Annotated in this window: 42 protein-coding genes (1 of these 42 running past the window's edge); 25 read left to right on the top strand and 17 right to left on the bottom strand. The window is 45.4% G+C overall.

The features are described from left to right. From QZ938_RS17695 to QZ938_RS17650, 10 genes are all read right to left on the bottom strand, one after another. Positions 1-1,938: the 5' portion of an ABC transporter ATP-binding protein gene (locus QZ938_RS17695; protein WP_293349987.1), read on the bottom strand. 6 nt of this gene lie to the left of the window's left edge; only the first 1,938 of its 1,944 coding nucleotides appear in the window; it begins with the start codon at positions 1,936-1,938; its stop codon lies off the left edge, out of view. A 103-nt stretch (positions 1,939-2,041) separates the two neighbouring features. Then, positions 2,042-2,653, bottom strand: coding sequence for a hypothetical protein (locus tag QZ938_RS17690; protein WP_293349985.1), 612 nt, complete (start codon positions 2,651-2,653; stop codon positions 2,042-2,044). Continuing rightward, positions 2,650-3,798: an AAA family ATPase gene (locus QZ938_RS17685; RefSeq protein WP_293349983.1), complete on the bottom strand. Its 1,149-nt coding sequence runs from the start codon at positions 3,796-3,798 to the stop codon at positions 2,650-2,652. The genes QZ938_RS17690 and QZ938_RS17685 overlap by 4 nt, the downstream gene beginning before the upstream one ends. 54 nt (positions 3,799-3,852) lie before the next feature. Further along, on the bottom strand, positions 3,853-5,025 hold the full coding sequence (locus QZ938_RS17680; protein ID WP_293349981.1) for a Fic family protein: 1,173 nt from the start codon (positions 5,023-5,025) through the stop codon (positions 3,853-3,855). 234 nt (positions 5,026-5,259) lie between these two features. Next, complete coding sequence (locus QZ938_RS17675; protein WP_293349979.1) at positions 5,260-7,614, bottom strand: glycoside hydrolase family 31 protein; 2,355 nt, start codon at positions 7,612-7,614, stop codon at positions 5,260-5,262. 429 nt (positions 7,615-8,043) lie between these two features. Next, on the bottom strand, positions 8,044-8,613 hold the full coding sequence (locus tag QZ938_RS17670) for a hypothetical protein (RefSeq protein ID WP_293349978.1): 570 nt from the start codon (positions 8,611-8,613) through the stop codon (positions 8,044-8,046). A gap of 319 nt (positions 8,614-8,932) precedes the next feature. After that, positions 8,933-9,292, bottom strand: a complete 360-nt coding sequence (locus QZ938_RS17665; protein WP_293349976.1) for a DUF952 domain-containing protein — start codon at positions 9,290-9,292, stop codon at positions 8,933-8,935. Positions 9,293-9,305: 13 nt separating this feature from the next. Continuing rightward, complete coding sequence (locus tag QZ938_RS17660; RefSeq protein WP_366863706.1) at positions 9,306-9,446, bottom strand: hypothetical protein; 141 nt, start codon at positions 9,444-9,446, stop codon at positions 9,306-9,308. A 166-nt stretch (positions 9,447-9,612) separates the two neighbouring features. Then, positions 9,613-10,065, bottom strand: coding sequence for a cupin domain-containing protein (locus tag QZ938_RS17655; protein WP_293146325.1), 453 nt, complete (start codon positions 10,063-10,065; stop codon positions 9,613-9,615). A gap of 523 nt (positions 10,066-10,588) precedes the next feature. Next, entirely contained in the window at positions 10,589-11,359 is a 771-nt protein-coding gene (locus QZ938_RS17650) for a cysteine hydrolase family protein (protein WP_293349975.1), read from the bottom strand. 564 nt (positions 11,360-11,923) lie between these two features. On the opposite strand from QZ938_RS17650, the gene QZ938_RS17645 reads away from it, so the two are divergent. The 7 genes from QZ938_RS17645 (at position 11,924) to QZ938_RS17615 (ending at position 22,592) form a co-directional block, all read left to right on the top strand. Next, positions 11,924-13,354, top strand: coding sequence for an amidohydrolase (locus QZ938_RS17645; protein ID WP_293349974.1), 1,431 nt, complete (start codon positions 11,924-11,926; stop codon positions 13,352-13,354). Positions 13,355-13,545: 191 nt separating this feature from the next. Beyond that, positions 13,546-14,736, top strand: coding sequence for a transposase (locus QZ938_RS17640; RefSeq protein ID WP_293349973.1), 1,191 nt, complete (start codon positions 13,546-13,548; stop codon positions 14,734-14,736). Positions 14,737-14,814: 78 nt separating this feature from the next. Beyond that, a complete protein-coding gene (locus QZ938_RS17635) occupies positions 14,815-16,005 on the top strand; it encodes a glycoside hydrolase family 10 protein (protein ID WP_293350154.1) in 1,191 nt (396 codons plus the stop codon). 380 nt (positions 16,006-16,385) lie between these two features. Continuing rightward, on the top strand, positions 16,386-17,069 hold the full coding sequence (locus QZ938_RS17630) for a TIGR02117 family protein (protein WP_293349971.1): 684 nt from the start codon (positions 16,386-16,388) through the stop codon (positions 17,067-17,069). A gap of 207 nt (positions 17,070-17,276) precedes the next feature. Beyond that, the gene (gene hisA / locus QZ938_RS17625) at positions 17,277-18,050 is read left to right on the top strand and encodes a 1-(5-phosphoribosyl)-5-[(5-phosphoribosylamino)methylideneamino]imidazole-4-carboxamide isomerase (RefSeq protein ID WP_293350149.1); all 774 of its coding nucleotides are present in this window, start codon (positions 17,277-17,279) and stop codon (positions 18,048-18,050) included. 102 nt (positions 18,051-18,152) lie between these two features. Then, positions 18,153-19,562, top strand: coding sequence for a cation:proton antiporter (locus QZ938_RS17620; protein WP_293349969.1), 1,410 nt, complete (start codon positions 18,153-18,155; stop codon positions 19,560-19,562). A gap of 138 nt (positions 19,563-19,700) precedes the next feature. Next, positions 19,701-22,592: an S-layer family protein gene (locus QZ938_RS17615; RefSeq protein WP_293146343.1), complete on the top strand. Its 2,892-nt coding sequence runs from the start codon at positions 19,701-19,703 to the stop codon at positions 22,590-22,592. Positions 22,593-22,926: 334 nt separating this feature from the next. Here QZ938_RS17615 and QZ938_RS17610 read toward each other — a convergent pair whose 3' ends face one another. Beyond that, positions 22,927-25,101 (bottom strand): glutamine synthetase III, encoded by a 2,175-nt coding sequence (locus QZ938_RS17610; protein WP_293146345.1) that lies wholly within the window; start codon positions 25,099-25,101, stop codon positions 22,927-22,929. 984 nt (positions 25,102-26,085) lie between these two features. Between QZ938_RS17610 and QZ938_RS17605 the strand changes: the two genes are divergently transcribed. Continuing rightward, entirely contained in the window at positions 26,086-27,699 is a 1,614-nt protein-coding gene (locus QZ938_RS17605; protein WP_293349967.1) for a transposase, read from the top strand. 150 nt (positions 27,700-27,849) lie between these two features. Here QZ938_RS17605 and QZ938_RS17600 read toward each other — a convergent pair whose 3' ends face one another. Further along, positions 27,850-28,461 carry a 2OG-Fe(II) oxygenase gene (locus QZ938_RS17600; protein ID WP_293146347.1) on the bottom strand — a complete coding sequence of 204 codons (612 nt, stop codon included), beginning with the start codon at positions 28,459-28,461 and terminating at the stop codon, positions 27,850-27,852. Positions 28,462-29,018: 557 nt separating this feature from the next. Between QZ938_RS17600 and QZ938_RS17595 the strand changes: the two genes are divergently transcribed. Further along, entirely contained in the window at positions 29,019-30,143 is a 1,125-nt protein-coding gene (locus QZ938_RS17595) for an ankyrin repeat domain-containing protein (RefSeq protein ID WP_293349965.1), read from the top strand. 267 nt (positions 30,144-30,410) lie between these two features. Here QZ938_RS17595 and QZ938_RS17590 read toward each other — a convergent pair whose 3' ends face one another. Next, the gene (locus tag QZ938_RS17590; protein WP_293349963.1) at positions 30,411-31,676 is read right to left on the bottom strand and encodes a CCA tRNA nucleotidyltransferase; all 1,266 of its coding nucleotides are present in this window, start codon (positions 31,674-31,676) and stop codon (positions 30,411-30,413) included. A gap of 108 nt (positions 31,677-31,784) precedes the next feature. Between QZ938_RS17590 and QZ938_RS17585 the strand changes: the two genes are divergently transcribed. From QZ938_RS17585 to tsaB, 3 genes are all read left to right on the top strand, one after another. After that, positions 31,785-32,033: a Ycf34 family protein gene (locus QZ938_RS17585; RefSeq protein WP_293146353.1), complete on the top strand. Its 249-nt coding sequence runs from the start codon at positions 31,785-31,787 to the stop codon at positions 32,031-32,033. A 262-nt stretch (positions 32,034-32,295) separates the two neighbouring features. After that, positions 32,296-34,005 carry a serine/threonine-protein kinase gene (locus QZ938_RS17580; protein ID WP_293349961.1) on the top strand — a complete coding sequence of 570 codons (1,710 nt, stop codon included), beginning with the start codon at positions 32,296-32,298 and terminating at the stop codon, positions 34,003-34,005. Between the two features lie 2 nt (positions 34,006-34,007). Next, complete coding sequence (gene tsaB / locus QZ938_RS17575) at positions 34,008-34,799, top strand: tRNA (adenosine(37)-N6)-threonylcarbamoyltransferase complex dimerization subunit type 1 TsaB (RefSeq protein WP_293349959.1); 792 nt, start codon at positions 34,008-34,010, stop codon at positions 34,797-34,799. A 159-nt stretch (positions 34,800-34,958) separates the two neighbouring features. Here tsaB and QZ938_RS17570 read toward each other — a convergent pair whose 3' ends face one another. Next, positions 34,959-35,222, bottom strand: a complete 264-nt coding sequence (locus QZ938_RS17570; protein ID WP_293146359.1) for a hypothetical protein — start codon at positions 35,220-35,222, stop codon at positions 34,959-34,961. Positions 35,223-35,473: 251 nt separating this feature from the next. On the opposite strand from QZ938_RS17570, the gene QZ938_RS17565 reads away from it, so the two are divergent. The 7 genes from QZ938_RS17565 (at position 35,474) to QZ938_RS17535 (ending at position 44,537) form a co-directional block, all read left to right on the top strand. Next, positions 35,474-35,755 carry a type II toxin-antitoxin system ParD family antitoxin gene (locus tag QZ938_RS17565; protein ID WP_293349956.1) on the top strand — a complete coding sequence of 94 codons (282 nt, stop codon included), beginning with the start codon at positions 35,474-35,476 and terminating at the stop codon, positions 35,753-35,755. Continuing rightward, positions 35,752-36,054: a type II toxin-antitoxin system RelE/ParE family toxin gene (locus QZ938_RS17560; RefSeq protein WP_293349953.1), complete on the top strand. Its 303-nt coding sequence runs from the start codon at positions 35,752-35,754 to the stop codon at positions 36,052-36,054. Before QZ938_RS17565 ends, QZ938_RS17560 begins: the two co-directional genes overlap by 4 nt. 130 nt (positions 36,055-36,184) lie before the next feature. Continuing rightward, positions 36,185-39,121 (top strand): tetratricopeptide repeat protein, encoded by a 2,937-nt coding sequence (locus tag QZ938_RS17555; protein WP_293349950.1) that lies wholly within the window; start codon positions 36,185-36,187, stop codon positions 39,119-39,121. Positions 39,122-39,326: 205 nt separating this feature from the next. After that, positions 39,327-39,950: a DUF3859 domain-containing protein gene (locus QZ938_RS17550; RefSeq protein WP_293349947.1), complete on the top strand. Its 624-nt coding sequence runs from the start codon at positions 39,327-39,329 to the stop codon at positions 39,948-39,950. 95 nt (positions 39,951-40,045) lie between these two features. Then, positions 40,046-41,878, top strand: coding sequence for an asparagine synthetase B (locus tag QZ938_RS17545; RefSeq protein ID WP_293349944.1), 1,833 nt, complete (start codon positions 40,046-40,048; stop codon positions 41,876-41,878). A 104-nt stretch (positions 41,879-41,982) separates the two neighbouring features. Further along, positions 41,983-43,212: a decarboxylase gene (locus tag QZ938_RS17540; RefSeq protein WP_293349941.1), complete on the top strand. Its 1,230-nt coding sequence runs from the start codon at positions 41,983-41,985 to the stop codon at positions 43,210-43,212. Positions 43,213-43,232: 20 nt separating this feature from the next. Beyond that, positions 43,233-44,537 (top strand): hypothetical protein, encoded by a 1,305-nt coding sequence (locus QZ938_RS17535; protein WP_293349938.1) that lies wholly within the window; start codon positions 43,233-43,235, stop codon positions 44,535-44,537. A 249-nt stretch (positions 44,538-44,786) separates the two neighbouring features. On the opposite strand, the gene QZ938_RS17530 is transcribed toward QZ938_RS17535, so the two are convergent. The 3 genes from QZ938_RS17530 to QZ938_RS17520 form a co-directional block, all read right to left on the bottom strand. Further along, a complete protein-coding gene (locus tag QZ938_RS17530; RefSeq protein ID WP_293349935.1) occupies positions 44,787-46,541 on the bottom strand; it encodes an asparagine synthase-related protein in 1,755 nt (584 codons plus the stop codon). 286 nt (positions 46,542-46,827) lie between these two features. Then, positions 46,828-47,652, bottom strand: coding sequence for an SDR family oxidoreductase (locus QZ938_RS17525; RefSeq protein ID WP_293337746.1), 825 nt, complete (start codon positions 47,650-47,652; stop codon positions 46,828-46,830). Between the two features lie 1,019 nt (positions 47,653-48,671). After that, positions 48,672-50,105: a carotenoid oxygenase family protein gene (locus tag QZ938_RS17520; protein ID WP_293349932.1), complete on the bottom strand. Its 1,434-nt coding sequence runs from the start codon at positions 50,103-50,105 to the stop codon at positions 48,672-48,674. Between the two features lie 276 nt (positions 50,106-50,381). On the opposite strand from QZ938_RS17520, the gene QZ938_RS17515 reads away from it, so the two are divergent. The 6 genes from QZ938_RS17515 (at position 50,382) to QZ938_RS17490 (ending at position 57,500) form a co-directional block, all read left to right on the top strand. Further along, positions 50,382-51,395: an LD-carboxypeptidase gene (locus QZ938_RS17515; protein WP_293349929.1), complete on the top strand. Its 1,014-nt coding sequence runs from the start codon at positions 50,382-50,384 to the stop codon at positions 51,393-51,395. Positions 51,396-51,564: 169 nt separating this feature from the next. Further along, positions 51,565-52,326, top strand: a complete 762-nt coding sequence (locus QZ938_RS17510) for a class I SAM-dependent methyltransferase (protein ID WP_293146381.1) — start codon at positions 51,565-51,567, stop codon at positions 52,324-52,326. Between the two features lie 608 nt (positions 52,327-52,934). Continuing rightward, entirely contained in the window at positions 52,935-53,936 is a 1,002-nt protein-coding gene (locus tag QZ938_RS17505; RefSeq protein ID WP_293146383.1) for a cytochrome c oxidase subunit II, read from the top strand. A 204-nt stretch (positions 53,937-54,140) separates the two neighbouring features. Continuing rightward, entirely contained in the window at positions 54,141-55,952 is a 1,812-nt protein-coding gene (gene ctaD, locus QZ938_RS17500; protein WP_293349926.1) for a cytochrome c oxidase subunit I, read from the top strand. A gap of 452 nt (positions 55,953-56,404) precedes the next feature. Next, positions 56,405-57,031: a heme-copper oxidase subunit III gene (locus tag QZ938_RS17495; protein ID WP_293146389.1), complete on the top strand. Its 627-nt coding sequence runs from the start codon at positions 56,405-56,407 to the stop codon at positions 57,029-57,031. A gap of 187 nt (positions 57,032-57,218) precedes the next feature. Continuing rightward, a complete protein-coding gene (locus QZ938_RS17490; RefSeq protein ID WP_293146394.1) occupies positions 57,219-57,500 on the top strand; it encodes an HNH endonuclease in 282 nt (93 codons plus the stop codon). Positions 57,501-57,671 lie beyond the last annotated feature (171 nt).

The following is a 57,671-nucleotide window of genomic DNA, read 5'->3' as shown; positions in this document are numbered from 1 at the left end:
ATAGCTGCTAGCTTGACGGGTAAACATGGAACAGTAAATTCCATTTGATGCTATCAATTCGTCGTGAGTTCCGATTTCGGCTATTTTACCATTTTCCATCACGGCGATGCGATCGGCAATTTTGGCCAATCCCAACCTGTGGCTGATGACAATCGTGGTTTTCCCGGCGGCGATTTGGCGGAAGATGCTGTAAATTTCGTGTTCTGTCTTGGGGTCGAGGGCGGCGGTTGGTTCGTCAAAAATTAGGACTTCGGCTGTAGAAAGCCGCATTAAGGCACGGGCGATCGCAATTCTCTGCCATTGTCCTCCCGATAAGTCGATGCCGTCTTCTAATTGTTTGCCCAGCGGCGTTTCTAAACCTTGTTCTAAACTGTTGACTTTAGCTGCAATTCCTGCTTCGGAAATAGCTTCGTTAATTGCGGTGTCATCCGACAGTGAAAGCAAGTCGCCGAAACCAACGTTTTCTCGAACTGTGGAGGGGAAACGGGCGTAATCTTGCATGACTACGGCGATGCGCGATCGCACGTATGCTAGAGGGTACGATCGCAAATCTTGACCGTTCCAGGCGATCGAACCGCTTGTCGGATCGTACAGTCTGCCGAGGAGTTTGCCAAGGGTGGTTTTACCCGCACCATTTTCCCCGACAAGCACAAGCATTTCACCCGGATTAACCATTAAGTCGATATTTGCGATCGTGCTTTTAGTGCTACCGGGATAGCAAAAAGATAAATCCTTAATCTCGATACCAATTTTATCATTTGTGGCACGGGCATCTTGCCCGTGACTTGGTAATTGATTGGTGGCACGGGCATCTTGCCCGTGACTTGGTAATTGATTGGTGGCACGGGCATCTTGCCCGTGACTTGGTAAACCAGGCAAGCGAGACGCCACATTCACCAGCGGAGACTGCAACTCAGGTTTGAGATCCAAAAGTTGAAAAATCGGACTGACGCCGAGGGAAATATCGTACAAATTAGTGTAATTCCCAATCAGTAATTGCAAACTCGTCTCTACTTGGACAATCAAACCAGAATACAGCGCCAAATCTCCTAAAGTGTAGCGCCCTCCCAAAGCTCCCATGACCACATAAACAAATGGTAAGGCTACACCTATTCTACTAAATATCGACCACAAAAGTACAGCAATCGCTCCTTTTTTTCGCACTTTCTGCATCTCGCTAAAAAACTGCAAATACTGACCCTGCCAACGTTTGAGCCAAAGTTCCTGCAAGCCAAACAAACGCAATTCTTTAGCATATTCTTCCCCTGTCAATACCGTAGCGGATAAGTTCATCTCGCGAGTGATTTTAGCTTGCTTTTTTTGAACTCTCCAGATAAGTTTGAGATATTTTCTTTCAATATGAATTGAGGGAAGTGATGAAACCACCATCACCACGGGAACCCACCAAGCTATTGATGCAGCCAGGCCGATCGAGGGAATGAAGATACAAATTCCCGTGATTGTCATGCTGATGGTGAATGCTAGTTGCTGTACTTGTTTAACTCCGGTTTTGGCAAGTTCTAATATATTTAATAGTTCGGGGTTTTCAAACAGGGCGATATCGTCGAAATTGGCGACTTTTTCGAGAACTTGTCCTTCAACTCCGCCTTGCACTCGATCGCGCAAAGATGTTGCTGCAAATGAACTCATGGTTTCGATAGAATCGCTGACTAACTTGAGAGTTAAGACTCCGACAATACTCCACAGCAATATTGGGTGGGAAAGCATCAAAGTTAAGGGCTGTGCTGTTCGGGTTTGCGACAGCAGCTTAGATACTTCATCAATGATTAATTTATCTAAAAATAGCACGCCAGATGGGGCTGCACCACGAACGATGTTGAGTACGATCAAATTGCGAAGTTCGATCGGTGCGGCTTTGACTATGAGGTCGAGACTGCGGCGCAGAGCTTGAAATGTGGTAATTTGGATGGGTTGCATAGTTTGTGGGTAGGTGTCAGGTCTACTCATCCCCGGACGGTATATTATAGATGATGAGTTGATTAATTGTAGTTTGCGATCGCATGATTTCTCTTTTTTCTCCTCACGTTTCCCAGCTTGGTTGAAAATTTATGAGTGCATTCATCGCCCGTTCCAAACTGCGGGAATTAGTCTGTGCTGGCGCAACTTGCCAACTTTGATTTACAAACTGGATGAGTTGACCGTTGTAGTCTTTACCTATTTTTGCCGTACTATTACGATCGGGGACAATCCCCTCCCGGAGTTCTCGCTTCTTTGATTTTTTAGCTAGATTGATTAAAACCTGTTTGGGATCGGAAATTTTATCTACATCAGCAGGAATCAAGTCTACTGAAATACCCAGAAATTCGGCAAATCCCTCCCGATGTGCTAGTAACCACGCTTCCACTTCTTTAACAGCAATCCGAAACAGCAGATTGGGATGTTTTGGTTGAGTTAACCACTCGGAAAGAATTACTAGCGGGCATTCTGCATTATCCAAATCAGTTAAGACTAAATATGGCATTCCCTTGGCCGCATGATTTAATCCAGTAATAATCTTTTTTATTTTGCCATATCCTCTCTGATTCAAGCAATTTCCAACTGAAAACGGACGTTGAGACTGTTTGAGCATTTGTTTAAGAACTGCTTCACTCAGTACATCCTCAAACACTAGATTAATGGGAATATCCGTCATTTGAATAAACTGAGTTGTTCGATGGCGGGCGGTGCTGTGAGAGGAAGTGCAGCATCAGCGATGCTTAAACCTCCTTCTAATAGCATTGTTATTTGTTCGTTACTGGAGGCAAGTTTTACTTGAGTTCCTTCAGCAGTCGGTGTCATTAGCAGCACTTCTTCGCCACCTATACCTTTGTCTGAGAGCAGATCGGCACTATGGGTACTGAGAATAACCTGTCGCTTTCTCGGACGCTGAAGGCGATAAATCAGAGACGGTAGATTGCTAACAATCGCCGAATTCAAAGAAAGTTCTGGTTCTTCTAGTAACAATAATGAATCGGTTTCTAACAGCGACCAAAGCAAACCAATTAACCGTAATGTTCCGTCCGAAAATTGGTCTTCCCGTTGTTTCCCTGCTTTGGGCCGCCAATGTTCGTAAACAGCTTCTAAATGTGGAACCCCCATCACATCTTTGGTATCGGTGAGGTTTTTCAATTGTGGGACAGCCAGCTTTAAAGCATCTTCAATTTTTCTTAATCGCGCTTTTCTGGTTTTTTCGGGAGTTTTAGCAACGCGCTCTAAAAAAGTTCTCCCAAAAGGATCTTCGGAAAGTCCAGGGGTAGCAAAAGCTTCGGGGTGGCGAACTAACTGAGGGATTAAATGTAAATATAAAATCGAATCTAAAAATTTAGCAATGTCTCTAAATTCTGCATTTGCATTAATTTGCTCTAAATAAGTTTGAGTTAGACGTAGCTCATCGCTATCATCTTCTTGAGTAGGGCGATCGATAATTTGCCGATCGCCTTTCCAAACTCGTTCGTAGGCAACAATCGGCTCATTTTTCCCACCTTTTTTCTGTTTAATTCCCAGCCCATACCTCCATAATGGCTGTTCGGCATTAGATTCTGAAAGGTGAATTTCTATTTCTACATCGGGATATCGACGTGCATAAAGACTGCGAATTTTCGAGACGCCGCCTCGATCGATCGCAGCTTTTTGCAATCCGCCTCCTGCTTTCGCCAAATCTCGCAAAAAGCGCAATGAATCGAGAAAGTTTGACTTGCCGCAGGCATTCGGGCCCACCAGAAAAACGCGATCGCGCAAATCAACATTCACTGACTGAAAATTGCGCCAATTTTTCAGAGCTATATGGGAGATAATCATTATTTTAACCTAATCAAGAAATACTTAATCATAGAGTTAATTTTTACTAGCGTTTTAGTGAGAATCAGAATTGTCAGGATTGATTACTGAGTAGCTGCTTTCAAAAAGATCCAGATAGGGTTTGTAACGATAAAGTCTGTTGCGTTGCCAACCTGTGACTTCATCAAGCAAAGCAATTTCTACAAATTTATCGACTATTTTTCTAGCTGTTGCGTAACTACATTGCAATTCGTTTTCTACTAAACGAATATTGACGATTGGGTGCTGGAAAAGTATATCTAGCAAGCGCAAACCATAACTGCTACTGGAAATTTGCTGACCGATTATTTCGCGGTGATTTTCGCGCATTTCCAGAATAGAACGGGCTGTAGTTGTTGCTGACTGGCTGACTTCAAAAATACCTTGAAGAAAAAACTTTAACCATCCTTCCCAATCTCCATGAGTGCGAATTGCCATCAGGCGATCGTAATATTCTATTCGGTGAAACTTTAGATAATGACTGAGGTATAGTAAAGGCTTTTGCAGGATTCCTTGCTGACAAAGCAGAAAAGTGATTAGCAATCGTCCAATCCGTCCATTTCCATCTAAAAATGGGTGTATTGTTTCAAATTGAGCGTGAGCTAATCCGCAATGAATCAGTACAGGTAAAGAATTGGTATCGTGCAAAAAAAGTTCTAGGTTGTCGAGAGATTGGTGCATTTCTGCAACTGTTGGAGGTACATAGGCCGCAGTACCCAGGTTACAACCTTGAGGGCCAATCCAATTTTGACTTTTCCGAAATTCTCCCGGTGTGCGATCGCTTCCTCGCACGTCTTTGAGTAATTCTGTATGAATTTCTCGCAGCAAGCGCAGACAAAGTGGAAATTCTTGAAGCCGCTTTAAACCGTAGTTCATGGCGTTAACGTAGTTAACAACCTCTTGCACATCTTTAAAGCGTTCTTGACCTTTGACATCAATTTCATATTGAAGTACGTCCTCTAGGGTGCTTTGCGTTCCTTCAATTTGCGAACTAAGAACGGCTTCCTGACGGACGTACATCGCTACGAACAGGTCAGGGTTGGGCAAAATAGAGGTAGCACCGTCTAGTCTTCCCAAAGCCCGATCGGCATTGGAGAGCAAGCGATGAAGCTCTGCGTCCATTTTAATGGGCGGTTCGGGAGGGAGGGGCGCTGGAATGAAGGCGCTGTATCCTTCAATTTGTTGGACGTATCGACCAGATCGCATCATTGGGTGACGGAGGGACAAAGGTTGAGGTCTTGTTATCTTATGTTATTCCAGTGAAATAAGACGGCGGTCGCGGAATCTTATTATAGCAAAAGTCTTTTTAGTATAATAAGATTGCCAGGACAGGCCAACTCGATCGAGATACGAGGACACAGCAGTGCTGTGTCCCTACGGATATGGTTGAGACAGGAGGACACAGCAGTGCTGTGTCCCTACGGACATGGTTGAGAATCTTGCTTAAAATATCAAACGCCGCACCGTACCATCATCTGTAAATTGCTGTTCGCCAATACCCACAACTTCGACAGTAACTTCGCGTTCCGAAATGGCAAACTCTCCCTCCCATGCCGCTATTTCCACTATCACTTTTTCCCCTTCCAAATACACATTGTAATTAGTCGTTGCCCACACACCTTTTTCATGTTCAAAACTGTGTCCGTCATCCTCATAAAGCGTCCATTCCCCAGTTCCGGGCCAAATTCGCATTTTCAAAGAATCGATCGCCCGTTCGCTCACAAATTGCCTCACAGGCGCGATCGCAATTATCCCCCCACCCCGAACATAAAGTGGCATTCTCTCCAAAGGCGCATGGGCTAAAATGTGCGTCGGGCCGTGATAGCATTCGCCCGTCCACCAATCGTACCAAGTACCCTGGGGCAAATACACGGCGCGATGCTCGACTCCGGGGCGGTAAATCGGTGCCGCCATCAGCGACGGGCCGAGCAATACTTGGTCGTAAAGGTGATAAGTTGTGCGATCGCGCGGAAAGTGATAAAGTAACGGTCGCAAAATCGGCGTTCCCGTCATCGCAGCTTCCCAAAACAAGGTGTAAATGTAAGGCAATAACTGATAGCGCAAATTGATGTATTCGCGGCAAATCTGCTCGGTGCGATCGCCAAAAACCCACGGTTCGTGCTGCGCTGTCGTCATCGCCGAATGACCGCGCATCAACGGATACAGCATCCCCACCTGCATCCACCGTGCGAACAATTCAGCGGTAGCATTCCCCGCAAAGCCACCAATGTCGCAACCGACAAACGCTACGCCGGAAAGCCCCATGTTGCAAAGCATCGGCATCGACATTTCCAAATGATCCCACAGCGATTGATTGTCGCCCATCCACACGGAAGAGTAACGCTGTACGCCCGCAAATCCCGATCGCGTCAGCACAAAAGATCGTAGCGTAGCGGGGCGTAAGCCATCGCCCCGCAACTTCTGCAACCCTTCCGCACAAGCTTTCGCCATCATCAACCCGTACAGATTATGGGTTTCCGCGTGGGTTGCGCGATCGTCATCCGGGCCTTGTGGTGCATCCAGGGGAAAGCTGATGTGTTCGCCGCCATCACCAAAAGGCCGTTCTGCGATCGCAGGTTCGTTCATGTCGTTCCAAATCCCCGCAATCCCCATATCTGTCAGGCTTTTGTGCAATTCTCCCCACCACTGGCGCACGTCGGGGCGCATGAAATCTGGAAACACGGCTTTGTCCGGCCAAACATAGCCGTGGAAAAGCTTTCCGTCGGCGGTGCGGACGAAATAGTCGTTTTCCACACCGCGATCGAATATTTCGTAATCTGCTTCCGGTTCGTACTTGACGCCGGGATCGATAATCGTGACAACTTTGAAACCGGCTGCTTTCAAATCTGCAATCAGTTTCGCGGGATCGGGGAAACGCTTGGGGCTCCAAGTAAACACCCGGTAGCCGCGCATATAGTCGATGTCGAGGTGGATAACATCGCAGGGAATCGCGCGATCGCGAAATTCCTTAGCCAACTCCCTCACCACGTCCTCGGATTCGTAGCTCCAGCGGCACTGGTGGTATCCCAGCGCCCATTTTGGCGCGAGCGGCATCCGGCCGGTTAACTGGGTGTAGGTGGCGAGAATTTGGGCGGGTTCGGGGCCGTAAATGATGTAGTAGTCGAGTTCCGCGTCTCTGGTTTCCATCCGCAAAACCCCCGGTGTTTCCGCGCCGATGTCGAATTGACTCCAAAATGTGGTGTTGAAAAAGATGCCGTAAGCGCGATCGGGATTCAGGGCGATGTAAAATGCGATCGCCTGGTACATTTCATCTGTCTGCGAATTGTAGTCAAGGGCGTCAATCGTCCAGTTTGTCTTGACTTCGGAGAGTTTGTCGAGGAAGCCGGTGCGTTGGCCGAAACCGTAGAAATGCTCGTCTGTTTCAATGCGTTTCCAGGCGGCGGTTGCGCCCGCGCGCCATCCCATCGGGCGATCGCAGTCGCTAGCAAAGGGTTTTCCCGATTTGTCAAAGCATTCGATGGAAGTGCGATCGCGCTTGACAGAAACTGTGATTTGTGCTGTTTCTATTTCGATTTTTTCGTCTGTTTCTCGGACTTCAAAAGGTACAATTTCCCACTGTTCGTCTGGGAGAGTCACGGAGTGCGATCGATCTTTGAATTCACCTGTCGGGGACATTCGCACTCGGATTAAATTTGGGGCGAGGATGCTGATTTTGAGAGCGGAATTGGTACAGTTGAAGTGAATTGCGCGATCGTCGGTTTTGTCGATCGATTGTACGGAGCCGATAATTGACCAAGGCTGTTCGGTAGTTTGGAGTTTTCCGAAGTATTGCGGCATATACTCTGACTCGAAATATTATCGATTTTGGTTTGAGCAGTTAAGGGTTGTCATCTGACAAAAGGCTGAACTACAAATATATAAAAGGAATATTTTAACATATCGATCCAATTACTTTACATAGCAATCCTAAATCAGTCGCAAAATCGATTGAGACCAGAATCCTTGCAGTGTAAGCATCTTGCTAGGGTATAATGCAAGGAAATCATTTAGGATTGTTATAGAACCCATTTGACATCTTTGAGGCTGCAAGCCTTTTAATCATCACCCTCATCAAACATAGATTAACTTTTGAATTTCATCCCTCACCGAAGAGCCAGGGTTTGAAGCCCCAGCATGAAGGCAGATTGTGATAAGAACGGAGTTTAAATCTCCGTTTTTATCACTTCGCTGTCAACTGTCAACTGTCAACTGTCAACTGTTTAACTACTACCTCCCAAATACTTGCAAAATCCTCTGCACTCCTGCCTTTTCTAGCCTCTCAAACTGCTGCCGTTCATCAGCAGTAAAAACAGTTGTCACTTCTTTATCTGACATCTGTGCTTCCAAAACTCCACGGTTGAAGAAAACAACTTCACCCGTACCAAAAAAGACGATCGCCCTTACCCGATCGCCTTTTAGCCAAAATCCCACTCCATCTCCTACTTCCACCAGGGCTTCCGATGCACTGACAACGGTTTTACCTGCATTCGTCGAACACATGATGTAGCTAACATTTTTGACAGTTTTTGTGGCTTTTTGGCAGGGTTGAGCCTGAAGTTGTTTCAATTCTCGATCGTAATTTTCCCGATTCATGACAGGCTTAATTTGATTCAGCAAACAGCGATCGGGTATACCATCGCCATCATCATCCATGCGGATGTCGTCTTGTTGTCCGTCGCGATCGCAATCAATCGCCGGCCCGATCTGTCTGCTGGGTTTCGCCGATTGTGCTAGTGCACCGCCACTGAGGGCAGAGTTTAATAATAGCATGGCGATCGGCAATAATTTGAAAAGCATTATGTTAAAAAAATATCCTTTATCAAATTTTAGCACGATGCTGTTTTAATAGCTCAATAATTTCCAGATTAGAAGATTTATCGGCAATATTTTAGATGCTATAGCATTTATCAGAAAGATGAGGTATGACTGTAAATGGAGTTTTTGATGCGACCTCGCTTGCTATATAATTAGCATAAGAGGGCTGAAGCCCAACAACGTACCTAATCTTTTTGATAACCGCTATATCTCTTTATTCATGCGCTCGATCGCCACCAAAGTAATATCATCAAACACCTTGACTAATAAGTGATATTTATTGCAGTATCTACACAGGATACTAAGCCTGTTCCTTGATAGTTGCTGTTAATTGTGCTGGCAATTGAAACTTGCCGTCTGCACCCGGTTCAAACTCAAAAACTTGCAACACAGCATCCACATTTAGCGGCCCGTAAATGTGCGGGTAATCCTCACCGGCGGCAAATTCATACTTAAGTTCAGATTCTACTTTTTCCGAGTCAATCCACAGCAGCAGCAATCCTGTTTGTCCCACAAAAAATTTATTGGCAGATTTCAGAACTTGCGGTAGAGTCGAACAGTGGATAAATCCTTCTGTATCTAACGTATCTCCGCGATAGGATTGCACTTGTTTTGCTTCTTCCCACTGTTGGCTGCGGGTGATGTGAAAGATAACGCTCATAGTTCAATGGGTTTTAAGTGCGATCGACAATTGGCAGTAAAATGGGCAGTAAAATCTGAGAAGGACAACTCCCGCCACAACTTACTGTCAGCGTCATAATTTTAGCATCAATTAACCGCGCTGCACCCGGAGGCGCGCCAGTTCCCGGATTCACGTCATAAGCTGGAAAACAAGCGGCACTCAAACTCAGGCGCATTGAATTCAGAAACTGGCATCTTGCCCGTTCCTAGCTATTTTTTCAAGAGGTATACTGAAGTCCGAACGATCGAATCTAGCGCGTTTAGTCGTTTATTTTGCGGACTGAAGTCCTCACTACAAACCTAGCACGGAACGAGTACATCCGATCGCCCTAAAACTCTCATATCTTCCTCATCGAGTTCGACTGGTGTACCGCTGCGAATTAGTTCCACAAAATCCTCGTTTGGCACCATAATGCACAAGGTGTAAAGACGTTCGCTGCCCGTATTTTCAATGACGTGAGTGCCAGTTGGAGGCACTAACAAACTATCACCAGGTTTAATACTAACTGTTTTGCCGTCGCAAGTCGCTTGCCCTCTTCCTTTGAGTACAAAAAACATTTCTACCGCAAATTGATGGCGGTTGGGAGGAGTTTTTCCGCCCGGATCGAAAATCTCGATGCAAACAGTTAATGAGGCATTCGCGGTTGCCGGATCGAAAACTATGGCTAATCTATTAGTATCGCCCGGGCTGATGCGAAATGCTTGGTAGTCTTGAGGCGATTTCATCACCGGAATCATGCACTGGTTTGTCATTTTTTTATTCTTAGTTGTGATATCAATTCCGGTTGCACCGGAATGATGTTGACTGTTGACTGTTGACTGTTGACTGTTGACTGTTGACTGTTGATGATTTAAACAAGACAGATTCAACCGGAAACTATATGAGTTGTTATAGCCGGGAAGAAGGAAGGAAGAAGTCATCAGTCATTAGTCATTAGGAAGAAGGAAGAGACGCCAGGATTTTAGCAATTAAGAACTTCCTAACCGTCACGGACGGTTGCTATATGTTTCGGGTGCATCTCAATGAATGCAAATATACTCGTAGGGGCGAAGCATTTCGGCAGTAAATCTCTGATTATCACTCATAAATTATGTGCCGAAATGCTTCGCCCTTGCCAAAATGAGATGCACCCTATGTTTCTGCTGTCATTAGTGAGCATTCAGAGTCATTAGTCGGTAGCTCAACCTCCCCAGTTTATTGCTAATGACCAATGACTAATGACCAATGACCAATAACCAATAACCAATGACCAATAACTAATGACTAATTCCCTAGTTATTTAATTGCTTCTAACATAGCCTGAGAATCAGACAAAAACCCAAAACATTGTTTAACGTTATAAAGAGTAGCCTGCCAGCAATACTCTGGAGATGTAGTAGCTGTACAATCTTTGACTAAAATGCAGTCGTAGTTGAGAAAACAAGCATCTTGTAGGGTAGCCATGACACACTGATCTGCGTTGACTCCTCCAAAGAAAAGTGTAGTTCTTCCCAGGTTGCGGAGGATACTATCTAAAGGAGTATCCCAAAAGGCACTCATGCGATATTTATCAATGCAAATATCCTCTGGTTTCTGTTCTAATTCATCAACAACGGCGGCCGCCCAACTCCCCGCCATCAAAACAGGTGCGCCGTTTTTGGGTAGCGGATCTCCCAAACCTACGCCCTCGCCCGTGGGATTGTAAACGTGGCGCGAAGCTGCGCTAATATTGAGCAAATCGGGGCGGTTTCCCCAGTTTATCCAAATAATGGGTACTGCGTGCGATCGCAATTTTGGCAGCAAATTTTGCAAAGGATTAATTGGAGTGCGCGCAGGTGTTACATCGACGCCGATGTGTGATAGCCAACCGTCGGGGTGACAGAAATCGTTTTGCATATCTATCACCAGCATCGCTGCTTTTGCTAAGTCCAATCGCAGGGTTTTCGTTTCTGTTTCTAGGGTAACAGGTTGAGGCGCGATCGGCGATCGGGTGATGTCGGCAATTTTAGCATCAACTTTCCAAGCATTGGGCGCAACGCCCAAGGTGCGGAGCATATCTGGATTCATATTAGATTGCGACTTAAAAACCACTTCAATTTTATAACTCTTTGATTGTTGCTAACTTGTGATATCTTAAATCTTTGCTAAGATTAAGTATAAGTATCAAACGTAACTGTTTCAAGCTACTTGATGCTTTATTAAAATTAACAAACTCAGGTAAAAAGTTTCTAGTTCCCAGACTATTTTATCGTTTCCAGGCATAGCGTGGAAATTCCTTGTACAAGGCTCTGCCTCCAGTAAACCACAGGCGAGTATGGTAATTTTACACTCGTCATAAAAATTAGGTACGTAGTTGCGCTTCAGCGCTCTTTATAATATTAGGAAAGAGGGCTCGCATCCCAACAACGTACCTTGGCTAGCGATACTTTGGGTAATTTTATATATCGTATCCTGACAATAAAACTGCCCTGCCAGTAAAGCACAGGCGAGGCTCTTTCTCGCTTATATGCATTACCAGCCATAGCCTGGGAACGAGATTAAACGATATTTAAAAGGCTGAGAACGAGATAAAAGAAGATGATTTAGTCCTAAAATAGAAATAGATGTGAATTCACCAGAAAAGCTAAATCTATGAGTTTTACAATCCAAAATGCTTTGATTCCGGTTGAGAGTGGTTATGAAACGGCAGACGTGCAAGTGGCGGATAATTGCATAAGTGCGTTAGCGAAGCCCTCGAAGAGGATCGCGCCCAATTTAGCTCCTACAGGAACAGCAATCGATGGCAAAAATAAGCTGCTGCTTCCCGGTTTTGTCAACGCGCACACGCACTCTTCAGAAATGTGGCAGCGCGGGATTATTCCCCCTTTGCCGCTGGAGTTGTGGATTGGCGAACTGTACGATTTCACGCCTCTCGATCCGGAACAAGTTTACTTGAGTGCCTTGGGAACTGCGGTAGAAACATTGCTCTCTGGCGGTACAAGTGTAGTCGATCATTTAGTTTTGATTCCGGGGCAAGAATTAGAGACAATTGCCGCTGCGGTTCGCGCTTATCAAGAAATTGGCATCCGCGCTTTTATCGGGCCGTTAATTCAAGATGAATCCCTGACAGCAGGAATGCCTGCGGGCGAGGGCGGCATCGAACACGCGGCTTACATTCGCTCGACAAAGGCAACTTTGGAACTCATGGAAGCAGCTATCAAACAGTTTCACCATCCCGAAAAAGGTGTTAATATATTGCTGGCACCGACGGGAATTCAACTATGTTCTGATGCTTTGTTTGAAGGCTGCATCGATTTGGGCGATCGCTACAATCTTTGCCTGCACGCCCACCTCTTGGAAACGACCGCTCAAAAACAGTTGGCTCACGAAAAATACGGCTGTAGCGCTGTCAAACATTTGCAACAAATCGGTTATTTAAGTCCGCGCACTTCCTTAGCGCACTGCGTGTGGCTGGACGATTCCGATATTGCAATTATGGCAGAAACTCAATCGACAGTCGTACACAATCCCCTCAGCAACCTGCGGCTGGGAAGCGGGATTGCACCAATTTTAAAATACCGCCAAGCCGGAGTAAACGTATCTTTCGGCTGCGACGGTGCCGCTAGCAATGACTCTCAGGATTTGCTAGAAGCAATTAAAATTGGTTCGATTCTGCACAATATTACGGATTTGGATTACCGCCACTGGATTACACCGCGTCAGTCTGTAGAAATGGCATCGCTGGGCGGAGCAAAAGGCTTGAATCTCGGCGATGAAATGGGTTCGCTGACTGTCGGCAAAAAAGCAGATTTTGTGCTGTACGATTTAACCAGTTTATCATTGTTGCCGCGCACCGATCCGATTGGCTTGCTAATTTTGGGACGCCCGACAAATGCGGTAGACAGTGTTTGGGTAAACGGCAAACAAGTTGTCGCTGAAGGTAAGGTGAAAACGATTGATGTTGATGGTTTGAGGCGGCAATTATTCGATCGCAGTGAGTGGAGTAGCAAGCGCCAATCACCAATGGTGGGCGAGATTGAATCGCACTACCGCCAAGTGATGAAATTGCCACTCGGCGGTTGAAACCGCGACTGTACAGACAAAACCCGACGGGAGCGGGTTGGAGAATAATTGTAAGGTTTGCAATGCGAACTTTACCAAAAAATTGGGTCTAAAGCCCCGTCCTTCTAGGACAGGTTTAATTACGAGTGTAAAGATTTCTTGCAAATTAAGTTTATAGCCACAATAGCCCGTAAGCATGATAGAATCATCTCATGATTGTACTAGAGTTTAAGTTAAAAGGCAAGCGGCAGCAGTACCAGATCGTAGACGAAATGATCCGCACAGCTCAGTTTGTCCGAAACAAAGCTCTCAGATATTGGATCGACAATTCCAGAGTTAAACTATCGGATTTATACAAACAATGCGCCATCATGGCGAAAGAATTTGAATGGGCCGGAAAACTTAACTCAATGGCGCGTCAAGCTTCGGCCGAACGTGCCATTTTTTCTATTCAACGTTTCTTTTCTAATTGCAAAGCGTCAAAACCAGGAAAAAAAGGATACCCACAGTTCAAAAAAAACACTCACTCCGTAGAATACAAAACATCAGGATGGGCGCTTTCGGTCGATAAAAGATGTCTGACTTTCACGGACGGTTTTGCTGCGGGAACCTTCAGATTACTCGGTAGTCGAGATTTGCACTTCTATTCACCCAAGGAAATCAAGCGAGTCAGAGTAATTCGTCGCGCCGATGGTTACTACGCTCAGTTCTGTATTAATGTAGAGCGAACAGAAGAAATAGTTCCTACGGGGAAAGCGATTGGCATAGATGTGGGATTGAACCATTTCTACACCAATAGTACCGGAGAAACAGTTCCAAATCCTCGGCATCTCCGTAAAAGTGAAAAAGCTTTGAAGCGATTGCAGAAACGAGTTTCTCGGAAAAAGAAAGGTTCGAGTAATCGCAAGAAAGCGATAAATAAGTTAGGCAGAAAGCACTTAAAAGTCAGTAGGCAGCGTAAAGACTTCGCCATCAAGACGGCGTTGTGCGTAGTGAAATCTAACGATTTCGTAGCCTACGAAGACCTTGAGGTGAAAAATATGGTGAAGAACCATAAGCTGGCCAAATCAATTAGCGATGCAGCATGGTCACAGTTTGCCCAATGGTTGCAATATTTTGGGAAAGTGTACGGTAAAATAGTGGTTGCTGTTGCCCCTCAATACACTTCCCAAAATTGTTCAAGTTGCGGCAATCGCGTTCAGAAATCGCTCTCAGTCAGAACTCATATTTGCCTATGTGGTACGGTATTAGACCGCGACCACAATGCAGCTTTGAATATTTTGGCTAAAGGATTGAAGAAAGCAGGAATTAGTTCAAATACGGTGGGGCACACCGGAATTAACGCTTGGGGACAGACCGACCTCTACCCATTGGTGGTGACACCAAGAAAGCAAGTTGACTGATTGAACCAAGAATCCCCGCGCTTTCAAGCCGGGGAGTGTCAAAGTATGATGTTAGATTGTGGTGTTTCCGAAAAATCGATGATTAAACTGCACAAATGGCGGCGGATACTGGCTTTAATAGTTGTTTTTGCGATCGCACTTACCTCTGCCGCCATTTTCTCCCCCCGAATCGAAGCTCAAACTTCGCCCAAAACCCCAACAACCGAATTGCGCGGCATCTGGCTGACGAACATTGACAGCGACGTTATTTTCTCCCGCAGCAACATCATTGACGCTGTAAACCGACTGGATAAACTCAACTTTAACACCATTTATCCCACGGTTTGGCAAGGAGGCTACACGCTTTATCCCAGCGCTGTAGCCAAACGAGTATTCGGAAAGTCGATCGACCCATCACCAGGATTGCAAGACCGAGACATTCTCAAAGAAATTATAGCACAATCCCACAAAAAAGGTATAGCAGTAATCCCGTGGTTTGAGTTTGGTTTCATGGCCCCCGCCGAATCGGAATTAGCCAAACTTCACCCCGACTGGCTGGCGAAGCGGCGCGACGGTTCAACTATTTGGAAAGAAGGCACGCACGATCGAGTTTGGCTGAATCCTTTTCATCCAGAAGTCCAGAAATTTATCTTAGATTTAATCTTAGAAATCGTCGATAATTACGATTTAGATGGCATTCAATTTGACGACCATTTCGGTTTGCCCGTAGAGTTTGGCTACGAGCCGCAAACAGTGTTAATGTATGAAAAACAAATCAAAAGTCCTCCCTCCAATGACGCCCGCGAAACCTTCTGGATCCGCTGGCGCGCCGACAAAATCAACGACTTCATGGGACAAATTTCCCGCGCCATCAAATCCCGCAAACAAAAATGTATTATTAGTGTATCTCCCAATCCCTTGCACTTTGCTTTACCCGCCCACTTGCAGGACTGGTTTACCTGGGAAAGACGCGGTTACATCGAAGAACTTATAGTACAGGTGTATCGCAACGACATCAAGCGTTTTAATGCCGAACTGGAACGGGAAGAAGTCAAACTCGCTAAAAAGCACATTCCAACTGCGATCGGTATTTTAACAGGTTTGAAAAACAGTTCTATTCCGCTGTCACAAATTCAAGAGCAAGTGCAAGAAGTCCGAAACAGAAATTTTGCAGGAGTTTCCTTCTTTTTCTATGAAAGCTTGTCAAATTGGGCCAGCGAAACTCCCCAACAGCGAAATTCTGCCCTGCAAGAATTCTTTCCTGCAAAGATGCAACGCCCGCCAGTTTAAAACCTTTCGTAACGAGGACTTCAGTCCTTCTTCGTTCGTAGTGAGGACTTTAGTCCTTCTTTTTCAGTCATTCTTCGTTCGTAGTGAGGACTTTAGTCCTTCTTTTTCAGATTATCAAGGACTTCAGTCATTCTTCGTTCGTAGTGAGGACTTTAGTCCTTCTTTTTCAGTCATTCTTCGTTCGTAGTGAGGACTTTAGTCCTTCTTTTTCAGATTATCAAGGACTAAAGTCATTCTTCGTTCGTAGTGAGGACTTTAGTCCTTCTTTTTCAGATTATCAAGGACTAAAGTCATTCTTCGTTCGTAGTGAGGACTTTAGTCCTTCTTTCTCAAATTATTAAGGACTAAAGTCCTCACTACGAACCTTACAAAGAGATATAATGTTTAACACTAAATTAATTTGCCGCATTTGTATTTTTAATTTATGTCTGATTGCTGTCCTTGCTGCAATCGGCTACCTGACTCCCCGAAAGTGGGGAGACACCTCGCAAAAAAATCGCACAGTTAGCGTACAAGTTTCTAACCAAGGCATCCACACCGAAATCATCGTTCCAGTTAAAAATCAATATTTTAACTGGAATCAATATTTACCAATTACAGAAATAGGACGGGAAGCAAATTATGATTATAAATATTTGTCTTTTGGGTGGGGAGATCGAGCTTTCATGTTGGAAACTCCCACCTCAGCAACCATCAACCCAGTTATAGCTTTCAACGCGCTATTTCTCCCGACTCCGTCTACCCTCCACGTTCAAGGTTATCGAGTTTTTCCCCAAGATATAGAAACTAAATGTGTTAAAATTAGTGTGAAAAATTATCGGAGGCTGGTAAATTTTATTAAAAATACATTCCAATTAGACGCAGCAGGTAATAAAATAAAAATCAGCTACGGCTACTACAACAGTGACAGTTTTTATGAAGCAAAAGGCAGTTACTCGATTTTGAGAACTTGCAATGACTGGACGGCAGAAGCTTTGCGAGAAGCTGAGATTGATACTCCTTTGTGGTCAACTCTATCGTCATCGATTATGTTTCATTTAAATAGCGGTTGCGAATGTATTTAAACAGTTGACAGCGTTAATCAGTTGACAGTTGACAGTTGACAGTTGACAGTTGACAGTTGACAGTTGACAGTTGACAGTTGACAGTTGTTAGTAGGAATCACCAATTCCCAATTCCCAATTCCTGATGCCCGATGCCCAATTCCCGATGCCCAATTCCCAATTCCCGATGCCCAATTCCCAATGCCCAATTCCCAATTCCCAAATATTATGAATGTAATTCCAGCGATCGACCTTTTGGACGGAAAATGCGTCAGACTGTATCAGGGAGACTACGCCAAGTCCCAAACTTTTAACGAAAATCCCGTCGCAGTCGCCAGACAGTGGGTAAATGAAGGCGCCACAATGCTGCATTTGGTAGACCTCGACGGCGCCAAAGCCGGTCATCCTGTAAACTTAGCAGCCATTGAGGCGATCGTCCGCGCAGTAGACGTTCCCTGTCAATTGGGAGGCGGAATGCGCGATCGCCCTTCTGTCGCGGCAATTCTCAAATTAGGCGTCCAGCGCGCCATTCTCGGCACTGTCGCCGTCGAACAACCGCAATTAGTCGGTGAATTGTGTGCCGAATTTCCAGGTCAAATTCTCGTCGGAATCGATGCCAGAAATGGTAAAGTTGCTACCAGAGGCTGGCTGGAAACTTCCGAAGTGTTAGCGACAGAATTGGCGCAGCAAATGGCCGGGTTAGGTGCTGCTGAAATTATTTACACCGACATTCACCGCGACGGTACCATGGAAGGGCCGAATTTGGAATCTTTGCGGGAAATTGCTAGCGCCATCTCGATTCCGGTGATTGCTTCCGGCGGCGTCAGTTCGATCGCAGATTTGTTGAGTTTGTTGGCTTTGGAACCAATTGGTGTCAAAAGTGCGATCGTTGGTAGAGCAATTTATACCGGCGATATCATACTAAAAGAAGCTATTCAAGCCGTTGGACAAGGGCGGTGGCAGGATGTACCGCCAGATTTGGGTTCTTCCACCTTTGCATAATCGTCTGAATCCGCATAACCCGCCTTAACAAAACCACAACCCTTGAGTTGGTCTGCTTCCGAAACTCTCTGATTTGAATGTCTTTCTTATCATCATCGTACCATGTTTTTGAACCCTACAATTACAGCTTTTAGTTCAGGAATAGCATCGCTAATTGCTCCCATACCTTTGCTAGCAGCAGTCGATCCCGAAAATTCTCCGATCGTCCTCAGCGGAGTTTTGCTCAGTTTAGTAGTGATTTATATCGCCAGTAAATTAGGCGCAGAAGTAGCGAGAAACTTCGATTTACCGCCCGTATTGGGTGAATTGGTAGCAGGGGTAATTGTCGGGGTATCCGCTTTACACCTGATCGTTTTTTCCGAAAGCGGGCTGTCAGCTTCAGACTCGGGGATTATGAGTGTTCTGCAATCGCTCAACCATCTATCTCCTGCCGCCCTTACCAGTGTTTTTGAGTCGCAGAGTGAAATCATTTCTGTACTCGGTGAATTAGGCGTAATTATTCTGCTGTTTGAAATTGGCTTAGAGTCCGATCTCAATCAATTAAAACAAGTCGGAGTTCAAGCCGTCGTTGTCGCCTGCGTGGGCGTGGCTGTTCCCTTTGCAGCGGGTACAGTTGGCTTGATGGTAATTTTCCACACTCCGGCAATTCCAGCGATTTTTGCAGGTGCGGCTTTGACAGCAACCAGCATCGGAATTACCTCAAAAGTGTTGTCTGATTTAGGACAACTGACATCTAAAGAAGGTCAAATTATTGTCGGTGCGGCGGTGATTGATGATGTGCTGGGAATTATTGTCCTAGCTGTTGTCGCTAGCTTAGCTAAAACTGGTGAAATTGATGTTGTTAATGTCATCTATTTGATTGTCAGCGCCACTGTATTTCTGTTAGGTTCGATTCTGTTGGGCGGTGTCTTCGACAAAACCTTCTCGGCGGTGGTGGGCCAACTCAAAACTCGCGGCAATATTATCATCCCAGCTTTTATTTTCGCCTTATTCATGGCATTTCTGGGCAACGCAATTCATCTGGAAGCGATTTTGGGTGCGTTTGCGGCTGGTTTGGTATTGGATAAAAGCGATGCGCGCACAGAGTTGGATGAATTGGTGAAACCCATCTCCGATGTAGTTGTGCCCATCTTTTTTGTGACGGTGGGAGCCAGGGCAGATTTGGGAGTTTTGAACCCAGCGATACCGGACAATCGCGCCGGACTTTTAATCGCTGCTTTCTTGATTGTGGTGGCGATTATTGGCAAAATTGTTACAGGTTGGGTGGTGTTTGGTGTGCCCGGAATCAATCGATGGGCGATCGGAGTCGGGATGATTCCTCGGGGCGAAGTCGGGTTGGTTTTTGCGGGAATTGGTTCGGCGAGTGGGGTGTTGGATAAGCCGTTGGAAGTCTCGATTATTATCATGGTGATTCTGACGACTTTTTTGGCGCCGCCGTTTTTGCGGATTGCTTTTGGCGATTCAGTAGTACCTCCTGGTACGGGGGAACCCACGAGCAAACAAATCGTTTGATTTAGGGGAATTTGAGTTCAGGGCGATCGGCTGATTTGGAGACACAAATACAGCAGCAAGATACCGGAATTATTCAAAAATTCGGGTATCTTGCATCAACTTGTTTTACATTAAAATATTATCTAGAGCATCGGAATTATGTCCCGCCTATCTTCCACTCTTTTGTTTGCTTTTTTATTACTATTTCCCACGGTCACTCTCGCTCAAATCGTCCCCGATAATACCCTTGGTTCTGAAAGTTCCCGTACAGTTTCCGACACCATCAATAACCTACCATCCGATCGCATTGAAGGCGGTGCAACTCGCGGCCCTAACTTATTTCACAGTTTCCGCGAATTTAACGTGGGTGAAGGCAGAGGCGCTTATTTTACCAATCCTAACGGCATTGCTAATATTTTTACCCGCGTTACAGGTGGCAATTCTTCCAATATTTTAGGAACATTAGGAGTACAAGGAAAAGCCAACTTATTCTTACTCAACCCGAAAGGAATTATCTTCGGTTCCAATGCGCGGTTAGATTTGCGCGGCTCGTTTATCGGTTCGAGTGCGGATAGTATTGTTTTTAACAACGGCTTTGAATTTAACAGCAACAACCCCCAAACAGTAACGTTATTAGCAATTAATATTCCTGTAGGTTTGAGATTTCGAGAAAATCCCGGTACAATTGTCAATACTTCGCAAGCAATCGGCCCCACACCAACCTTACCGCCACTGCCCGTACAAATTCCCGTTTCTAACAAACTTGGTTTAGCAGTAGACCCCGGGCAAACTTTAGCCTTAGTTGGTGGAGATATTCAACTACAAGGAGGGAATTTAACAGCTTATACTGGACAAATATTACTAGGAAGTGTGAAAAGTCCCGGTTTAGTGCAATTTGAACCAACAGCTTTAGGTCTGAATTTAAACTATGGCAATATTCAGAACTTCGGCAACATTCAAATGAACGGTGCATTTATAAATACCAGCGGATTAGGAGGTGGAAAAATTGATATTAGAGGTGGAAATGTCACTGTCAGTAGTTCGGGAATTTATAGCCTGACGCTGGGAAATATTGATGGCAGAAGTATTGATATTAATGCTCAAAACTTGCGAGTAGATAAAGGGTCGCAAATTGCCACCGCCACACTGGGAGATGGGAAGGGGAACAATTTAAACATCCGCGCTACTGACTCAGTAGAAATGAGCGGGCTGGGAATTGAAGGCTATCAGCGGTTGTACGGCCAATATCTAGCCTCTGGATCCTTCAACCCTTTTGACCCGCAAATTATGCTGAGTGCTGGTACTGCTGGTAGTGGAGCCGCTGGAAATATTAACATTGACACTCCTCGGCTGCTGCTGCGCGATGGGGCACTGGGCGGCACCAGTACCTTTAGTGCTGCAAATGCCGGAAATCTGAATATCCGTGCTAACACCGTCGAATTGATCAGTTCAGTGCTCAACAGCGGCACAACTCGCGGAAGTACCGGCCAAGGCGGAAATATAACTGTTGACGCACAACGGTTAATCATGCGCGATGGAGCCAGTCTTGTCGGCATCAGCCGTAGTGATGGAGCATCGGGGAATATCGCGATTAAAACGAATGAATCTGTAGAATTGTCGGGGAGTCTGGGTGGAGTTACGGCGCAAACTACTCTGGCTACTAGCTCTTTCGATGGGAATGGGAAAGCTGGGGATATTACGATCGACACTAAGCGGCTGAGTGTTTCGGATGGATCTGTAATTACTTTATCGACGGGTGCGATTTTTGGTGAAAGCGTGTTTTCTGCCCGTGGGGGGCCCGGAGGAAATTTAACTGTGAGAGCGTCAGAGTCGATCGAAGTGAGTGGCGAATCAGGAGTTTTGGGGACTGCGGGCTACAGACTTAGTGTTATTGGCTCTGAAACTTCAAGCTCTAGTCGGGGTGGAGATATCCGCCTCTCTACACCCAGGCTCACTGTGCGAGGTGGGGGCATTATTACTGCGGGTTCTTTGAGTGCAGCAGATGCGGGAGATATTACGATTAATGCCGATCGTCTAGAAGTGCAAGGCATGGCGAGTAACGGTGGCTTCAGAAGTAGAATTGAGGCTTCGACTGGCAAAGCGTACACTGTTGTCAATCCCAACGCTACGGGGAATGCAGGTTCGCTAAATCTGAATGTTAATCGATTGATTGTCCGGGATGGAGCCACAGTGACTGTTCAGGCTTTGGGAACGGGAAGGGCTGGTAATATTAATGTGGTTGCAAAGTCGATCGCCCTGGATAACAAAGCCAGCATTGACGGTACAACTGTCTCCGGTACTGGGGCAAATATTAATCTGCGATCGCGAGATATCCAGTTGCGGCGTGGCAGCAGAATTACAACGGATGCAGGTAGTTCTGACGGTGGAAACATCAGAATTAATAGCGATATTTTGGTAGCTTTACCGCGAGAAAATAGCGACATTACAGCTAATGCTCGCACAGCTACTGGAGGACAAGTTGCGGTGAATGTACCGAATATCTTTGGTTTTACGAGCGTTAATCGCGAAGAAGCTAGAAGCAGTTTAGGACTGACTGATGCTGAATTTGCCAACTTACAAGTGAATCCAACTTCTTTAATTCCCACTAGCGACATCGCAGCTATTTCTCAACAGGCTGGCCCGGCTTTGCAAGGGGCAGTAACGTTTAGCACTTCTGGTGTCAATCCGGCTCAAGGATTGGTAGAATTGCCACAAAATGTTATCTCTCCAGAGGCATTAATCGTAGCTAATCCTTGCACTCAAGGGGCGGTAAGTGAGTTTACTATTACTGGTAAAGGAGGAATACCTGCGAACCCAAATGATTTGCTCAGCAGCGATTCTACCCAGTTTAGTTGGGTGGAACCGGCCGTAGGTGGAAGTCAGAATCTACAGGCTACAAAGGCAGAAATAGAAATTCCGCCCCAGCCAGTGATTCCCGCTCAAGGCTGGGTGATGAATGCTGATGGACAAATAACGCTTGTAGCATACAATCAAACGGCTCAGGTTCGGCAGCGATTGAAACCTGCTTTGCCTGTTTGCCCGGAGCGCTGAAATGCTTTATTCTCCCTCTGCGTTCTCTGCGGTTAAATCATCGCCATGCAGGAAACGACATAAAAGGACACTCCAAGAGCCTTTCTTCGTGTCAACTTAAGCCTGAAACCTTTGATAAATATCGTTTTTACCATGGTTCAGATCCCCCTAAATCCCCCGCATCGTTGCGGGGACTTTGAGAAGAATCTTGTCCCCCCCGACTATCCGGGGGGTTAGGGGGGATCTAGATTTAATAGTCAAATAACAGTCTCTGACTAGGTTTGACCTTAAGTTGACACCAATAGGCTCTTGGAGTGTCCCGACAAATCTCGCCCGAAATTAACCAGGTTTGCGATTACTTAACAAACAGCATTTCTTGATAAGTAGGCAGCGGCCACAAATCATCAGCCACTTCAGCTTCCAAAGCATCAACATACTGACGAACCTCATCCATCAAAGGACGAATGGTTTGCGAAGCAAACTGCATATGCTCTTCAGTTGTAGCAAAATCGTGCTTGCCCAAAGCATCACTCAACTTGCTCGCAGTATCCATCATCGACTTAACCAGCGTCGCGACTTTTTCAGCAGTTGCCTTTTCTAATTCAATGCCAATCTCTTTCAAGCCAGCAATTGTGTTAGAAAGATCCGACAAATATCTCACCGCTGCCGGATAAATCATTGTTTTGGAAATGCTGCCGACCAGTTTTGCTTCGACTTCAATAGCCAGTATATACTGCTCTGCATACACATCAAAACGGCTTTCCAATTCAACCGGAGTCAGAACGCCTGTCTTTTCAAACAAGTCCTCAATGTATTCTGCCTTCAATACGGGCAAAGCATCGGCGGTAGTCCGCAAGTTAGCTAAACCGCGTTCTTCAACGGCCATTTTGTGCCATTCTTCAGAATAGCCGTTGCCGCCAAATACTACGGCGCCGTGTTCGTCCATCACTTCTTTCAAGAGTGTTTGGATGGCAGCATTCAGTTCAGTTCCCTTAGCCAAATCGCTTTCTAATTTGTTAGCAACCCAGTCTAAAGAATCGGCAAGAATTGTATTCATCGCGACCAGCGGGCCGGAAACAGATTGACCCGAACCTACTGCGCGGAATTCAAAGCGGTTTCCAGTAAAGGCAAAGGGCGAAGTCCGGTTTCTGTCACCGGCATCTTTTATGAAAGTAGGCAGTGTTTCTACGCCTAAATTCATGATTCCGCGACCTTGAGAACCCTTAACTCCGCCCTGGCGAATTTGCTCGAAGATATCTTCTAATTGCGAACCCAAATAGACAGAGATAATCGCTGGCGGAGCTTCATTTGCACCCAAGCGGTGGTCGTTGCTAGCAGTTGCAACTACTGCGCGCAACAAGGGGCCGTATTTGTGAACGCCGCGAATTACAGCGCCACAGAAAACTAGGAATTGGACGTTCGAGTGGGGTGTATCGCCGGGGTCTAATAAGTTGCCTTGGGTGGCGTTACCGACTGACCAGTTGACGTGTTTGCCGGAACCGTTGATTCCTGCGAAAGGCTTCTCGTGCAGCAAGCACATAAAACCATGTTTCTTCGCTGTGTTGCGTAGAATTGTCATGGTCAATTGTTGGTGGTCGCTGGCGACGTTTGCTGCTTCAAAAACTGGTGCAATTTCAAACTGACCGGGTGCTACTTCGTTGTGGCGGGTTTTGGCAGGAATGCCCAGGCGGTACATTCTTTCTTCAACTTCTTGCATGAAGACTTGAACGCGCTCTGGGATTGCTCCAAAATAGTGGTCGTCAAATTGCTGACCTTTGGCTGGAGGTTTGCCGAACAGGGTGCGACCTGCTAATAGTAAATCGGGGCGGCTGTTGGCGAAGTTGGAATCTATTAGGAAGTATTCTTGCTCGGAACCGCAACTGGAATTCACGGGAGCTACTTCGGTATTTCCTAACAGTTTTAAGACTCTGGTTGCTGCTTTGTTCATGGCAGCAATGGAGCGCAAAAGCGGGGTTTTCTTGTCTAGGGCTTCACCTGTCCAGGAGATGAAAACAGTGGGAATGCACAATGTCATGCCGTTGTCTGTTTCCATGACATAGGCGGGGCTGGTGACATCCCATGCTGTGTATCCGCGAGCTGCTGCGGTGGAGCGAATTCCGCCGTTGGGGAAGGAGGAACCGTCGGGTTCGCCTTGTACTAGCAGTTTACCTGCAAATTCTGAGATGACGGAGCCGTCGCTTTGGACGGAGATGAAACCGTCGTGTTTTTCGGCGGTGCTGTTGGTTAGCGGGTAAAATACGTGGGCGTAGTAGAGGGCTCCTTTGGAAATCGCCCAATCTTTCATTGCTACTGCCACGACATCGGCTACGGAAGGATCGAGTGTTGTACCTGTTTGAATGGTATTTTTTACTGATTTGAAAATGCTTTTGGGCAGGCTTTCTTGCATTTTGCTCAGACTAAACACGTCTGTTGCCCACATTTCTTCTAACCGCTTGGGAGGCTTTGCAGGAGTTATTTGGCGGTTGACGATTTGAGAAATTGCTTGAATGCGCGATTCGTTTCCACTCATGGTTATTTTTATGCGAATTAGGGACAGGTAGCTGTGAAAAAATATAGGTTAGCGCAAGTCTAACCGTTGACGAATATGTTGGATTTACCAACATTTTTAGTCTGACCTAACTTTTTGGAGAATGCCTTGTTTGGCAGGCTCTCAAAGATTGGAGGAGCAAGGCGGAATCTCTTCGCCGTCCGTGTTGGTGAGAATCCGGTGTTCGATAGATGCGGTTGGATTTCGATTATTAGCAAGCAAATAGATGACTGGAGACTGTACTAATTTGAGTCAACATCGTAGATGTCGGCGCTGCACAGATTTACTGGCTAATTTTCACCCTGGTAAGCTCAAAAATTTTGTGCGAGTTAATTCCTATGAATTCTGGTCAAAACTACTTATGGTTTTTAATGGTTCGACGATCGCTAAATCGCAGTCCAGCAAACAACGCACTCGTTTAGCGTTTTGGGGAATTATGGAGAGTACACAATCTACACTTGGAAATTGTAAACAATCATTAAGGAAATAAATGTATCGTAGACTACAGAATTTTAGTTTTTTTTGCCAACGGACGATCGCCCGATCGCGCATAACGGCAGAATTTGAGTTGTAGGGTGTGTCAGCAGCGCGTTATTTTATCCAGAATTGAGGGTTCAAAGCTGACGCACCTACTTCATGTCATGTCTGTTAAATTGCGCGCGATCGAATTTTGTCGTGTGGTGGGGGCGGGTTTATGGATATTGTTGGTTTGAGTCAGAGATTGTTTGTGAACGCCCCTACAAGCATTTTGATTCATTCACTGGCTCTGATATCAGATTATAAAATAAACTTCTATTGAATTGCGGTATCCGCTCAATAATTCGGGGTAGCCGAGAAAAAAAGTAAGCAGAGTAAAAAAAGTGTTATAAAATAGGAGACATGACGCTTCATATTATTTCACGAGACAAGTCACCCTGCAATATACTACTGCAAACCATCGACCCCTCAGGTATTGCAGACGAATCAATGCGTCAGAAAGTAGAACTCTTACTGAACCTAATAGAGCAATTACAATTAAAAGTCAAAGACTTAGAATCAGAGAATCAACAGTTAAAAGATGAAAACAACCGATTGAAGGGAGAACAAGGAAAACCAGACATCAAAGCCAACTCCAAAGGCTCCAAAGGCTTCAAAAGTCAGCACTCATCAGAAAAAGAACGAAAAACGCCCAAAAAGCACAAAAAAGGCAGTAAGAACGCCACGATTAAAATAGATCGAGAACAAATACTAGAATATCCCACAGACCAACTGCCAGCAGACGCCGAATTTAAAGGATACGAACAAGTAATCATCCAAGATATCAGCTTGGCAACCGACAACATACTGTTCCGCAAGCAGAAATATTACTCACCCTCACTCCGAAAAACTTATGTAGCAGAACTACCAATGGGCTACGAAGGAGAATTTGGACCAGGAATCAAAGCCTTAATCATCAGCTTGTACTATGGGGGCAATATGACCCAAGGTAAACTACTAGATTTTTTAGCAGATTTAGGGATTTCCATGTCAGCAGGTTATTTATCCAACCTGTTAATCAAAAACCACTCTGGTTTTGAAACCGAGAAAAAAGAAGTTTATGATTCAGGACTAGCGAGTAGCCCTTGGCAACACTTCGACCAAACGGGTGCGCGTGTTAAAGGAGTCAACCATACCACCAATATCATCTGCAACCCTTTATATACAGTATACTTCACAACAGCCAATAAAGACAGACTGACTGTACTGAAAGGATTACAGCCAGGACGAGAACTGAAATTTATTCTAAATCCACTCTTCTTCTCACTAATTGAGGACTTCAAAATCCCGATTAAATGGCAAAACGCTCTCCAGCTATTACCTCAAGAAACAGTGTTGGGTGAGGAGGAGTTTAATCACCTACTTAATAAGTATGTACCCAAACTCGGTTCCCAACAAGTTACCAGGATTAAAGAAGCAGCAGCTATTGTTTTCTATCATCAGCAAACAGATTGTCCAGTCGTACAAACTCTTTGTTGCGATGATGCTCCACAATTTAAGTTAATCACTGCCGATAGAGCGTTATGTTGGGTACATGAGGGAAGACATTACAAGAAGTTAAGCCCCGTATTCCATTGCCATCAAGCAATCTTAGGGAAATTTATCAAAGATTTTTGGGATTATTATCGGGAATTATTAGCTTATAAAGATGCTCCAAGTCCTGAAGCTGCACTGCTTTTAAGGTCTAAATTTCGGCGGCTTTTTGAAACCCCAAGTGGTTATGAATTGTTGGATGAACGCAAACAATTAACTGTCACAAAAATAGCGGAGTTGCTGAGGGTTTTAGAGCATCCTGAGTTACCTCTGCATAATAATCCGGCTGAGTTAGCTGCTAGAACCATGGTGCAGCGACGTAATATTAGTTATGCAACTCAAACTATTGAGGGTACTCAGGCATGGGATACTTTTATGTCTCTTGTTGCTACTACACGTCAGTTGGGAATCAGTTTTTTTGATTATGTGCGCGACCGAATTTCTCAACTTGGAGTTATTCCCTCTCTGTCCACTATTATTCGCGAAAAATCTGCTCTTTATCCGTTGGGATTGTCTTGGCAGCCAGATTAACTGCTACCCCTACTTATTGAGCCGATACGAATTGCGCGCGATCGAATTTTGTCGTGTGGTGGGGGCGGGTTTATGAGATTGTTGGTTTGAGTCAGAGATTGTTGGTTAACCGGCCCCTACAAGCATTTTGATTATTTTACTAGATAAACCTCATTTGATTTTTGCTTTCGCCGCCCTCGACTCGATTGTAAATCCGGGAATATCTTGTAATTCTGTGGCGCTCAAACTGTACTGTTCGCAAACCAAACTTAAGCGAGTCCCGCTACTTTTTACGGCGTTGACTGAGTGTGTCAAATCTCCTTGAAAATAGATCAGTGAATTGACTTGTGGCTTAATCTGTCCGACTTGCTGTTTGTTGCGCCGGAGTATCAATTCTCCGCCTTGCAAATTTGGGGGAACTTGTACGTACAAAACGCTGACGGCGGCGGGAGGTTCAACCGTTTTGCAGTACGATCGCAAAGATCGATCGATATGCGGATCGACGCGGGAACCTTCGCCCAGAAGCAGGGGATTGAGGTAAAAAGCGTTGCATTCCGGCTGTAATGCTTGGTCTAGATAGGGTTTGAACAACGGGAATCGGCGCTCGACTTCGGCGATTTGAGCGCGCCCAAATACCACGGAAAAGCCTTTTGTGCCGATGAAATCGCGGTTGAGGTTGTTGGTTGCAAAGTAAGGTGAGGCGAGAATTGCTCCTCGTAAGTCGTTGAGATAGTCGATCGAGAAAGCGTTAGGATGTTGGCTGTAGTATTTCAAGGCGCTCAAAAATCATCAAAGTTTAAAAGTTTAACGGAAACAGCGGATAGGAATGCAGCAATTGCTCAGACTTGGGAAAAGCTTAGTTCCTCGCGCAGGATATGCGGAAGTTTTGCGAATTAATAGTAACACGAAGGGAACAATCAGCACAAGCTCCAACGGGAATGGCCGGACTTTGCTGGATCGAGGTTTTTGCATTAGTTGTTGTATGTAATATCGTTTCCGCTTGGATCGGAATGATTTAACCGCAGAGAATACAGAGAAAGGGAAGAGAGAGATAAATACAGGACGATGTTAACGGATTTGATATAAATCGTCGATCGAGAACGACTATTACAACTCTAGCTTGCAGTAAATTTTGCCGATCGTCCAAAACGCGATTGTTGTTTGCTAATTCCCAAAGTGCGATCGATTGACATAGGTTAAAAGTTATATAGAAATCCTAAATCATTTGTGAATTTCTTACTCCCTCCCCTTAATAAGGGGAGGGTTGGGGTGGGGTAAAAAAACTTTACGAGTCATTTAGGACTGCTATAGTCGATCGCATAAGCTACCTTAAGAAAATTATGCGTTTCTTTCGTTTTGGCTGTCTTGGTATTTTAGGCTTGTTAATTATCCTCTCGGTTGCCCCCGGACAAATTATGAAATTGGGTATTCGCACGGCCGAATTTAGTCCTGATGGCAAATATTCGATCGCGATTCTCAGATATCCAATGCTGTTTTCTATGCCCGGTGGAGGAAGCGATGCCCCCTGCGATGTATTTCTGTTCGATGCGGCTGGAAGAGAGTTGAATAGTAGAAGTGTGGAGATGGTGCAACTTGTGTCTGTGCACTGGCAGGGCGATCGGGTGAGAATTGGGGATATGTTAGATGAATGGAAATTGCCCAAAATAGATAATATCAACATTTTGCTGTTTAGTGCTGCTTACACGGGCGATCGCGCAGCAGTCGAAAAGCTCTTGGCAAAAAATGCAGATATCCATTTCAAGACTTATTTAAACCAAACACTGTTACACGCGGCTGCTTTTGGCCCGAATCAGGCAATTGTACAGTTGTTTCTCCAAAAAGGATTGGATGTAAGGGCTCTCGACAAATCAGGACAAACGCCCCTGCACGCGGCGGCTGCTGGACGGGGTAGCGGGGCGATCGACCTTTTAATCGCCAGCGGTGCAGACATGGAGGCGATCGATCTCCCCCGTCACGATACTGGACAAACAGCACTCAACATCGCAGCAGATAGGGGCAATTCTCAAGCAATGAAAGCCTTGATCGAGCGAGGCGCCAAGGTGAATGACAGCACCTTTTTTTCTGTAATCAAGAGGTTTAAGTCTGAAAAAACGAAGCAAGAGATAATTGAATTACTGCTCGATCATCAAGCTGAAGTACCATCAGGTTTACTTTACAGCGCTGTCTCCCATCGAAATATCGAGATTGTAAAATTATTGATCGATCGCGGTGCTGATGTGAACGAACCAGATCCTTACGATAATACTACTCTGTTGATGAGAATTGTGCAATCCAATACTGGTATATCTCCGCAAGTAAAACCTGCATTAGTAAAGTTGTTTCTTGCAAAGGGTGCGGATGTAAATGCTCGAAACAAAAATGGTGAAACTGCCTTAAGTATTGCTTACAAATCATCCACTCCGGAGATTGTTAAGTTACTCCAACAGCACGGAGCTCAAAGATAAATCTGCGGTTTAAACCTATTCTCAATAAATTTTCATCTGCCCAGGCGGATTTAGGAATAAACGAGATATGAAAGTTGTATTTTGTATGCGGTAGTAAGAGGGCTAAAGCCCAACAACGTACCTCATACCTCATCTTTAATCTGCCGAGGCGAATTTAGGAGTCAACGAGGTTTCAAAGTCGTATTTTGTATGCGGCAGTCAGAGGGCTAAAGCCCAACAACGTACCTAATCTTTCTGATAACCGCTATACATTTTAGGGATTTGTATTTATATCAAATCTGGCTGTACCGCAACAAAGTCTGACGCCAATTTCAGCGCATCTTCGCGAGTCGCAATTCTCCCTTCCACCCGCGCTAATTGAATCTCCATTAACAATTGACCGATGCGCGGACTTCTGGGAATATTCAAAGATTCCATTAACTCATTGCCGCTCACTAATTGTGTGGGATGGGCGACTATATCACCGGCATCGAGATAGCGATTAATTAACAGCGCAATCTCCTCAACCGCAATTCCCACCGCCATGGCTAAAACTGCTAAAATTGGAAATACTATTCCCACGTCGCGAAACAAGAAATACTGTTCTCGTAAGGACATTTCTGCAATCGGTTGTGCTTGAAGTTGTGGCAAATATTTCAAAAGCTCGATCGCACTTTTAATCTCTGCATTGCTGTACTTCAACCGCAGCAACTCGGTTTCAGCAATTGTCGGGTCGGAATTTGCCAAAACAGCCAACTTCCCGATCGCCAACAACGGCGTTTTAATTGTATCCCGAATCGATCGCCCAAACTCTTTCCCCAACTCCGGGTAAATTGCCGCCAATTCAGCAGCACACGCGTCGATTTTTGTCAAAATATCGAAACGGTCGATCGCACTTGCAAACCAAATCGAAAATAACCCATCTTCGCAACCCTTACAAATCCAAGGAACACCGTTATTATTGCTCAACAAATAACCCAATTCTGTCCGCACCCGTTCCACCGCCACCCGACTCAACAGCGGCGCCAATTCCCGAATCGCCTGCAAAGTTTCCGGTTCGATCGCAAAACCCAACTGTGCTGCTTGGCGGTAAGCTCTTAATAACCTCAGCGGATCGTCCTCTAAATTCGATCGCGAAATCATCCGCAGCAAACCCAACCGCAAATCAGTTTGACCGTCCAAAGGATCGATGATTTCTCCGGTAAAAGGATTGCAGGCGATAGCATTACTCCGAAAATCCCGGCGCAGCAAATCCTCCTCCAGACTCCCGCCAAAAGCCTGGGCAAAATCCACCGTACCGCCCGCAAACACCACCCGCGCAATCTGTCGTTCCGCATCCAACAACACAAATCCGCCTTTCGTGCGATCGGCAATTTTTCTAGCAGTTTTCACCGCCCGTGTTAACATAACGAAATCCAAATCAAAATAGTGCGATCGGCGGCCCAGCAGCGCATCCCGCACCGCGCCGCCCACCAAATAAACAGGCGGTGTCAGCAGTTCCAAATCGAACGGCCAAGTCTCAGGAGATAACGCAGGTGGCAAATTCATCGGCATCGCAACAAAAATCTACTTTCCTTACAAACAATAAAACTCTTGCTACGCTAGATTAACAGAAAGCTCAAAATTCACCAATCTTTTTGAAATGCACAGAGGATATCAAGAATGTGTATTTGTATTAACTGCCACTATGTAGACCGCTGCTTCACCTACCACGCCGTAGAAGGACAGCACGAACAAATCCACCTCACCGAAACACCCGATTTCGACCCCGTAGAACCCACCATCAACGTCAACATCCGCCCCCGTCAAGACGAAGTAGAAATGGAATGGGATGTAGTCGGGTGTCAAAGTTTTAAGCAAGAGACCGGCAAATGGGCCAAATTGCGGCCCGGCGAACTTGTACCAACTTGAGTCAGTTGACTGTTGACAGTTGACAGTTGACTGTTGACAGTTGACAGTTGTTAGTTATTAGTTATTAGTTGTTAGTAGACCGTAGACATTTGACCTGTGGTAGGGGCGGTGCCCCCGTGCCCGCCCTCTTCGTTAACAGTTGGTATTTTTTAGTTCCAATTCCCGATGTCCGATGTCCGATGCCCGATGCCCAATTCCCAATTCCCAATTCCCAATTCCCCATTCCTAAATCTAAAATCTAAAATCTAAAATCTAAAATCCAATGTCCTATTGCTTAAACCCAACTTGTCACAATCCGCAAAACCCCGGTGATGCAGAATTGTGCCAAAGTTGCTGCTCAAAATTGTTGTTAACTAACGAACAATCGCCATCAGCATCTCGCTACCGTAGCATAAGGGCGATCGCACAAGGAGGCTTCGGCAGAACTTTCCTAGCAGTTGATGAAACCAAACCCCAGAATTTTGCACAGTGCGTCATCAAGCAATCTTTACCGCCCAACACCGCAGCCGAAAAAGCCTCTCAACTATTTCACCAAGAAGCAGCCCAGCTAGAAACCTTGGGGAAACATCCCCAAATTCCCGAATTAATCGCGCATTTTGAACAAGAGGGAAGACAATATTTAGTACAAGAATTTATAGACGGCAAAAATTTAGCTCAAGAATTAGAACAAAAAGGAGCATTCACCGAAACCCAAATTCGGCAAATCCTCAACGATTTATTGCCAGTGCTCCACTTTGTCCACAAATCCAAAGTCATTCACCGCGATATCAAGCCCGAAAATATCATTCGCCGCCGCCTATCTCCCGCCCCTTTACCCGCCTTAGAAAATTCCTATCAACCCTCTCCTTTCCAAAAAGATATCGTTTTAGTAGACTTTGGTGCAGCAAAGAAAGTAACAGCAACCGGATTGCCACAAACTGGCACAATAATCGGCAGCGCTGCTTATACAGCCCCAGAACAATTGATGGGAAAAGCCGTTTTTGCTAGCGATATCTACAGTTTGGGTGTTACTTGCATTCACTTGCTGACTCACATTCCTCCCTTCGACTTGTTCGACAGCGCCGAGGATTCTTGGGCTTGGCGAAATTATTTGAAGAGTGCTGTTAGCGACGATTTCGGCCGCATCCTCGATACGATGCTCCAAAGTGCCACAAACCGGCGCTACAATTCAGCATCCGCAGTCATCCGGCAGTTGAACCCCAAGCCGGTCTATTTAGACGCGCAGCCCGTGCTGGATGCGCCGGAAACAGGCGCAGAATCCAAGCCTGCACTGGCGCCCGCACCTGCGCTTTTCAGTCGGGAACAGCAAGCCGAAATTCAGCAAGCATTACAAGAGGCGATCGCCCCGTACAATGTTACAATCCAAATCAGTCAAGCCAAGCAAAAGCTCAATATCGTCATCAACAGAACCGAAGACAATCCCGTTTACTATCCGCACTTATCCCAAATAATTGCCACCAAACTCACCGATTTACAGTTAAACAAAGTCGCAGCCATTAAGCTGTTGGGAAGAGTCAACAATTCTCGCGTCCCCGAGTGGAAGGAAGTATTGCAAATCGATCCCAAAATTCAATTGAAAAACAAACTCCTGCGGCTGCAACACAATCAATTAGCCAAGAAAATCGCCCCAGTTGCTACCCAAGAATTTTGGCTTCCCAAGTTGAAAACTCAGGATTTCTGGCTCGATTCGCTCATGTTTGCTTTAGTTTGGTTTATATTTGGCTCTCAAATAGTCATTTTTAATTCTTGGTTCGCGCTCATAGTTGCATCCGGTTTTATGGTTGTCAAACATCAAGTTTCTCAAGACAAAGAATTTGCGAACAAGAATTTATTTGCAAGTTTAGTAGTGCTGTTTTTACTAACTGGTGGCATGGGCAATTCCAGGATTTTAAACACGGGAATATTTGGCATTTTATTGGGTTGCTTGGTTGTGGCATTGCCACTGTTTTTTGTGAAGGAAAATTATCAGTAATCGTGAATAGCAATCCCCAAGACGGAACATTAGTAAAAAAATACGGCTTAGCGTTGCACACCTCAACACCCGAACTAGGTTTAGCAATCAGCAATTTTTCCGGCGATTATCGCTGCCAAACTTGGAATTTGGGCCGCAATTTAGCAACAGATTTACACCAGCATTTAGTAGAGTTTATCACGCCACAAACTTGGGCAGATTTGGCTTTTATTGCAGTGGCAAAGGGGCCCGGAGGTTTTACGGGGACTCGCATGGGTATGGTGACAGCGCGAACTTTGGCTCAACAGTTGAATATTCCGGTTTTTACCATTTCAACTTTGGCGGCTGTTGCTTGGTTGCACCCCCAATCCAGGGCGGGTACGGGGGAGCTTTTGGAATTAGAACCCCCCCAACCCCCCCTACAATCGGGGGGGCTTTTGGAATTAGAACCCCCCCTACAATCGGGGGGGCTTTTGGAATTAGAACCCCCCCTACAATCGGGGGGGCTTTTGAGAGAAGATATTGCGCTGCAAATGCCTGCACAGCGGGGGCAATTATTTGGCGCTGTTTATGCAGTTAACAGTAATTGGGGTGTAACAGAGTTGTTTTCTGATGCAGTAATGACGGCGGAATCTTGGCAGGAAAAGTTGGCAAGTTGGGGAAGTTCCTATCAGTTGATTGAAGTTGGCAGCGAGTTGGGTTCGTCGGTTGCTGGCGTGTTGGATTTGGCTTATTTGGAGTGGCAACAAGGAAGTCGCCCGGATTGGTGGGATGCTTTGCCTTATTACGGGCAACATCCCGTACAGGGGCAATGAATATTGGGAATAGGGCATTGGGAATAGGGCATTGGGCATTATTTCGTTTCAGTTAAATCAACTTGTAGAGTGCGTTTTTTTTCGGACTATGCCCGATGCCCTCTTTGCCCGATGCCCGTAAATGATTTATAAGCAATTAGGCAGACTTGATATCATTGTTTATTTCAGGGCGATACAAAGTTCGAGGCAAAATGTTAATGTCAGCGGATCTGGGTTTTCGGTTCGCAATTGGTCGATTTCATCGGGATTGCAGCCGCGAGATTCCATAAAAGCGAGCATCCAGCTAGTTAGTGTATCAATATCAATATATTTTGCTCCGAGACATTCGGGACAAGTTTCTCCGTTGACAGTACCTGTGCCTTCGCACTCAGGGCAATCCCAGTGGGTGTTTATCGGATTGGATTCGATTAGGCTGTTGCTCATTTTAGGCAAAAGTTCGATCGCACTACTCGTTCAGTTTAGCAATTCCGGCAAAATGTCGATCGCCCTCACTTCTTCCTACCTTTACACCAAGCGGGCTAAAGACTAAGATCGAAGCAAATACAAAAGGGGTATTTATGTTCGATCGCGCTCAATTGATTTTAGCTGGAATGTCGCCCAATAATATGGTGGCTTTTATACTGCAAGGAGAGTGGAAATGATATAATAGTTAAAGGTTCTCAGAGGTAAAATCCATGAAAATTACTCTCAAGCCCGATCAGGAAAAGTTCATAGAAGCACAAGTTACAAGTGGCAGATATCCTTCAGCGGAGGAGGTAATCGCAGCGGCATTAGAACTATTAGCCGAAAACAGCGAGACAAAAAAAAGCAATAGCTATCAAAAATGGGTTGAAGAAACTCGCCCCAAAGTAGCAACAGGGATAGCTCAACTCGATCGCGGCGAAGGGATTGATGGAGAAATAGTCATCGCAAAATTGCAGGAAAAATTTCGCAAAATGCGGGAGAATCAAATATGAGTCGCTACATTGTTTCTCCAGAAGCTAGTCGCGATTTAGATGAAATTTCTGATTACTTTGCAGCTACCAATATTGAAGCCGGAGAAAAGTTTGTTGGGGAGTTCAATCGAAAGTGTCGCAATTTAATTAACTTTCCTAATATGGGTCGTAGTTACGAGGAACTAGCTGCTTCTGTGCGGGGGCTTCCTCTCATGGGTTACATTATTCTTTATCGGGCGATAGACGGTGGAATTGAAATTATCAGGGTGGTGAGGGGAGAACGGGATTTACCATCGCTATTTTCTGATGAGGATGAGTGACACAATGATTCGATCGCACTACAAGCTCAGTTTAGCAATTTAAGAAAAATGCCGATCGCCCTCACTTCTTCCTACCTTTACACCAAGCGAGCTAAAGATTAAGATAGAAGTAAATACAAAGGGGGTTGTTATGTTCGATCGCGCTCAATTGATTTTAGCTGGAATGTCGATCGCGCTTTCGCTTCACTTAAGTCAGCCAGCAGCAGCGATACCCGTTGGCAAAGTCGAACAAACAGCACAGATTGCCAGTAGCGAAGCTGCTGAAACAGCATTAAAAGAAGGAATGCGACTGTACCAGCAAGGAACATTAGAATCGAAAAAAAGTGCGATCGCCCAGTTTGAAATAGCATTAAAATTGTTTCGGGAAGCGGGCGATCGTTCTGGAGAAGCTGTTACCCTCAGCAACATCGGTTTAGTTTACTCAGATTTAGGGGAACCGCAAAAAGCTTTAGAATATTACGATCGCTCCCTGCCCTTAAGTCGTGCCGTTGGCGATCGAGCGCAGGAAGCTGTTACCCTCAACAACATCGGTTTAGCTTACTCAAATTTGGGAGAACCACAAAAAGCTTTAGCAGCTTATAACCAATCCCTGCCTCTGAGTCGTGGCGTTGGCGATCGCTTTCAGGAAGCTATTACCCTCAACAACATCGGTGTAGTTTACTCAAACTTGGGAGAACAACAAAAAGCTTTAGAATATTACGATCGATCGCTTCCCCTGAGTCAAGCCACCGGCAATCGATTGCAAGAATCTAATACCCTCAACAACATTGGTTTAGTTTACTCAAAGTTGGGAGAACAACAAAAAGCTTTAGCAGCTTATAACCTATCTCTGCCCTTAAGTCGGGAAATCGGCAATCGCTTTCAGGAAGCTATTATCCTCAGCAACATCGGTTTAGCTTACTCAAATTTGGGAGAACCACAAAAAGCTTTAGCAGCTTATAATCAATCCCTATTTTTGAGTCAGGCCGTCGGCAATCGAGGGCAGGAAGCTATTACCCTAAATAACATCGGTTTAGTTTACTCAAATTTGGGAGAACCACAAAAAGCTTTAGCAGCTTATAACCAATCCCTACCTCTGAGTCGGGCTGTTGGCGATCGCTCGCAGGAAGCTATTACCCTCAACAACATCGGTTTACTTTCCTCAAATTTGGGAGAACCACAAAAAGCTTTAGCAGCTTATAACCAATCCCTACCTCTGAGTCGGGCCGTCGGCAATCGCTTTCAGGAAGCTATTACCCTCAACAATATTGGTGTAGTTTACTTACAATTAGAAGAACAACAGAAAGCACTAAAATATTACAGTCAGTCGCTTCTCCTGCGTCGGGCAGTAGGCGATCGCTCTGGAGAAGCTCTCACCCTTTACAGTATAGCTTTTCTCAAACGGACTCTCGGAAATCTTCCCGAAGCCATCAATAACATGGAATCTTCTATCCAAATAATCGAAAATCTCCGCACCAAAATTACCAGCCCAGAACTTCGCACCTCATACTTTGCCACAGTACAAAACTACTACGAATTCTACATCGATTTGTTAATGCAACTGCATAAAACTAATCCTAAATTCGGTTACGATACCAAAGCCCTAGAAGCCAGTGAACGTTCGAGGGCCCGCAGCCTCCTAGAACTCCTCCAAGAAAGTAATGCCAACATTCGCGAAGGCATTTCTCCCGATTTATTGCAACAAGAAAAGAGTTTGCAACAGCAATTAGACGCCACAGAAAAACGGCGCATCGAATTAATCAGCAGCCCCAATCCCAATGCAGATTTAGTTGAAGCGACCGACAAAAAACGCATGGAATTACTGCAACAATACCAGCAAAATCAAACTCAAATTCGCAGCACCAGTCCCCGCTATGCTTCCCTCACTCAACCCCAACCTTTAACGCTGCCAGAAATTCAGAAACAGATTCTCGATGAAAATACGATTTTATTGCAGTATTCCCTCGGCGAATACCGCAGTTATTTGTGGGTTGTGACAGCTACTGGAATCACCAGCTACGAACTTCCCAAACGCGCCGATATTGAAACAGCAGCCCGGAATTTCCGAAACACTGTAACTGACGGCCGTTACAGAGAGATACCGAAAAGAGTTGCCGAGGCAAGTGCAGCTTTGAGTGAGTTAATTTTACAGCCAGCCGCAGCCCAGTTAGGACAAAAACGCCTATTAATTGTTCCTGACGGCGTGCTGCACTATACTCCTTTTGCAGCTTTATCACTGACACAGGCAGCAGGACAAAATGCTAGTAACTTATTAATTGCCCAACATGAAATTATTACCTTGCCTTCCGCATCAACTCTCGGTATTCTCCGGCAAAATTACGCGGACAGAAAACAGCCAAGTCGAACTTTAGCAATTTTAGCCGATCCGGTTTTCACTCTCGATGATGAACGAGTCAAAGGTAAAGTTACTCAAGCAACGACCGAAAAGTTAGAATCAAATAATCTCGGTTTAAATCGATCCAGCCGCGCTTCCAATCTAGCATGGCCGCCCACACGCCTGCCTTTTACGCGCAAAGAAGCTGACATAATATTAAGTTTAGTACCTTCAGTTGCTAGAACTCAACAATTTGATTTTGCAGCCAGTCGCACTACCGCTACCGATCGCAGTTTAGCCAATTATCAAATCGTTCACTTCGCCACCCACGGCATCGCCAATAGCAAAAATCCCGAACTGTCAGGAATTATGATGTCGATGGTGGATGACAAGGGCAATCTTGTAAATGGCTTCTTGCGACTGAATGATATTTTCAACTTGAAACTGGCAGCAAATTTAGTCGTTTTAAGTGCTTGTCAGACAGGATTGGGGCAGAACATTCAAGGTGAGGGAATGGTGGGATTGACAAGGGGTTTCATGTATGCGGGGGCGCAGCGGGTAGCGGTGAGTTTGTGGAATGTGGACGATGAAGGAACTTCTTTATTGATGCAAAAATTTTATCAGAAAATGCTGCTACAAAAGTTACCACCTGCCGCAGCTTTGAGGGCGGCGCAGATGGAAATGATGCAGCAGGAAAAATGGAACTCTCCCTATTATTGGGCCGCTTTTACTCTTCAGGGTGAGTGGAAATGAAGTAATTGGAGATTTGAGATTGTAGGTGTGTTATGAACTTGTTAAGTTTAGCTGGAATGTCGATCGCGCCTACAATATGACTTTTATGAGTTCAAAGTTGTGAAATTTATGAATAGACTTTAAGTTCAGCCTGCCCTACAATGACGATCGAGTGGTGCGATCAGGTAAATCAACCGCATCAAAAACTATTATTGGGTTGCGACTTATGGAAAATCGACTGACTGAAACTCAACTAACGCAAGTAGTAGCTGAAGTAGAACGCCTTTCTAACCTCCAAAAAGCTCAACTTGACTCAGCAGAAGTCAAAGAAATTTTGCAGGAATTGAATCTACCTCCAGAGTTGCTAGATGAAGCTTTAATTCAGTTGCAGCGCCGGAAAGCATTGGCCCGACAGCAGCAGCTAAATCGCTTAATTGCCGGAGGATTGGCGATAGTGGCAGTAGGGGCGATCGCAATTACCGGATTTTACATCCAACAAAGTCAACAAGCCCTCGATCGCATTTCGGTGCAACAAAACCGCATAACTTCCGTGCAGGATGATGGCGGCAATTTGACTGTTATTTCCCGCCAAAACAATCCCGAAATCTTTTACCGTACTACATTAAAAGATGCACCATTAGGCAAAAAACTATCGATATCCTGCGATTGGATCGATCCTAGTGGTCAAGTTGTCAAACAAAACCGCTATCAAACTCGCGAAATCGACAAACCCATCTGGAATACTCAATGCCGCCACCAAATTGGTACTGCTGCTGCTACCGGAAATTGGCAAGTTAAAATGTTTCTTGAAAATCGTGCGATCGGCAGTAAATCCTTTCAAGTCAAATAATCATACATAACACAAACTCTCTTCTTTCTCCCACTCTGCGTTCTCTGCGCTCTCTGCGGTTAATAAAAAGAATTAATTCCCATAGTATCTTTTTTATGACAACCACCAAACCGCGTCAATTTGTCGGATACTGGGGCTGCGACTCTCGCCAGAAATTAGAAGCACTGCTAGCTAAAATTATCAACCAGTCTGGGAGACAAATTTCTGTTCCAAAAGTTGAGAATTTCTCCAATTTTACCACAGTAAATAGCCCAAATTCCCCGATCTGGAATGTTGCCAGTAGCGAATGCGATCGCCCGCCAGACTTGCCAACCCAAAAAAGCGCTAAAACTTGGCAGATCTCTGCCCTCTCAGCATCTGGGCTATCGACTTATCCATCAGCCAACGGTTTGCTGTTACCCGATGCCTGGGCAAACGTCCGCGAAAATTGCCTAATTTTGGGACGAGAACCCTTTGGGCGAGTAACACTTTACTGGACGCAAATCGAGCAGAGTATTTGGTTCTCATCGAATATACAACTATTATTAAATATTTGCAAAAAACCAGATATTAGCATTCCTGGCTTGTACGGGTATAGCTGTTTTTCCTACGTTCCAACTCCCTTAACTCCCGTAGAAAATGTGTTCGCAGTTCCCGCCGGAACCGAATTGACATGGGAGTGCGATCGAGATAGCGGTCTCATTCTTGAAGCCAACTCAAAACGTTTGTTAGAATGGCGAGAAAGTTCAGAAGAAATACAAGACGAAGTAGAAGCAATAACACAATTGCAAAGCTTACTTAAAGATGCCGTTGAACGTCAAATTTCGGACATCAATAGCAATGAAACAGTCGGAGTATTTCTATCAGGCGGTTTAGATTCTTCCATTGTCGCAGCATTATTAATCAAAGCCGGAGTCAAAGTCCGCGCTTATACTCTCGACTTCGGCGAGGCCGGAATTCCCGAATATCCTTGGGCTCAACAAGTTGCTTACTTTCTGAACATTCCCTTAGTCAAGGTAGATGCGAGCCCGCGCCGGATTAAACAAGCCTTGCATTCTGCGGTGAAAGCTTTAGATTTGCCCTTTGGTGACGGAGTTACAGTCCCGCTGTACCTGTTAAATGAGGCTGCAAGTCAAGAATGTGCGATCGTCTTCAACGGCGAAGGTGGCGATCAGTTATTTGCGGGCTGGACGAATAAACCTCTGATTGCAGCGGCTGTTTATCAAGCAGCAAATCCCGCCGGAGACCAAACTTTTGCCTTGCAATACTTGCGAACTTTTCACCGTCTGTCGGGATACGAATCTAAAGTTTATCAGCCGGAATTTTACACGGAAATTCTGAATGTGCAGCCTCAAGATTGGCTGTTAGAGGCTCTTAATCCTTCTGTGGGCGCGTCTTTGCTGCACCGCCTCCGCCGCGCGGGTTTGATGCTGAAAGGCGCGCAGAACATCCATCCGCGGGCTGCTAATTTGGCTTTGGCTTTTGGTCTAAAAGTACGATCGCCCTTTTGCGATTTTGCCCTCACAGACTGGACATTTCAACTGTCGGGAGAACTGTGTTTGCGAGGTGCTTGCGAGAAATACATCCTCAAACGGGCGGTAGAACATTGGCTACCTGCGGACATAGTGTGGCGGGAAAAGCGCGGTATGGGCGTGCCCTTAACTTCGTGGTGTTTTAACGAATTTTGGCATGACATGGGCGATTGGTTGAATCCTGCCGTGTTACTGTCAGAGAAACACTGGAAACCAGATTTAGCGGCTCAAATTATGTCCGGCAAATTCGCAGCCGGAATTCAAGGCAGACGCATTGGCGAAATGATTTGGCTGTTGGTGATGTGGCAAAATTGGCGATCGCAAATTTTAGGTGAGGATGTGAAAAATAAATCTTGGAATCATCCGTTTTGGTTGCCTCGACAGGTTTGGAATTACCGCCAGCGGTGGCAAGAATAAAAGCAACATTTTTTGTGAATCCTTCCTCTTCTCTTACTTCGCGTTCTTTGCGTCTTCGCGGTTCGTTAAAAAAATCTTATTTGCAACTCAAATCAAACAAATATATGCCAACAATTACCGATCGCAAATCAATCACCACAGCACCTCCTTTGACTCTTTCCCTAGCCCAAGAGCTATTAGCTACCTACGGTTCGCCACTTTACGTTTATCAAAGCGACATTTTGCGCCGGACTATCACCCGCATTACTAACGCAATTTCCTATCCGCGAACTCAATTTTGCTTCGCCAGTGTTACCAACGGTAGCATCGCATTGCTGCAAATCTTTCGGGATAGCGGGTGGGGATTGCACGCCAATACACCGGGAGATATTTATTTAGGAATTAAGGCAGGTTTTGCACCCCAAAATATTGTTTACAGCGGCAGTAATCTGCACCGAGATGAGATGGAACAAGTTCTCAAATGGGGTGTCAAAACTCTGAATTTCGACAGTCTCGCTCAATTGCAGTTGTGCTGTGAAGTGTACCAATCTCTCAGGGAAAGCCAGCAGGCTTTAGAACCGCCCAGTCTGGGTTTGAGGCTGAATTTGCCCGAATTAACGGGGGAAAGTCGCATTGGAGTGCGATCGCCCGAATTTCCCGCAGCAATTGCGATCGCCAAAACAGCCGGATTAAAGCTAAGTGGCTTGCATTTTTATCGCGGTACCGGCACTAATTCTACCGCAGCCTTTACTCAAGTAATTGATACCATAATTGCCGCAGCCCAGCAATTGCCAGATTGGGAATATCTCGACTTTGGTGGCGGCTTTGGCTATCCTTACCACAGCGGGGGTACAGCCTTTGACTGGGAACTATTTGGGGCAGAATTGACCAGCAGAATTTGTCAATTAGACCGCGCAATTGACTTAATAATTGAACCAGGGCGATCGGTTGTAGCAGGATGTGCTACTTTGCTCGCTCAAGTTGTTTCCACAAAATGGCAAGAAGCCAAACAAATTGTCGGTGTAGATACGACTGTTGCTAATCTTTCAGTACCATCGGTTCATGGTGGTTATCGAGAAATTTGTACCTGGAATTGTCGGGATGCTCTACATTTTACTGATGTTTGTGGCAATACGACTTATTCGCGGGATTATTTGGGGAAAAACTGTCAACTTCCGGCTTTGGTAATTGGCGAAATCCTTGGTATTTTAGACGTAGGAGCTTACGGCTATGCAATGTCGTCGCACTTTTTGCACCGCCCCAGACCTGCGGAAGTGCTGTTAGAAAATAGCCAACATCGCCTGATTCGCCAAAGGGAAGATTACAGCATTTTGCTAGCAAATCAAGTTTTTTGAATCATCACTAGGAGATTTTTATGAAGTGCATTAACTGCCAAATTGATAATAAGTTAAAAGATCGCACGGCTAATAGAGGTCGCTGTCTACGATGCAGCCATCAGTTTGCTTTTGAACCGACGGCTATGACTGGTGTCAAAATAACTGACCCGATGTTTGCCAGGGCGATCGCAGATATTTCGGTTAACGACACGCTGTTCTTTACCCCTAAGCAGTTATTTTACCTTTTAGATAGGCGATCGAAACCAAAAATTTCTAATTTTTTATTAACAGTCCCAGGATACCTATTGCTTAATTTCTGTTTGGGTATCTTTGGTTTTATCTTCACAGCAAGTTTTCTTTCTGAAGGAAGTATAGTTTGGATTGCGGTCGTGTTTGTAATCAATAGTTTATTGATTAAAGCAACTTTTACTGCTAGCCGTTCTAGCAAGTATCCGTACCAACAACGACAGAAATTTGCAAAGACTTTGCAAGTTTGGGGAGGAATAGTTCTGGTGTTCGGAATCGGTTTTAATCTGTTATCAAGTTCCTTTCCGTTATTTTTAGCTAGCTCTATTCTCGGACTAGCTTCTATCTATTTGAGTGGTCTAGAAATTGACAATAAACCTGCAAATAGTCAAAAGTTTACGATTGACTCAAATCAGTTTCAAGGCTGGATGAATACTTGGACAAAAATTAACTCTCTGGCTAAAGTGCTGCCATCTCCCCGCGAGACAAATGAAAATGTCGCCGTTAGTCCCGATGTCAGCGCTTACAGTTTTGACAGATTAGTTGTGTGCGATCGCCCGGAAATTGCCCAATTTTTAATCGCCAACAATTTTCACTTTGAAAACAACTGTGCAGTCCTCAGTATAACTGGATATCCCCAAAGTATCTTCGACATAACTATGCAAATGCTGCGCCGAAATCCCGAATTAAAAGTCTACGCTTTGCACGATTGCACTCCCAAAGGAATTGGTTTGGTTGACCGCTTGCGTACCAGTCCTAATTGGTTCCCAGATAACAGCGCGATAATTATTGATATCGGACTGCTACCCCGGCAAATTATGGCGGCTGGTGATAATATGTTTGTTTTAAGTTCTGAGCAAAATGCACGAGATGCTAGACAATTATCAGCTCAAATCCGCCAAGATTTATCCGCTGAGGAATTGCAGTGGTTGGAATTAGGTAATTATGTAGAATTGGAATCGTTTAGTCCTCAGAAACTGATTCAAATCTTGAATCGAGGAATTGCCGGTAGTCGAGATTTAGGTGGCGATGACAGCAGTTTGATTCTGCTAGGCGGTACGGATAGTTCTATCTATGTTGTTGATAGTTTTGGTTGAGGTTTTTATACCATATCCCCGCTCATTCAATATCGCAACTAAATAGGTTCGTAGTGAGGACTTTAGTCCTTCCTCATCAAATTCAGAGGGAGCATCTCAGTTTTGATTTTATAGTGCTGTCCCCGAAGAGCGAGCTATCCAACACTCGCTCTTCGGGGACGATCGCACTGTAAAGAAATTGCTTTTTTCCAAAAGTGAGATGCTCGCAATTCTGAGGACTGAAGTCCTCACTACAAACGTTATTTGATATTACTTATTACCTTGCAGCCAAAGTTCCAAACTCACCAACAACCACAACTTAACACCATAACGCCCCCAGGTATCTCCTTCATAATCTAACCATTGACGTATCAAAGATTGATTGAAATAAGGAGCGATCGCAGCTTTTTTTGACAGCAACAAACCCTTAGCTTCTCGTTGCCAAAACTTCTTAAATCCCAACTGCACCGGAACCAACATTCCGCTTTTTGGTCTGTCTAAAATTTGAGGGGGTAAAAGGTCGGCAACAGCTTGTTTGAGCACAGCTTTCTCCACAACCCCGGATAGTTTGTACTCAGGCGGAATCGTCATACTCAAATCCACGATTCGCTGATCAAACAAAGGCGATCGCCCGTGCAAGCCCGCAGCTTGAGTCAAATTGTTCACTTTGGTCAAAATCTGGTCTGCTCCCTTAAACTTGATATTTAACGCCATTAATCGATTCAGATAATTGCCGCTAGCATTCAAATCCGCACTAAATACCGAAGGTTCTGCTTGCATCGCTGCCCAAATTTCCGGTTTTAAAAGTTGAGGTAAATCCGCCGCGCACTTTTGAAATGAAAGCAAATATGCTGGCAGTGCATCCAAATTAGTGACAGAATTGTACAAGCTGTTCATTAACATTGGTTGATTTTTCGGGCCACCAAAACAAGGATCGCCACCTTCGCCGTTCAGAATTACTTCGACGGATTCCCGCGCCATTCTTCCTAATAGCAAGTTTGGCACTGTCAGCGGGTCGCCGATCGGATCGTCTAAGTAACCCATAGTTTCTGGCAACTTTTCCCACATATCCCGAAAGCTAATTTCTAAAATGTGGTGTTCAGTTTGGCAGTGTTCGGCGACTAAACTGGAAAATTCTAATTCGTTGGCGCATTCTTCGCCAAAATGAATTGAGTAACTGTGAATTGGCCGATCGCAAAATTGAGCAGCTAAAGCCGCGATGCAGCTAGAGTCTAACCCGCCGGAAAGAAAGACGCCTACAGGTTGATTTGCTGGCAAATATTCCCGGACAATTTCGTCTAAAATAGTTCGCAATCTCGCGCCGTGCCATTCTAAAGATTGTTCCGCCTCGACAACTTGTTCTCGCAGTTCCCAGTATGCCGAAATTGTCTCGTCAGGGAAGCTTAAAATGCTTCCTGGACGCAGTTCTCGGACTTGCTGCCACAGGGTACGATCGCCCGGAACGAACGAACAGCAGAGGTAATCTCGCAGGGCTGTGAGGTCGATCGCCCTTGAGTGGTATTTTGCGATCGCCCGCAGTTGAGGCGCAATCCAGCGAGTCGCGCCAACATTAGTGTAGTAGAGAGTGCGCGCGCCCGTGCGATCGCGCGCCAGCCGCAAAACCTGCGATTCTCTGTCCCAAACCGCAAACGCAAACATACCCGCCAGCAGCGGCAAGCATTCAGGGCCCCAGCGTTCCCACAGTTGAGCCACCAATTGGCGATCGCACCCCTGCCAACTACTCGCAGAAATGCCCAATTTTTCCAGCAATTGCGATCGATTGCTGAGCCAAATATCGCCAACAATCACAAATTTTTCAGAGGGACTGAGAATTAGCTGAACGCTTGGGTTAGAGCAAATAATCGCAATTTGACCATCTCGCCACGCTGCATCATCTGCGATCGCATCTATTTTCCCCCAAGCTATCCGCCAACTTGAGGCAAATTCAACCAGAGGACTTGGAGGAACTGAAATTTTTTGTTTTTGGCTACTCTTGTAATTCAGTAATGATTTTATATTGTTCATTCTGGCAAGCTTAATATTATTTAGAATAATATCAAGCTTAACAGAAACATACACCCTGCGATCGCTTTATTTCTTAGGATCGCGAATTAAATAATTTACACAAGCTGGTGGGATGGGCATCCCGCCCGTCTATAAATAACGGGCGGGACGCCCATCCCACAATAATGAAAATTGTAAGTTATTTAATTCTCATTCCTTAGTCGGCGTCTGGCGGACATCGTTTGTATAGGCGCGAATGACCTTCGCCGACCAACTCGCCGCCGAGTTAGTCGGCGGCGAAACAGATTTATCGCCCGCCAGCTAAAACCGATCGCAATTTGCGATCGCGCTGGGATTTATCCCTAAGTTCAGGAGTTGCCATCCGCAACACAAAATCGAGCAGCCAAGGCGCAATTCTGTGACACCAAACTGCTAAATGACTTTGATATCCTACCAAGATTTCCGGCGCATCTTTGTGCAATCCCTCCACCAGTGCGAGGGCAACTTTTTCGGGAGTTGTGGGCACTACCCACCGGAATTGCTCTAAGTCTCGCACCATGTCGGTATCTGTTAGAGATGGGAGCAAAGCAGTTACCCGAACATTATACCCTGCTAACTCGCTGCGTAAAGCTTGGGTGAATCCCAAAATGGCAAATTTAGTAGCAGAATAAGTTGCCATTGTCGGAGCCGCAATTTTACCCATCAAGCTCGAAACATTGACGATTGTTCCGTCTTTTTGGGCAGCCATTCGCCTCGCTATTAACCGGGTGATTGTGTAGGTTCCGAGCAAATTCAAGGCAATTTCTTCCTGAATTAATGGGAGTGGCGATCGCAAGAATGATGCTTGGTGCGCGACGCCGGCACAGTTGACTAGCAGGTGAATTGGGCCGTTATCTCGCCAAGCTTGGGCGATCGCAATATTCACCGCCACTGACTGAGTTAAATCTAAAGCTAATGGCACTACTTCTACACCAAAAACATCGATTTCCTCTGCCAATTCAATTAATTGCTGGCGGTTGCGCGCCACAATCAACAAACGTTTGATGCCTTGTTTGGCTAATTCAAGAGCGATCGATCGCCCAATTCCACGTGAAGCCCCTGTAACAAGAGCTGTTTTTCCTTGAAGCTGCATAATAGATTAAACCTTCTGATTTTGATGCTTGCTGCGGCACGGAGTTAGGAGTTGTGAGTTATGAATTATCAGTTATGAGTTGAATGTTTTCGCGGTAACAACTCAGAATAGATAATTGTGGTAAAGGCTATCTAGTTTAGATATACCTAATTTATTTGTGGAGTTAACTCAAAACTCAAACCTTTTGAATCGTGGACGTGCGCGCAAGCTGAACTAAACTTTAAGTTGCCAGAAATCTGTCAGAAATCTGGTCGTTCAACCTCATTCAAGCAGACAAGCCTGACATGAGAAAACCTAGTCGAAAATCATTGCCAAGCGGGCTTTATTACCGCTTTTTCTTCAGTCTGCGGAGGCAGACTTTGCTTGTGTAGGTGCGAATTTATTCGCCGAGTTATCTTCAGTCTGCGGAGGCAGACTTTGCCTGTGCAGCCGCGAATTTATTCGCCGGATTGGTTATCCTTCTTCAGTCTGCGGAGGCAGACTTTGCCTGTGCAGCCGCGAATTTATTCGCCGGATTGGTTATCCTTCTTCAGTCTGCGGAGGCAGACTTTGCTTGTGTAGCCGCGAATTCATTCGCCGAGTTATCTTCAGTCTGCGGAGGCAGACTTTGCTTGTGTAGCCGCGAATTCATTCGCCGAGTTATCTTCAGTCTGCGGAGGCAGACTTTGCTTGTGTAGCCGCGAATTTATTCGCCGGATTGGTTATCCTTCTTCAGTCTGCGGAGGCAGATTTTGCTTGTGTAGCCGCGAATTTATTCGCCGGGAATATTCACCGGGGTTTTATTACCCCTTTTTCTTCAGTCTGCGGAGGCAGACTTTGCCTGTGTAGGCGCGAATTTATTCGCCGAGGATATTCGCCGGGGATTCGTCGAAATTTGCACAGGATATATGAGCAATATAGAGCATAAATTCCACACCTCCTAGATATGAGAATTTCCTATCTACACACACGTTAACAACTCCACCTCAAAGCTGCAACAATTTTTAATAAATCTTCCGCAACACTTCTTTACAATCTTCTCAGACGGCCGATTTCCAAGTACCGTGAAAGCCCAAAGGTATGACACCGGGCAATTCTAGCTGACAAACAGGCGGGCGGGAAAGTCCGTCGCCCTCATATATCCACACTTCGCTGCTATCAGAATTGCCGTCGTAAATAACTGTCAAAATCCAACCTTTCTCCGAGGAAATATCTGGAACGTAGATGGGTTCTGCGGGATAGCGATTTTCGCCGCAGTCGGCAATTGTGAGATTGCGGGTTTTTGTGTCCAAACGGGCGATCGCGCCATAACGTTCCGGTACAATATTCACATCAGGTCTATACATTGCCAGATAAATATACCGCGAGTCTTGCCCAATTTCTGAAGCAGGTACAATCGGAAACTCGCAAGGTTTATCCAACAATTCTTCTATTCCTGTCACTTTTGCCGTTAGAGGATTGAGATGTACTCGGCAAAGAATACCCTCTGCATCGGTGTGAGTTTCACCAGTCGCTACTTCTTTCAGTCGCTGATTAGTTGTAAAATCAGCAAAGCGCACAAAATCAACGGCAACCTCACCATCTTCTTTGACAAAGCCGTTAGCAAAATGCCACTGAAACCAAGGATCTGTTTTGCCGCGACTAACTAAAGATAGAGTTTCTGAATCGACAACTAATATTTCTGTTCCCAACTCCGGCTTCCACTCAAATGATTCACCATAACTGCTAATTCCAGCTAACACAGGTAAAAAATTGAGTCGCACTGGTGGCACAAAAAATATTAAATACTTCCCAGCCAAAACAAAGTCATGAATCAGTGGAAGTCCATTTAAAGCAATAGTTGCTTTTTGGACGACTTTACCTGTAGAATTACTTTTATAAAGATTCAAATTAGTAGTAGCACCAGGGACAACTCCAAAATTATAAATATTACCACTAATCGGGTCACGTTTGCAGTGAGCCGAATAGCTAAATTCTCCTGCTAAATTTCCTAAGTTGTCTGTACCAATAGTTTCTAGGGTTTGTAAATCAAGGCTATGAGGCGGCCCACCTTCCCACAATGCCAAAAGGCGATCGGGCAAAGCTAAAACAGAAGTATTCGCAGCATTTTTAACAGTTTTAGTCCACCGCAACCACACCGGGCCCGGCGCTGTCATGCCGTAATTACTGTAGAGAAATCGATCGGCTTTTGCTTCAGCTAGATATCCCGCTGTTTGCACGTAGCGATAGACAGCCATAGCACCAACATCAGTAAAATGTACTGCCAAAATTGCACCGTCGCCGTCAAACCAGTGTCCCGCAGCAACACCGCCACGTTCCAAACGTGCGGGCCCGTTGCGGTAGAGAGTGCCGCGCAATCCGTCGGGAATTTTACCAGTTTTAACCGATAGCTGAGTCAGCGGAAACTCGGCCGCAGGACGGGCTAAAGATTTGGCCCAGGATTTTTTAGCTGAGATTTTACTGTCTGTTTTCATGAAATAATCGCAAAATAAAACTAAGCTACTATATAGCGGTTATCAGAAAGATGAGGTACGTTGTTGGGCTTTAGCCCTCTGAGTTTACTGGTTTTGCAAACTGTCTGTTATACCTCATCTTTTTGAGAAAGGCTATACACCTTATTATAGAGTAATATAGCAATAATTAATACGGTTTGGACGTTTTCAATGGCGACTCAAACCATTAATTTTCTTCCTTCTTCCTTCTTCCTTCTTCCTTCTTCCTTCTTCCATAGCACAAATTACCTAACAGTTATGACTTTCGCCCGCCGCTACCTGCTCAGAACTTTTGGGCTGACTGCTATTGGTACTCAGCTTTTACCCGTCGCCCAAACCAACCTATTGTCGAAAAGTGCGATCGAGCCGCGCCGCCTCAAAGTCGGCGATACAGTAGCCTTAATCAATCCTGCCGCTTTCAACTACGAAAAAGAAGTGCAGCAATTTTTCAAAGTGCTGGATAACCTAGGTTTAAAAGTTAAACTAGGAGAGCATTTTTACGATCGCTACGGTTACTTAGCAGGCAAAGATGCCGATCGCGCCGCCGATGTCAACGCAGCCTTTGCCGACGACTCAGTGCAAGCTATTTTTACCGGGATGGGCGGCTGGGGCTGCGGTCGCATCTTGCCCCTCCTGGATTACAATATAATCCGCAACAATCCCAAAATTATTATGGGATTCAGCGATATTACTGCCCTATTATTGGCAATTCATGCTAAAACTAATATAGTTACTTTTCACGGCCCTTTAGGCGTTTCAAGTTGGAGTCCCTTTACAGTAGATTACGTCAAAAAAGTTTTGTTTGACGGAGGTTCTGTGACCATGCAAAACTCCAAAAGTATGCCTATAGAAACCATCCGGCGCGGCACAGCTAGGGGAAAACTCATCGGGGGCAATTTATCGGTAATCTCAACACTAATCGGTTCAGCTTATTTGCCGGATTGGGAAAACAGTATTTTGTTTGTCGAGGAAGTTAGCGAAGAGGTTTATCGTATCGATCGAATGTTGACGCACCTCCAATTAGCAGGCATTCTCGATAAAATATCCGGTTTTGTTTTCGGACAGTGTACCAAGTGCGAGGCCGAAAAGCCGCAAGAGTCCCTCACCTTGTCTCAAGTCTTGACGGATCGCATCCGCCCCTTGAACATTCCCGCGTGGTACGGTTCGATGGTGGGACACATTCGGGATAAGTTCACTTTGCCGATCGGCAAAGAAGTCGAAATCGACGCAACTGCTGGTACAATCAAATTATTATCATCAGCCGTAAATTAAATATTGAACCATTCTCAATATTCTTAAGGTACGTAGTTGCGCTTCAGCGCTCTTGATAATATAAGCGTATAGCGCTGAAGCGCAACTACGTACCTAATTACGTTTAACGTTAAGTCATCGCCAATGGGCAGATCGCGAGCAACCATTCAAATACACAATCATAAATACCGTGAATAAAATTCCACAATTCATTAAATTATTAACAGCAATCATCCTGACAATAGTTTGCGTGTTTCCGCTCAATATCGGGGCAGCAGCAGCAAATAAAATCGCCAACCAAGATACAATTTATCAGCAGCGAACAATCCACAACCCCGACGGCACAGGCAAATTTTACATGGGTCGAGAAATTGCCCAAGTCATGGGATATCAAGGGGCTAGTTGGCTGGAAAGACCATCTCGCGGCATGGAAGAAAAATCAGCTCGATTAGTCAACAATCTCGATTTAAAACCAACAGACATTGTAGCAGACATTGGAGCCGGAACCGGATATTTTAGCTTTCGCATCGCCCCCCTAGTTCCCGAAGGAAAAGTTTTCGCCGTTGACGTACAGCCGGAAATGCTCAACTTTATTGAATTGAACAAACAAGAAAAAAATATTGCTAACGTTGAGCCAGTTTTGGGAAGTATCGACAATCCGAATTTGCCGGAAAACAGCGTCGATTTAGTTGTTATGGTGGATGCCTATCACGAATTCGCATATCCCAGAGAAATGATGCAAGGAATTGTCAAAGCACTCAAACCGGGAGGCCGCACGGTATCGATCGAGTATCGGGGCGAAAATCCGCTGATTCCCATTAAAGGTTTGCACAAAATGACGCAGCAGCAGGTTAAAAAAGAAATGGCCGCCGTCGGTTTAGTATGGAAAGAGACAAAAGATATGTTACCCCAGCAGCATTTAATGGTGTTTGAAAAACAATCTCAGATTTAGTAGCAAAGAAAACAAATTTGTTACCATTTTTTCTGATTTTTGTCAAGGGACCTAAGCCGTATTAATCCGAACAAGCGATCGCCCACAAATACTAAGCCTTAAGTAAGCCTTAAGATAGGCATTGTGTTCAAAATGTCAATCTACAATTAAAAATTGACAACCCAGAGGCGCTTCCCTAATTATTCCAGCGAAGAAGTGTCGCTACTAAAAGGTACCAGCGTCAGGAACTCATGGCTAAGTGCCATTGAGCTTGTAAGAAATTGCAAGCTGTTCTGACCAGACCCCTTGTAAAAGGAGCCGTTATTTAGGTCACGATACCGGAGAATGCGACGCCAGTTTTGGGCTCTGTCATCTGCAATTAAACAGTTTGAAAGTCACGCTCAACAGTGTTGCAGGTTTAACAAGCCTTTATAACAGGTCTGCACGAACATTACCCCGCAAGGGAGAAAGGAGACAACCATATCTCCATTTCTAGAGGCAACCATACCTCTCCAACCTCGAAAGGGAATTCAATGCGGCGGTCACTGAGCGCAGTCGAATGTGTTGAAACCGTCGCGTCGTTTTCCTCTCAGGTCTAAAGACTCGCTTCCCACTTACCGGATTTCTTTGTGAACATTCCAAGTTCCATCCTCACCATGCTCGTCGGCATCGGAGTGACTCTGATCAGTCTCTGGTACGGCCAGAATCATGGATTAATGCCGATCGCCGCCTCGGCTCAAGCATCGCAGATAGACGGACTATTCAACACAATGATGACACTTTCCATAGGATTATTTATCCTAGTCCACGGAGTGATCGTCGTTGCTGTAATTAAATATCGCCGTCGTGAAGGAGACAATACAGACGGGCCAGCTTGGCATGATAACTTTCCTTTAGAAATTCTTTGGACAGCCCTACCAGCGGTGATTATTTTAGGTATCGGAGTCTACAGTTTTGAGATTTACAACTCAATGGGTGGCCTCGATCCGATGGGTAATCACGACCACGGTACAATGCAATCGCACTCTAAAATGCGCGGAAGTGCGATCGCAGGCACGCTGTCAGATACACCACAAAAAGCCCCTCAAATTCAGCCAGAAAAACAAATTGCCCTAGGCGTAGGTGCTGCCCCAGAAAACGAAGAAAAACCAGCAGACTTAGTAGTAAATGTCATGGGTTTGCAGTACGCCTGGATTTTTAGCTATCCAGAAAGTGGCGTTAGTTCCGGTGAACTGCATATGCCACTCAACGGCGACGTACAGCTAAATCTTGCAGCTCAAGACGTGCTGCACGCATTTTGGATGCCCGAATTTCGGCTCAAACAAGATGCAATTCCTGGGCGAGGAAGCGAACTAAGATTTATACCAAACAAAGTCGGCGAATACCGAATTGTTTGTGCTGAATTGTGCGGCGCATATCACGGAGCAATGAAAGCTGTAGCATTCGTTCACACACCCGAAGACTTCGACAGTTGGCTGAAAGAACAGCAAATTGCTAGCACTCAAAACCTAGAGCAAGCAGTTGCAGTCAATCCCGACAAGTTGTCCGATGGGGAATTTTTAGCTCCCTACGTCAGGGAAATAAAAATTAATGCTAAAACCTTAGAACAACTTCACCCAACTCATCACTAAAAATAGTCCATACCTTCATCAAAAAGGTTCGTAGTAAGGACTTTAGTCCGTCTCCCAAGGGTAAAAATGACTAAAAGGATTACTACAAAAAGTTTCGTAGTAAGGACTTTAGTCCGTTTCCCAAGGGTAAAAATGACTGAAGTCATTACTACAAACTAAGATTGAAGTTTCCACGGCGAACTAGGAAGCCTTTATTTTGTTGTTATGACACAAGCACAGTTCCAAGAAACTGCCAACCTAGAGGCTCGCGGAACAGCGCCGGCCGACAGACATTGGCGAGACTACTTCACTTTTAATACCGATCACAAAGTCATAGGTATTCAATACCTAGTCACAACTTTTTGCTTCTATCTCATCGGCGGAGTGATGGCAACGATAGTGCGAACCGAACTCGCCACACCCGACTCCGATTTTGTCGCCCCCGAACTCTACAACAGTTTATTTACTGTTCACGCCACAGTGATGATCTTCCTGTGGATCGTACCCGCAGGCGCCGGATTTGCTAACTTTTTGATTCCCCTGATGATTGGGGCAAAAGATATGGCATTTCCCCGGCTCAACGCCCTGGCTTTTTGGATGATTCCCGTAGCCGGCGTATTGCTGTTGAGCAGTTTTTTGGTGGGAGCTCCCCAGGCTGGTTGGACTTCCTATCCGCCTTTGAGCTTAGTTACTGCTCAAATGGGAGAAGAAATTTGGATTCTCAGCGTTTTGTTCCTCGGAACTTCTTCGATTTTGGGTGCGGTAAATTTTGCCGTTACCATCTTCACGATGCGGGTTCCGAGCATGAGTCTCAATGAAATGCCTTTGTTTTGCTGGGCAATGATTGCGACTTCAGCGCTGACTTTAGTTGCTACTCCAGTGCTAGCAGCAGCCTTGATTTTGCTATCCTTTGACTTGTTAGCAGGAACGGCATTTTTTAACCCGACTGGTAACGGCGATCCCGTCGTCTACCAGCATTTATTCTGGTTTTATTCGCACCCGGCAGTTTACATTATGATCATGCCCTTTTTTGGGGTGATTTCAGAAGTGTTGCCAGTGCACTCGCGCAAGCCAATTTTTGGTTATTTGGCGATCGCCTATTCCAGTCTTGCCATCAGCTTTTTGGGCTTAATCGTATGGGCGCACCATATGTTTACCAGCGGTACTCCCGGCTGGCTGCGGATGTTTTTCATGATCACCACCATGATCATCGCCGTACCCACTGGGATTAAAATATTTAGCTGGTTGGCAACTATTTGGGGCGGCAAACTCCGCCTAGTGAGTGCGATGTTATTTGGGATGGGTTTTATCTCAACATTCCTCCTCGGCGGCATCACCGGGATCATGGTAGCTTCGGTACCTTTCGACATTCACGTTCACGATACTTATTTTATCGTCGCTCACTTACACTACGTGCTGTTTGGCGGCTCAGTGTTTGGAATTTACGCGGCTTTTTACCACTGGTTCCCCAAAATGACGGGGCGGATGCTTAACGAATTTTGGGGTAGAGTTCACTTTGTTTTAACCTATGTGGGCTTTACTGTAACTTTCTTGCCGATGCACGCTTTGGGGATGCAAGGAATGCCCCGGCGAGTGGCAATGTACGACCCAAAATTTACGACAATTAATGTCATTTGTACTGTGGGCGCTTATATGCTGGCAGTCTCGACAATCCCGTTTATTGTTAACGTGATTTGGAGTTGGAGGTACGGCCCGAAAGCAGGTGACAATCCTTGGCAAGCTTTAAGTTTGGAATGGATGACGACTTCGCCACCGCCGATCGAAAATTTTGAAGGAATACCAGTATTGGCAACCGGGCCTTACGATTACGGGATGGAAAAAATTCAGAACACTGGCGAACGTCTCAGGCTGAAGTTGAGGGAAAATGCGATCGCCAGCGCCAGCGGCCAGAAACGCGGTATTCCGATTGCAGAAGCTCAAGCTTCCACATTCTTTGGCGGTACTGCAACTTTGGTCGAGCCTGAATCGGAGATAAATGTTGATTCTCCTGCTGATGAAAGTCAAGATGGCAATTAGTGATTAGTGATTAGTCATTAGTCATTAATGTCAACAAACAAGTCAAACATAGTAACGATCTGCTGTCTGACGATTAAGCTCTCGATCCCCCCTAGCCCCCCTTAGGTCGGGGGGGACAAGAAGCACTCAAAGCTCCCCTTGAGAATGCAGGAATTGGACATACTCAAAACCCCCCTTGAGAATGCAGGAATTGGACATACTCAAAGCCCCCCTTGAGAATGCAGGAACCGGACACACTCAAAGTCAACCCCTACTCCCCTTCTTAAGGGGGATTTAGGGGGATCGAGCCTCGGCTATAAACGAGAAATACAAAGTTTTTCAGACAATTGTTGGCACGAATATTCTCTTCCTTCTTCCTTCTTCCTTCTTCCTTCTTCCTTCTTCCTTCTTCCTTCTTCGTTCTTCCTTCTTCCCTCTTCCCTCTTCCCTCTTCCTTCAACTAGCAATTTATTATGCAACAAATTCCAGCGATCGATCCAGAAAAAACGGCTCTAAATTACCACCACAGCGCCGAAATAGAAGCCCACGGCGAAGAACATCCCGACCACAGAATGCTAGGCGTACTTGTGTTCTTGGGATCTGAAGGCATGATATTTATGGGTATGTTTGCCGCGTATTTGATTTATCGGGCGATGGCCCCGATGTGGCCGCCTGAAGGTACGCCCGCGCGAGAGTTATTGCTGCCGGGAATTAACACGGTAATTCTGATTGCTAGTAGTTTTGTGATTCACAATGCAGATGCTGCGATCAAAAAGAATGATGCGACGGGTATGCGAAATTGGTTGCTCGTGACTATCGCTATGGGCGTCGTTTTCTTGTGCGGTCAAGTTTACGAATACACTCATTTAGAGTTTGGGTTGACGACTAATTTGTATGCCAGTTGCTTTTACGTTTTGACTGCTTTTCACGGTTTGCACGTGACGTTTGGAGTGGTGCTGATGGCTGGGGTCGTTTGGCGATCGCGCGCGGAAGGTCACTATTCTAGCGAACACCACTTCGGCATCGAAGCGACTGAGATTTATTGGCACTTTGTCGATGTAATTTGGATTGTTTTGTTTGTGCTGCTGTACATAATTTGACCGTAGGCTTTTCTACTTAGCGGGCAGGCAAGAGGCCTGTCCCACCTGAAATTAAGACCCCCGGTTGGGGGTTTTTTATTGTTTGCGAAGTGCGATCGACCTCTACTCACTTTCTCAAAGCCGATCGCCCTAAATGACGCTAAATTAAAAGAAGCAATTCTCCCCATCCACCAGCATTGAGGAAATTATGCAGTGCGAATTGTGCGATCGACAAATGGAAGCATTAACCGCCCACCACCTGATCCCCAAACAAAACACCAAGCGCAAAAACGAAGATCCCAGCGAGACGATCGACATTTGTTCAGCTTGTCACCGCCAGATACACTCGCTATTTGACAACAAACACCTCGCCCTAGAGCTCAACACCCTAGAAAAGCTCAAAAATGACCCCGAACTCCAGAGATTTATCTCTTGGATTAAGAAACAAAAAACCGACAAACGCATTCAAGTACACGGCAAAAAAGCTTGAGTATGCCAGCAATCACCGATCGCCAATATAATTCAATACGGTTGACTTAGGGACTCGCGGATAAATAAAATACCAGTCACAATGGGATAATTGTGATATCCCATTTTGGTAAAGTTTCAGAACGTTGCCATGAGGGCAAATACTGTTTTAACTCATGAGGTAAGACTTTCA

It is taken from the genome of Microcoleus sp. CAWBG27, from assembly GCF_020883145.1.
Classification (GTDB): domain Bacteria; phylum Cyanobacteriota; class Cyanobacteriia; order Cyanobacteriales; family Microcoleaceae; genus Microcoleus.
This window is presented reverse-complemented; position numbering and strand designations above follow the sequence as displayed.

What these genes read in the sequence shown, in the direction of transcription:
- QZ938_RS17685 (WP_293349983.1), bottom strand. Translation starts at nt 3,798, where the DNA reads ATGATTATCTCCCATATAGCTCTGAAAAATTGGCGCAATTTTCAGTCA.
- QZ938_RS17560 (WP_293349953.1), top strand. Translation starts at nt 35,752, where the DNA reads ATGAGTCGCTACATTGTTTCTCCAGAAGCTAGTCGCGATTTAGATGAA.
- ctaD (WP_293349926.1), top strand. Translation starts at nt 54,141, where the DNA reads ATGACACAAGCACAGTTCCAAGAAACTGCCAACCTAGAGGCTCGCGGA.
- QZ938_RS17540 (WP_293349941.1), top strand. Translation starts at nt 41,983, where the DNA reads ATGCCAACAATTACCGATCGCAAATCAATCACCACAGCACCTCCTTTG.
- QZ938_RS17655 (WP_293146325.1), bottom strand. Translation starts at nt 10,065, where the DNA reads ATGACAAACCAGTGCATGATTCCGGTGATGAAATCGCCTCAAGACTAC.
- QZ938_RS17650 (WP_293349975.1), bottom strand. Translation starts at nt 11,359, where the DNA reads ATGAATCCAGATATGCTCCGCACCTTGGGCGTTGCGCCCAATGCTTGG.
- QZ938_RS17605 (WP_293349967.1), top strand. Translation starts at nt 26,086, where the DNA reads ATGCGTCAGAAAGTAGAACTCTTACTGAACCTAATAGAGCAATTACAA.
- QZ938_RS17530 (WP_293349935.1), bottom strand. Translation starts at nt 46,541, where the DNA reads ATGAACAATATAAAATCATTACTGAATTACAAGAGTAGCCAAAAACAA.
- QZ938_RS17675 (WP_293349979.1), bottom strand. Translation starts at nt 7,614, where the DNA reads ATGCCGCAATACTTCGGAAAACTCCAAACTACCGAACAGCCTTGGTCA.
- QZ938_RS17630 (WP_293349971.1), top strand. Translation starts at nt 16,386, where the DNA reads ATGTTTAACACTAAATTAATTTGCCGCATTTGTATTTTTAATTTATGT.
- QZ938_RS17570 (WP_293146359.1), bottom strand. Translation starts at nt 35,222, where the DNA reads ATGAGCAACAGCCTAATCGAATCCAATCCGATAAACACCCACTGGGAT.
- QZ938_RS17615 (WP_293146343.1), top strand. Translation starts at nt 19,701, where the DNA reads ATGTCCCGCCTATCTTCCACTCTTTTGTTTGCTTTTTTATTACTATTT.
- QZ938_RS17670 (WP_293349978.1), bottom strand. Translation starts at nt 8,613, where the DNA reads ATGCTTTTCAAATTATTGCCGATCGCCATGCTATTATTAAACTCTGCC.
- QZ938_RS17585 (WP_293146353.1), top strand. Translation starts at nt 31,785, where the DNA reads ATGTGTATTTGTATTAACTGCCACTATGTAGACCGCTGCTTCACCTAC.
- QZ938_RS17595 (WP_293349965.1), top strand. Translation starts at nt 29,019, where the DNA reads ATGCGTTTCTTTCGTTTTGGCTGTCTTGGTATTTTAGGCTTGTTAATT.
- QZ938_RS17610 (WP_293146345.1), bottom strand. Translation starts at nt 25,101, where the DNA reads ATGAGTGGAAACGAATCGCGCATTCAAGCAATTTCTCAAATCGTCAAC.
- QZ938_RS17550 (WP_293349947.1), top strand. Translation starts at nt 39,327, where the DNA reads ATGGAAAATCGACTGACTGAAACTCAACTAACGCAAGTAGTAGCTGAA.
- QZ938_RS17565 (WP_293349956.1), top strand. Translation starts at nt 35,474, where the DNA reads ATGAAAATTACTCTCAAGCCCGATCAGGAAAAGTTCATAGAAGCACAA.
- QZ938_RS17520 (WP_293349932.1), bottom strand. Translation starts at nt 50,105, where the DNA reads ATGAAAACAGACAGTAAAATCTCAGCTAAAAAATCCTGGGCCAAATCT.
- QZ938_RS17490 (WP_293146394.1), top strand. Translation starts at nt 57,219, where the DNA reads ATGCAGTGCGAATTGTGCGATCGACAAATGGAAGCATTAACCGCCCAC.
- QZ938_RS17680 (WP_293349981.1), bottom strand. Translation starts at nt 5,025, where the DNA reads ATGATGCGATCTGGTCGATACGTCCAACAAATTGAAGGATACAGCGCC.
- QZ938_RS17640 (WP_293349973.1), top strand. Translation starts at nt 13,546, where the DNA reads ATGATTGTACTAGAGTTTAAGTTAAAAGGCAAGCGGCAGCAGTACCAG.
- QZ938_RS17590 (WP_293349963.1), bottom strand. Translation starts at nt 31,676, where the DNA reads ATGCCGATGAATTTGCCACCTGCGTTATCTCCTGAGACTTGGCCGTTC.
- QZ938_RS17555 (WP_293349950.1), top strand. Translation starts at nt 36,185, where the DNA reads ATGTTCGATCGCGCTCAATTGATTTTAGCTGGAATGTCGATCGCGCTT.
- QZ938_RS17690 (WP_293349985.1), bottom strand. Translation starts at nt 2,653, where the DNA reads ATGACGGATATTCCCATTAATCTAGTGTTTGAGGATGTACTGAGTGAA.
- QZ938_RS17645 (WP_293349974.1), top strand. Translation starts at nt 11,924, where the DNA reads ATGAGTTTTACAATCCAAAATGCTTTGATTCCGGTTGAGAGTGGTTAT.
- QZ938_RS17580 (WP_293349961.1), top strand. Translation starts at nt 32,296, where the DNA reads ATGTCCTATTGCTTAAACCCAACTTGTCACAATCCGCAAAACCCCGGT.
- QZ938_RS17665 (WP_293349976.1), bottom strand. Translation starts at nt 9,292, where the DNA reads ATGAGCGTTATCTTTCACATCACCCGCAGCCAACAGTGGGAAGAAGCA.
- QZ938_RS17495 (WP_293146389.1), top strand. Translation starts at nt 56,405, where the DNA reads ATGCAACAAATTCCAGCGATCGATCCAGAAAAAACGGCTCTAAATTAC.
- QZ938_RS17545 (WP_293349944.1), top strand. Translation starts at nt 40,046, where the DNA reads ATGACAACCACCAAACCGCGTCAATTTGTCGGATACTGGGGCTGCGAC.
- hisA (WP_293350149.1), top strand. Translation starts at nt 17,277, where the DNA reads ATGAATGTAATTCCAGCGATCGACCTTTTGGACGGAAAATGCGTCAGA.
- QZ938_RS17620 (WP_293349969.1), top strand. Translation starts at nt 18,153, where the DNA reads ATGTTTTTGAACCCTACAATTACAGCTTTTAGTTCAGGAATAGCATCG.
- QZ938_RS17525 (WP_293337746.1), bottom strand. Translation starts at nt 47,652, where the DNA reads ATGCAGCTTCAAGGAAAAACAGCTCTTGTTACAGGGGCTTCACGTGGA.
- QZ938_RS17515 (WP_293349929.1), top strand. Translation starts at nt 50,382, where the DNA reads ATGACTTTCGCCCGCCGCTACCTGCTCAGAACTTTTGGGCTGACTGCT.
- QZ938_RS17535 (WP_293349938.1), top strand. Translation starts at nt 43,233, where the DNA reads ATGAAGTGCATTAACTGCCAAATTGATAATAAGTTAAAAGATCGCACG.
- QZ938_RS17635 (WP_293350154.1), top strand. Translation starts at nt 14,815, where the DNA reads ATGATTAAACTGCACAAATGGCGGCGGATACTGGCTTTAATAGTTGTT.